Genomic DNA, 57,671 nt, shown 5'->3' on the forward strand with positions numbered 1-57,671 from the left:
CTGAGCGCAGGATTCATATCCGCCGCGGCGGACACCAGTTCGATTCTGCTCCTCGCTACAAGCCCCTCTTTTGGGGCTTTTTTTTTGTTCAAGCCTTTTTAATTGATTCAAACATGTATTGTGTTTATATTCTTTACTCATTTAATTGCAATAGACTCTATACTGGGATGACATCTGATTTGATTACCAGATTTCATTTCCACAACTACAAATCGACAAAAGGATTTACCACTAGATACAGACCATGGTACTGTATCCATGTTGAATTCTTTGATGACAAAACCTCAGCTCTTAAAAGAGAGAAGATGCTCAAGTCAGGAAAAGGAAGGGAATGGATCAATAAACACATTCTCCCCGTCTATACTACCTGAGCGCAGGATTCATATCCGCCGCGGCGGACACCAGTTCGATTCTGCTCCTCGCTACAAGCCCCTCTTTTGGGGCTTTTTTTTTGTTCAAGCCTTTTTAATTGATTCAAACATGTATTGTGTTTAAAGAAAAAACCAATTCTAAAAGCTTTGAATATTAAGCTTTTAAAGATTGGTTTCTTTTGATCTTCTGTAAGATACTAAAATTTGGGCACTTCATGCATATTTGTTGAAAAATAGGTATAAAAAAAACCCCGATTTCTCGGGGTTCTTCAATAAATAAGTCAGTGCAAACTTACTTAACTTTTTCAACTACAGCTTTGAATGCCTCAGGGTGATTCATGGCTAAATCAGCTAGAACTTTTCTGTTCAAATCGATTTCACCTTTCTTCAATAACCCCATTAATTGTGAATATGACATGCCGTGTAATCTGGCACCGGCATTGATACGCTGGATCCATAGAGCTCTGAATTCTCTTTTCTTAGCTTTTCTGTCCCTGTAAGCGTATTGTAAACCTTTTTCATATTTGTTTTTAGCTACTGTCCAAACGTTTTTACCTCTTCCGAAGTAACCTTTGGTTGCTTTTAAAACTTTTTTCCTTCTTGCTCTTGACGCTACCGCGTTTACTGATCTAGGCATAGTAATAAATTTTTTGACTCTTGGTGCCTTTGCTTTCGCAAGAACTTTTGTACCTAAGCGTCTGGTGAATAATTAACCTTTAATTGATTTTGTTGATCTCTGAATTAACCGATTCTCAACATTGCTTTTACTCTTCCTTCATCTGACTCATGAACCATTCCCATTTTAGTCAGATTTCTCTTCCTTTTGGTCTCTTTCTTTGTCAAAATGTGGCTTTTGTAAGCATGCTTTCTTCTGATCTTACCGGTTCCAGAAAGCTTGAACCTCTTTTTTGCACTTGATTTGGTTTTTACTTTTGGCATAACTGTATTTGTTTGTTGAAAATTATTTCTTTGTTGCTTTTGGAGCCAAAAAGAGAAACATTCTCTTTCCTTCCATCTTTGGCATTTGCTCAACAGCCCCATACTCTTCGAGTGCTTGCGCAAATTTCAAAAGAAGCATCTCCCCTCTTTCCTTGAATACGATCGTCCTACCTACAAAATGTACGTAAGCCTTTACTTTCGATCCTTCTTTAAGGAAATTAATTGCATGCTTTAATTTGAAATTGAAATCGTGATCATCCGTGTTAGGCCCAAATCTAATTTCTTTCAGAACAGTCTTGGCAGCATTGGCTTTGATTTCCTTCTGCTTTTTCTTCTGCTCATATTTGAATTTAGCATAATCAATGATTTTACAAACAGGGGGACTAGCTGTTGGGGAAATCTCTACAAGATCAAGTTCATTTGCCTCAGCAAGTTTGATAGCCTCTGACAATGATAATACTGCATTTCCTCCCTCAACGTAATCGCCTACGATCCTAACTTCTCTTGCCCTGATCTTATCATTAATTTTATAAGGCTCTTCTTGTCTTTGTCTAAACGGTGTTCTTCCTCTCAAAATATTTCTTTATGGTTTTGTTAATGAAATTGCCTGCAAATATCGTAATATTTTTGGGATTTAAAAAATCCCCTTCTTTTTTAAAGTGAAATTTAATGTTGAATTGATGTGGAAATTATGTTTTTGAAAAAAGCAGCAAACTCCTCCGGTGTAAAACTTCCAAGATCTCCTTCTCCGTGTTTTCTCACAGATAGCTTTCCTTCAGCCATTTCCTTTTCTCCAACAATCAGCATAAATGGTATCTTTTTCATCTCTGCATCCCGGATCTTTCTTCCAATCTTCTCGTCTCTATTATCTATCGCTCCTGTGATATCCTGCTCATCAAGTAAGTTTTTCACTTCTTCAGCATAAGCAGTGAATTTCTCTGAAATTGGCAAAATTGTCATTTGCTCTGGAGCTAACCATAATGGGAAATTGCCAGCACAATGCTCAATCAGTACAGCTACAAATCTCTCCAAAGAACCAAATGGTGCACGGTGAATCATGACAGGTCTGTGTTTTTGATTGTCAGAACCAATATACTCCAACTCAAATCTATCAGGCAATTGATAATCAACTTGTATTGTTCCCAATTGCCATTTTCTTCCCAAAGCATCCTTCACCATGAAGTCAAGCTTAGGACCATAGAAAGCGGCTTCTCCCAGCTCAGTGACAGTCACCAAACCTTTTTCTGCTGCAGCCTCGATGATCGCAGCCTCTGCTTTGTCCCATGCTTCGTCTGAACCAATATATTTTTCCGCTTTTGCAGGATCTCTCAAAGAGATCTGAGCTGTATAATCTTCAAAACCCAATGCTTTGAATACATACAATACCAAATCAATTACTTTAATAAATTCTTCCTTAACCTGCTCAGGTCGGCAGAAAATATGTGCATCATCTTGGGTAAAACCTCGAACTCTGGTCAATCCGTGCAATTCACCGCTTTGCTCGTAGCGATAAACAGTACCAAACTCAGCATATCTGATTGGAAGATCCTTATATGACCTTGGTTTGTGCTTATATATCTCGCAATGGTGAGGACAGTTCATTGGCTTCAACAAGAATTCCTCTCCTTCATTAGGAGTGGCTATTGGCTGAAATGAATCCTTTCCGTATTTTTCATAATGACCAGAAGTCTCGTATAAAGCCTTATGTCCAATATGTGGAGTAATTACTTGCTGATATCCTGATTTGTCTTGTGCTCGCTTCAAGAAGTTTACCAGACGCTCTCTCAACAAAGTCCCTTTAGGTAACCAAAGTGGTAAGCCCATCCCTACTTTTTCGGAGAAGGTAAAGAGTTCCAATTCACGACCCAGTTTCCTGTGATCACGTTTCTTGGCTTCCTCCAGCATGTGAAGGTATTCTGTCAATTCCTTTGCCTTCGGGAATGTTACACCATATATACGGGTAAGCATTTTCCTATTTTCATCTCCTCTCCAGTATGCACCTGCTATATTGAGTAGCTTCACTGCCTTGATGAAACCTGTGTTTGGGATATGTGGCCCTCTACAAAGATCTACAAAATTCCCTTGCTCGTAGAATGTAATAGAACCATCTTCCAAACCTTGTAAAAGGTCTAATTTATACTCATCACCTTTTTCTGTAAAGTAAGCTACAGCTTCAGGTTTTGATATTTCTTTTCTGATATACTCATTTTTCTCTTTGGCCAACTCAACCATTTTGGCTTCAATCTTCTCCAATTCAGAACCTTCGAAAACCTTGTCGCCAAAATCCACATCGTAATAGAAGCCTGTTTCAATTGAAGGACCTATTCCCAATTTTACCCCAGGATAAAGCGCTTCCAAAGCTTCCGCCATCAAGTGTGCGGAAGAATGCCAAAATGTTGACTTCCCGTCTTTGTCATTCCAAGTGAGTAATTGGACACTTGAATCTTGTTCAATTGGTCTTGTGGCATCCCAAACTTCGCCATTTACTTTTGCTGCCAATACGTTTCTGGCTAAACCCTCGCTGATACTAAGTGCAATTTGTAATCCAGAAACTCCTTTGTCATAAGCCCTTACAGAACCATCTGGAAGGGTAATGTTGATTTTTTGATCAGACATTTATCTTTTAATCATTTGATGAAACAACGCATCTTTACAAACAGATGCTTTACAGCCTGCAAATATGCAAATTCGTAAGCGGTTTTTAAAGGTTGATTCCAATTTGATTCTTTTATTTTTTTGTTTTGAGAATCATCAAGACATAGTTTTCAGTTTCTTTGGCATAAAAAGCAGCTTCAATGAAATCCTTTCCCTTCCCTTCTTGGTAAGCTTTCCAGTCTTCATCCGACATGGTTTGTTTTTTAGCTACTGCTTTATTGTATAGGGTTGGTCCTCGATAAGCTACCGCTACTCTATCATTTTCTAATTGGTAAATAGGAGGATAAAAATTGAAGGATTCATCAATGTCATTGATAATGTCAAAATTTACCAAATCATGTGTTTTGTTAACTTTATAATAAATAGATACAATTCTTCTTCCACCAGTTGATAATCTACTTAAAATAAATTTTGAATTAGAAAATCCAAAAGGAGAATAAGATGCCCCAGAGTTTTCTTGAAAATAATCCCAAAATGCTTTTTCATCCATTTCCAATTCTTTCTCTTTCATCTTTTCATGGTTCATTGCATTTTTTCCAAAATCGAAAATTATTTGAGGCTCAAATTTATTTTGGTTAAAAGTATATAAGGTATCCAAATAAGTTCTAGAAAAATAAAACCCATTGTCATTGGAGTAAAAGTTCACACGATCCCCCATTGACCTATAAAAAATATCTGGATGGGATGAAAAATAGCTTTTAAGAACTGAGCCTTTATGGTCAATTTCCGAAACTAGATTTTCTGCTTTTGCTCCACTATATATATAAAAGTGTTTTGAATTAACATCATAGTAAAAAGTCCTTCCCATAACTGGAATCTTGATTTCATTTATAAATTGCCCTTCAAGATCAAACTTGATAATTTTTCCTGGGTGGGCTAATAAATAAATGGTGTCTTGCTCGACTTGAAGGTCTGCTACCTCAATGTACTTACCCAAACCATCCCCTCTATTTCTAATCCGTTTTAGAAAATTCCCCTGTCTATCAAAAACTTGAACACCTTTTCCAATGTAAGAATCAAATAAATAGATCTTTTCCTTGTATCCAATAAGCTTTTCAATTTCTCCTATTTGTGAATCGGGATTTTCATCTTCTTTTAAAAGTAAATACGCTATCTCTGGCTCAAAATAGTCTGTCAACTTTCCTTCTTTGACTGAATCCAAGTCAACCTTGATTGTAATGATCCCATCTTTTTCAGAAACTGAACCTGATTCGAGCTGACTATTACAAGCTATTATAAATAGCAAAAAAATTCCAATGATCTTGTTTCCCATATTCAAAACTAATGATTTAAACGAAATCTAAAAGTCCTTTCTTAAAATATTTAGCAAACAGCAGTATATTTGTATAAAGCTTTTGACTACATGCTATACGACATCATCATCATCGGCGGGGGAATTGTTGGTCTTGCCACTGGATTAAAAATAAAGGAACAGAAACCTGAGCTTAAAGTAGCCATTCTTGAAAAGGAAAATGAACTTGCCAAACATCAAACAGGGAATAACAGCGGTGTAATCCACTCTGGACTATATTACAAACCAGGTTCCCTGAAAGCAACAAACTGTATTGAGGGGTACCATCAGCTTATCAAGTTTTGTGAAGAGGAGAATATACCTTTTGAAATTACAGGAAAAGTCGTGGTCGCTACCCGAAAAGAACAGATACCTATTTTAAATGGGCTTTTTCAAAGAGGTTTGGAAAATGGGCTAGAAGGCACAAGGCATATTACCTTGGATGAATTGAAAACATACGAACCATATTGTGCAGGTGTAGCTGCTATTCATGTTCCCCAAACTGGAATCGTTGATTACAAAAAAGTTGCTATTGCAATAGGTGAAAAATTCAAAAAGCTGGGTGGTGAAATTTTTCTAGGTTACAAAGTCATTCGCACAAATTCACTGAAAGGGTCTTCAGTAGTAGAAACCAAAAAGCAACATTTTGACACCAAATTGATCATCAATTGTGGTGGGCTCTATTCTGATAAAGTAGCGCAAATGAACCAAGAGAAGGAATTGGATGTGAAAATCATTCCATTCCGAGGAGAGTATTACAAACTCAAAAAAGAGCGTGAATATCTAGTCAAAAACTTGATCTACCCGGTTCCAGATCCTAATTTCCCATTCTTAGGTGTTCACTTTACACGAATGATGAAAGGCGGTGTAGAAGCTGGACCAAATGCAGTTTTAGCATTTAAAAGAGAAGGATACAAGCGCTCTGATGTTAATTTGAGAGAGTTGTCAGAAACACTCGCTTGGCCAGGTTTTCAAAAAGTCGCTTCCAAATACTGGAAAACAGGTTTTGGGGAAATGTATAGGTCATTTTCAAAAGCAGCATTTACAAAAGCTTTGCAAGAATTGATCCCTGATATTCAAGAGACAGATTTGGTGGACGGCGGTGCTGGAGTTCGTGCACAAGCATGTGACAGAAACGGTGGTCTTTTGGATGATTTCAGCATCAAAGAAAATCAATATGCCATCAATATCCTCAATGCCCCCTCTCCTGCTGCCACAAGTTCTTTGTCTATCGGTGAAGCAGTAAGTGAGTTAGCTTTGAAGAGGTTTTAGAAGTTAGAAAAGTAAGTTCGACCCTTTCAGGGTCGGTGATGGTTGGGATTTGGGGCATAGTTTTTCCACGGGTTTCACCCGCGGTTCCGCCACGGCGGACAAGATATTGAGAAGTTAGACCACTTCGTGGTCGGTAATTTGATAAAATGTCGATTTGCATTTCCGATCCTGAAAGGATCTAACTTCTCAATAGCCCTAGGTGAAACCTAGGGAAAAGGATGAATAATGTTGCGTGGCAACAACCCCGTGAGGGGTTGAACTTTCTCTCTGTAACCTCAATCTAAAGCAAAAACCTCGGATCAAATTTGATTTCATATTCTTCAAGGAGGTTTTTATACTCCTCCAAAAATCTAACTTTTTTGTGATGCTCCTCTTGGTTTTTGATGTATTTGATCAGCCTCTCCTTAGCCTTGATAGATTCGGTAAATGCGCCATAACCATCCTGCCAACCTTTGAAATCAGGAAAGATTCCCTCTCTTAAAATAAAATCACTTGAAGCAAGCTTAATGTCTTTAATTAAATTTGAAACTGCAATTGTTGGATGCACATGCGTCAAAATGTGGATATGGTCTTCTACTCCATTAATTCGATATAAATGGCAATTCTTCTTTGTTAATAAATGATGGATGTAGGCATAAAGCCTCTTTTTTTCTTGGTGTATAAGTGTATGTTCTCTATTTTTTGTTGAAAATACAATGTGGTAAATAATCTGTGTGTAAGTGGCCATAAAAATGTGTTTTAAAAGTCAAAATGTAATTTCGGAAAAAATCCATTAAATATCAATATAGTTCGACCCTTTCAGGGTCGGTGGTGGGTGGGATTTGGGTCATTCCTTTCCACGGGTTTCACCCGCGGTTATTGAGAGGTTTGATCCTTTCAGGATCGGGAATTTAATATTGGGGAAAATGACCACGAAGCGGTCGAACTTTTCAATACCGTGTCCGCCGTGACGGAGCCCTATGTCAAACCTAGGGAAAAGGATGTATAATGATGCGTGGCAACAACCCCGTGAGGGGTTGAACTTTCGTGTTCTAGGTTCGAGACACCCTTCGGGGTCGGTGGTGGGTGTGATTTTGGTCATCGTTTTCCACGGGTTACACCCGCGGTTATTGAAAAGTTTGACCACATCGTGGTCATTTGAGAGTCAAATTATGGAAAGGGAATCGCAAGTAAATCACGATCCTGAAATACATGTATGCCATGGCAGAGCTCAAGATAAATCTGGAATTCAGATGAAATAAATTCGGAAAGAGCGATCCTGAAGGGATCAAACTTTTCAATACCGTGTCCGCCATGGCGGAGCCCTAGGTGAAACCTAGGGAAAAGGATGTATAATGATGCGTGGCAACAACCCCGTGAGGGGTTGAACTTTCGTGTTCTAGGTTCGAGACACCCTTCAGGGTCGGTGATGATTGGGATTTGGGTCATTGTTTTCCACGGGTTTCACCCGCGGTTATTGAAAAGTTTGACCACTTCGCGGTCGGGAAATGACTAAAATATGAAAGTTGCATTTCGAACATAAAAAAGTCAATCTTTTAAATAACTTGACCATACCATAAATTTATAAGTTAAATCGGAAGTAAAGATTAATGATATTCGGTGGAAAAGATCCTGAAAGGATCAAACTTTTCAATACCGTGTCCGCCGTGGCGGAGCCCTAGGTGAAACCTAGGGAAAAGGATGTATAATGATGCGTAGCAACAACCCCGTGAGGGGTTGAACTTTTAAATAAATGAAGAAAAAAATTGGTGTTAAAATAAATGAAAATGGGTAGCGATGATCTTGGAAGAAGTTCGACCCTTTCAGGGTCGGTGGTGGTTGGGATTTTGGTCATCGTTTTTCCACGGGTTTCACCCGTGGTTATTGAAAAGTTTGACCCTTTCAGGGTCGGAGGGAAATGATGTCGACTTGTTATCCGCTGGTTTCACCTGCGGATACACCACGGCCAAGTATTGAAAAGTTAGATCACTTCGTGGTCGAGAAATGCCCCTAAGGAATCTACAAAATCCAATATAAAATCCGACGGTGAAGCCGTCGAACTTCTCAATACCGTGTCCGCCGTGGCGGAGCCCTAGGTGAAACCTAGGGTTCGGATGGCCGATGATCGAACCAACAACCCTGAAAGGGTTGAACTTCTTGCCACCATCATAAAATCAATCTAAAGCAAAAACCTCGGATCAAATTTGATTTCATATTCTTCAAGGAGGTTTTTATATTCCTCCAAAAATCTAACTTTTTTGTGATGCTCCTCTTGGTTTTTGATGTATTTGATCAGCCTCTCCTTAGCCTTGATAGATTCGGTAAAAGCGCCATAACCATCCTGCCAACCTTTGAAATCAGGAAAGATTCCCTCTCTTAAAATAAAATCACTTGAAGCAAGCTTAATGTCTTTAATTAAATTTGAAACTGCAATTGTTGGATGCACATGCGTCAAAATGTGGATATGGTCTTCTACTCCATTAATTCGATATAAATGGCAATTCTTCTTTGTTAATAAATGATGGATGTAGGCATAAAGCCTCTTTTTTTCTTGGTGTATAAGTGTATGTTCTCTATTTTTTGTTGAAAATACAATGTGGTAAATAATCTGTGTGTAAGTGGCCATAAAAATGTGTTTTAAAAGTCAAAATGTAACTTCGGAAAAAATCCATTAAATATCAATATAGTTCGATCCTTTCAGGGTCGGTGATGGTTGGGATTTTGGTCATCGTTTTCCACGGGTTTCACCCGCGGTTATTGAGAGGTTTGATCCTTTCAGGATCGGGAATTTAATATTGGGGAAAATGACCACGAAGCGGACGAACTTTTCAATAGCCCTATGTGAAACCTAGGGAAAAGGATGTATAATGATGCGTGGCAACAACCCCGTGAGGAGTTGAACTTTCGTGTTCTAGGTTCGAGACACCCTTCGGGGTCGGTGGTGGGTGTGATTTTGGTCATCGTTTTCCACGGGTTACACCCGCGGTTATTGAAAAGTTTGACCACATCGTGGTCATTTGAGAGTCAAATTATGGAAAGGGAATCGCAAGTAAATCACGATCCTGAAATACATGTATGCCATGGCAGAGCTCAAGATAAATCTGGAATTCAGATGAAATAAATTCGGAAAGAGCGATCCTGAAGGGATCAAACTTTTCAATACCGTGTCCGCCGTGGCGGAGCCCTAGGTGAAACCTAGGGAAAAGGATGTATAATGATGCGTAGCAACAACCCCGTGAGGGGTTGAACTTTCGTGTTCTAGGTTCGAGACACCCTTCAGGGTCGGTGATGATTGGGATTTGGGTCATTGTTTTCCACGGGTTTCACCCGCGGTTATTGAGAGGTTTGATCCTTTCAGGATCGGGAATTTAATATTGGGGAAAATGACCACGAAGCGGTCGAACTTTTCAATACCGTGTCCGCCGTGACGGAGCCCTATGTCAAACCTAGGGAAAAGGATGTATAATGATGCGTGGCAACAACCCCGTGAGGGGTTGAACTTTCGTGTTCTAGGTTCGAGACACCCTTCAGGGTCGGTGATGGTTGGGATTTTGGTCATCGTTTTCCACGGGTTTCACCCGTGGCTATTGAGAGGTTTGATCCTTTCAGGATCGGGAATTTAATATTGGGAAAAATGACCACGAAGTGGTCGAACTTTTCAATACCGTGTCCGACGTGGCGGAACCCTAAGTCAAACCTAGGGATTCAAAAACCCCAAAAACCTCATTTCCGCCCAAGTGAATTCTTGACCTTTGACCAAAAAACCTGTATGGCCTCCTCTTTTGGGCATTTCTAAATGGATAAGGTCGGATTTTTGAGCTAGCTTTATTGGATAGCAGCGATCATAAAGTAAGGGATCATTAAGAGCATTGATGATCAGTGTTGGTATTTGGATATCATGCATCCAATTGTCTGCACTAACTGATTGATAAAAGTCAGCTGCATCTCTGAAACCATGTAATTTTGCTGTAAAATGGGTATCAAATGTATTGAAGTCTTGCACCCTAGAAAGCAAATTCATATCTACCAAACCGGGAAATTGCTCCCCTTTCAACTGCATCTTTATCTTTAATTTGCTAAGGAACCGCTTCCTGTAAAATCCATTTCCTTTGAACGAAAGTGTAGCAGCGGAATCTGTTAGGTTGCAAGGTGTAGAATAAACTGCTGCTTTTTTGATTTTTGAATTTAGGTCAAGCCCTTTTTCTCCCAAATATTTCAATGTCTGAGCTCCACCCATGCTGATTCCTACCAGATAAAATTCATCATAGACTCCTAAAGCATCTACATGCTCGATGACTGTTTCCAAATCATAAGAAGCCCCGTGATGGTACATGATAGGTTGCAAATTCATCTCTCCACTGCAAGTTCTATTGTTCCATGCTAAAGCATCAAATCCGTGTCGATTAAAAAGTTTTGCCAATGCTTTGGCATAATGCCTTTCAGAACTTCCTTCCAAACCATGTGATATTACCAAGAGCTTTTTGCTACCCACTTTTGACCAATCCAGATCGAGAAAATCCCCATCTGGTGTATTGATTCTTTCTCTTTTATAATTTACCCCTTCAATTTTTCTAAAAATACTTGGAATGATCGTTTCTAGATGACCATTAAACAAATATTTTGGAGGTTTTTTATAACTTGAATTTTCAATAATGGGCATAAATGCTGAGTTTTGAATCGTGAAATTAAAAACTTATCCTTTATTCCAAGGAATATTTTGTTAATTGAATTTACAAAATTTAAACAAATATGAAATCAAGCATGACGAAGAACGTCACACTCTGGTATGATTATCAACCATGCGAGATTCCATAGCCTGTCCCGACCAATCGTGGTGACCTCTGAAAAACAAATTATAAACACATGAAATTAATCATAAAGCTAGTGTTCATTACACTTTTCCTCTGCATCAAAACTATAGAAATTTATGCGCAAGAATTAGATCGATCAATAGATAGTGCATATCCTAACTTGGAAAAACTCTATAAAGAACTCCACCAAAACCCAGAACTGTCACTTCAAGAAAAGGAGACTTCTGCAAGAATGGCTATGGAGCTGAAGTCTATAGGTTACAAAGTGACTGAAAATATTGGAGGATATGGGGTTGTAGGGGTTTTTGAAAATGGACCTGGTCCTGTTTTGTTGATCAGAACAGATATGGATGCACTTCCTATGGAAGAAAAGACTGGTTTGGCATACGCATCTACCAAAAAAGGAATCTCAAATGATGGTAAAGAGACCTTTATCACCCATTCATGCGGCCATGATATTCACATGTCGGTTTTTGTAGGCACTGCGAAGATGATGATGGAATACAAAAATTCTTGGAGAGGTACACTTCTGATGGTGGCTCAACCTGCAGAAGAAAATGGTCTTGGTGCATGGAGTATGATGAAAGATGGCTTGTATGAAAAGTTTCCACATCCCGACTATGCTATTGCATTACATGATTATCCATTTTTACCTGCTGGAACTTTGGGGTACAAGTCTGGGCCTTTGATGGCAGGAGTTGATATGATGAACGTGACAGTATATGGCGAGGGCGGTCATGGTGCTGCTCCTCATACAACCATTGATCCAATTGTCCTTTCTTCACAGATGATCCAAGCATATCAAACCATTGTCAGTAGAACTTTGGCACCTACAGTTCCAGCAGTAGTGACTGTGGGCTCCATCCACGGAGGATCTGTTCACAATATCATTCCTGACGAGGTGACCATGCAACTTACAATGCGCTCTTATTCTTTAGATGTAAGGGAAAAAGTCATCCAAAGAATCAAGGAAATCTCTGATAATTTCGCAATTGCAGCTGGACTTTCGGCTGAAAAAATGCCAAAATATTGGATTAGAGATCCATTTACAAAACCTTTGATCAATGATGATGCTTTGACCGAAAGAATGGTCAAGGTGTTTGAAAATGAGTTTGGTATGGAAAATCTTGTAGAAGTTGAAGCGATGATGATTGGAGAGGATTTTAGTGCTTACGGGAACCAAGAAAGGCAAATTCCCATCAGCATGTTCTTTTTAGGAGCCAATGATCCTCAATTCTTAATTGAAGCTGAAGAGAAAGGTTTGGATATTCCTGGACTTCATAGTCCTTACTTTGCTCCTGTTCCTGAGCCCACCATCAAAACAGGTGTTAAAGCGATGACAACCTTTGCTATGGAAATTTTGAAAAATCAGGAAGTGATGATGGATGGGAAAAAGTAACGGTCCACAGTTGTTGTCGACAGTCGACCGCCGACATACATATAAATGATAAGAACAATGAAATTTTGCTACAACTTCGTCTTTCCTCTCTTGCTTCTGTCTTGTGGAGTTGCTGAAAAGACTGAACATTTAGATCCTGACCAAATAAATTTGCTTCATGGCATAGCCCCTTTCACATCTGATTCACTTGTAAATATGGTAATCGAAATTCCAGCTGGAACCAATCAGAAATGGGAAGTAAACAAAAATTCTGGTCATCTTGAATGGCAGAAAATCACAGCCGACTCTTCCCGGGTGGTAGATTATCTATCTTACCCTGCCAACTATGGATTTGTGCCGCAGACATTGCTTTCCGAAGCTACTGGTGGTGACGGTGATCCTGTAGATGTTTTTGTCATTGGTGAATCTATTGAGCGAGGACAAATTGTCACTTGCAGAATCATAGGAATGATTGATATGATGGACAGCGGTGAGTCTGATGGAAAGTTGATTGCTGTGCCGATTCCCAGTCATTTCGAAAAGCTATATACGATCGAAGATCTTGAAAATTATTACCCAGGTGTATTGGATATCCTGAAAATTTGGCTTTCAAATTATAAAGGATCAGGTAAAGTTGAAGTTCTTTCTGTTGAAAATAATCTTGTAGCTAATATCTATTTAAAAGAGGCAATAGAGGATTATATTCAAAAGAATGAAGTAGAAAAATAAATAAAATAGTGATTTGAAAAATATGTAAAAAATTCATTTACATTTGATCCGTTATTTATTATAAAATCGTGAAAAATTCAATACTAGCCTTGCTTTTGGTCTTTGTTCTCCTCGGAGTTCAAGGCTTGTATGCGGATACTTTTGAAGATAACTTTCAGTTTTTTGCTGAAATAAATCACACTTCTATAGCTGCAAGTGAACAAGGAGAAATATCGTTACATTTTACAGATGGGATTTGTCCAACTTCAAGCACTTTTTCTCTAGGTAAAGAAAAATCTAGTGAATCCAAGTTTGCAGTATTGCAATTGATTTTTAACCAACATTTTACTCAATCATATGGTGAGGAATTTGGCTTTTTGGTTCGGCTAAGTAGCCTAGGAATATTAGATTTTCTTTACCCATATTTTTTCTTTTTTTAAATCCAAACTGTAGCCTTTCTCTTAACAAGGGCATTATTCTTTGATAATACATTCACAAAGTTTGGTTCAAAACATTGATCCTTTATGGAAAATAAGTTAGCCTCAAAGGAAGCTTGGGGCTCTAGATTGGGACTTATCTTGGCGATGGCAGGAAATGCCGTTGGATTGGGAAATTTCTTGAGATTCCCTGTTCAAGCTGTCCAAAATGGCGGAGGCGCTTTCATTATACCTTATTTGATTTGTTTCCTTTTGATGGGGATTCCTTTGCTATTGATCGAATGGTCTTCTGGAAGGTTTGGTGGCAAATTCAACAATCATAGTACACCATACATCATGGATGGTATGGGAAAAGCCAAAGTCTGGAAATATGTAGGGGTATTTGGGATATTTACAAATATCGCAGTAGTAGCCTATTACACCTACATAGAATCATGGAGCTTGGTGTATGTGTTGCATTCCATATTTGGTACTTTCGAATCAATGTCCCAGTCTGAGGTTGCAATGTTTTTTACAGAATATGTCAATGTTTGCACCACAAGCACAGGAATTCCTTTTGAGGCGGTTTTCTTTTATGTTTTGGTTTTGGCTTTGAATATTATCATTCTCTCCAAAGGTCTTGGCGGAATAGAAAAAGCAGCAAAAATCGGAATGCCATTATTGATCCTTTTCGGGATAATATTAGCTGTCCGTGGTTTGACACTTGGAGAATCAGGGAAATCCGAACTATTCCCTGATGCAAATGCTTGGGATGGATTGAATTTTCTTTGGACACCTCAGTTTGATTCCTTGGCCAATCCAAAAGTGTGGCTAGCTGCAGCAGGTCAGATTTTCTTCACGCTTTCTGTAGGCATGGGTACGATCCAATGCTACGCTGCTTACATCAAAGAAAAAGAAGATATTGCCTTAAATGCAGTCTCAGCTGGTTTTTTAAATGAATTTGTAGAAGTTGTACTTGGAAGTAGCATTGTCATTCCAATAGCTGCTGGTTATTTAGGATTAGATTGGGTGTTGGAAAATGCAGGTTTTGGGATGGCTTTCCAAACAATGCCATTTCTTTTTCAGCAATGGGGCGAATTCACAGCTGTGTTTGCTGGTGTATTTTGGTTTGGACTTCTGTTTTTTGCAGGGATTACTTCATCCTTGGCTATGGGAACACCTTGGATGGGATTTATGAAAGATGAGTTTGGTTGGGGAAAAACAAAAGGTGCTTGGTCTTTTGGGGCTTTGGCTCTGATTATGGGGCTGCCTACTGTCCTACTCTATCAATATGGAGTTTTCGATGAATATGACTATTGGGCCGGAACTGTGAGTTTGGTAGTTTTTGCTTTGCTTGAAGCTATCCTCTTTTCATGGGTTTTTGGCATAGACAAAGGATGGACGGAAATAAATGAAGGCTCTGAAATCAAAATCCCTCAAGTTTATAAATTCATCATCAAATACATTACTCCATTGCTTTTGCTTTTGGTATTTTTGAGTGCATTGATTACACCGTTTCAGAACGAATGGTCAGAAAATATCTCGAGTATTTTGAATGGTGGAAATTGGGTTTTGGATAACAGTTCTTTGATCAAAAACATCACAAATTATGGTTTAAAAGAACAGATTCAAATAGCTGTAAATGATAGTGATAAGGTATATCTAGAGAGTAAACTATTCTATACAAACATGGCTAGAATATTCTTGATTACATTGTTTTTGTTTATCAGTTTGCTTGTCTATTTATCATATCAAAAAAGAAAAAAAGAAGGGAAAATATACCATGAATAAAATTGCATTGATCATGCTTCTGGCAACTCAGGGATTGGTAATCTCTGCAACTTTATACTTTCTTTATAAAGTTCTAAATTCTCCTAAAAAATAGTAGATACATAGACCGATAAATTATAATCATGGTACATCTTTTGATAAAATAAATTGTCTTACATTCGCACCGAAATGAACAACCTTCTAAAACAAACAATAGGAATTTCGCTCACAATCATCATGATTTTTCATGGGATGGTGTTGCCATATTTCAGTGTTTCAGAAGAACATGTTTTAGAGGATTCTTCAGCTTATTTTTCCAGCAGTAGCCTGGCAGAATATGCATCTGATCTTCCTTTGGTTTCAGATACTGACCATTTGGTCCTTGTTACATGCAAAGCACAATTTGCCGGTGATAGTTACATTGGAAGTTTTGATGCGATCAATTCTTTTCATTTTGAAAATTTTGTCAAGACACTTTTTAAACTTAGCCAAAAAACTGATGTGGTTTTTGGCATAAAGGAACTCAAGTTTCCTACACATTATTTTTGGTAATATCTGGTTTTAAGTAACTCATACTTTGAAGTATGAGCTCATTTGCCGTGCATTGGAATGCATGGTAGCTAGCATATTTCCAAAAAATGCAGGAATTAAATGTCCTGCCCTAAAATCAAAAAATCATGTTTGAAATAGATATTATTACCATCTCCATAGCCATTGTCTCAATGGTAGCATTTGCTGTTCCTTTTTATATAAATAATTTAAAAGTGAAAAAGGAAAAACTAAACAAAGAAAACCTTCTCCAAAATTTCTTAAAAAGCCATAATCTAAATTTGAATATTCAAGACAATTGGAGAAAGCAGTATTTCATTGGAATGGATACTTACCAAAATAAATTGGTTTATATTCAAAATCTAGCTGATATCAAGGCTGTCATTTTGGATGTAAGAGAAATCAAGCAAGTAAAAATCAATGAAGAATCAAGAGTCGTAGGTGCTAAAGGCAATAGTAGGAAAATAATCGATGGCCTTCATTTGCAGTTTACCAATCATCAGGGAAAAGTGATTGGTTTATTGGAATTTTATGATGGGGAGAAATTCTCAGACCTTGTAGGAGAACCTATTTTGATCAAAAAATGGGAAGCTACAATCCTTGCAGAAGCAAAAAGTACAGGAAAAAAAGAAAGCTTGGTGTTATGATCGAGCCTATGATAATCAAGAAAGAGGATATCAAGAATATCCGATTTCCGAAAGTGGATGTTCTTCCCAGCGAAAATGAAATCAAAAGTAGGGAAAAAGCATTGAACAATGCACTTTCGCTAGGCAATTTGGAACATGGAAAAGTTAAATTGATTTTCTTGGATTTGGGGATGAATCCTTATCAAATCGAGACTACTATTTGGGCTTTGACTGACGAAAGCATTTGTCTTAAAGGTGATTTGCTCTTACCAAAACGCGCTGTTTTGAATATTGTCTAAAATGAACCTAAGGGGGTTTGTTTAAAATCCCCTTAGGTTTCTGTTTCATTAAATTCAATCAAATCTATTCTTACATGGAAATTTTCTTACTAACGGAAACATGGATTGCACTTGCCACTTTGACATTCTTGGAGATTGTATTGGGAGTGGACAATATTATTTTCATTTCAATTATCTCAAACAAACTACCAGAGCATCAACAAGAGAAAGCCAGGATTCTTGGACTTGCCTTTGCGATGATTTTCAGAATTGGGCTTCTGCTGGGGATTTCTTATATCATCAAATTCAACGATCCTTTGATTTCTGTTTTTGATTTCAACTTGAGTGGTAAGGATTTGATTTTAGCTTTTGGAGGACTCTTTTTACTTTTCAAATCGACAGTTGAGATCCATCACAAAATGGAGGGAAAAGCGGAAGAAGTAAAACCAAATTCTGCTAAAGGAATATCCCAAGTGATCTTTCAGATCATAATATTGGATGTAATATTCTCATTCGACAGCATCCTAACGGCAGTTGGTCTGGTGGATGAAGTGATTGTAATGATCATCGCCGTAATTATTGCAATGGCTGTGATGATGATTTTCGCAGGTAAAATCAGCAAATTCATCAACAAAAACCCTACGCTGCAAGTGTTGGCTTTATCCTTTCTGATTTTGATTGGCTTTATGCTTTTGGTAGAAGGCTTCCATGTAGAAGTTCCAAAAGGCTACATCTATTTCGCGGTATTCTTCTCACTCAGTGTAGAACTGATCAATATGCGGATGCGAAAAAAATCTGAAGGTACGAAGGTGGAGCTAAATCCAAGGATTACGCAGAAGTAAATGAAAGTAAATGCATAATATTCAATAAATCAATATATGATTGCATAATCTAAATTAGACAATTTATTTAATCATAATCATTACAAATGTTTCTCCATTACAACATATTCCAATCCTGATTTTTCGAAGGTTTTGTCAGTTATTGTCAACCCAAATCCATTGTAAAAATCAATTTTGGACACCCTAGCATTGCACCAAATCTTCTGAATTTGCTTTTCTTGAACAAATCCTATCATGTAAACAAGTAATTTGCTTCCATAGCCGTTACCTTGGTAATCTGGCAAAGTTGCAAATTTTCTGAATTGTGCTCCATTCTCTTTTTCAAAAACTGAGACAACTGATATTAACTTCCTGTTTACAAAAAGTCCTAGATGAATTGCTTTCTCATCACCTGGTACTCTTACAAAATCAAGCTCTCTGTCAGGCCACATTGCTTTATGGCGAATTGGTAAGGCTTCATCTATTGAAATTTCTTTGATCAACATGGTGGGTGGGTTTGGTTATTTTTGGATTAAAATGCTAAAATAGTATAATTAATCAAGTTCCACAGAAGGTTTGATAGCCATTATCTCCTTCTATAGGAGGAAATTGATAAGCGGTAAATTTTTCTTTGAATTGGTAAGGTGATTGCATGACCTTCAACATTTCATGAAATACACTATAGTCATTGTTTTCAGTAGCTTCAAATAAAGCTTCTTCTACTTTATGATTTCGTGGGATATAAATAGGATTATGAAGTGCCATTGTCTTTTGGGCTTCTTCCAAAGTTTGTCCATTTTTTGTAGCTCTTTGAATCCAATTCAAGTACCAATCTTGAAACTTGTCATTTTCAAATACTTCATTTTCAGAAAATTCACCTGAGCTTAGGCTTGCAAATGTATTGGTATAATCTGCTTTCATTTGATTCATGATATTCAACAAATCATCTACCAAAGCTTTGTCATGCGACTCTTCTCCGATCAAGCCAAGCTTATTTCTCATTAATTGTAAATACTTCCTTTCATAAATGTCAGGAAATCGGTTGAGCGTTTCTTGTGCTATTTTTACAGCTTTGTCTTGATCTTCATCTATCTGAGGCAATAAAGCAATCGCGAGTCTGGATAGGTTCCAATGTGAAATTTTTGGCTGATTACCAAAAGCATAGCGACCTGCTGTATCTATGGAACTAAAAACTGTACTTGGATCATAAGAATTAATAAATGCACAAGGACCATAATCTATCGTTTCTCCTGCTATGCTTACATTATCTGTATTCATCACTCCGTGAATAAAACCTACTCTCATCCAATCAGAAATCAATTCGGCTTGCTTTTCCATTACTTTCTTCAATAATTCCACAGCGGGATTTTTTGAACCTTCAAGCTCTGGATAATGCCTTTTGATGACATAAGCAGTCAGTTCTTTTTGTTCCTCAAGTGATAAGTATTGATAGGCAAATTCAAATGTCCCAACACGAATATGACTTTTGGCAACTCTTGTTAGAATGGCACCATCATTTTGCCATTCTCTTTGAACAGTTTCCCCTGAAGCTACCACTGCCAAAGATCTGCTACTTGAAATTCCCAAATGATGCATGGCTTCACTAATCAAATATTCCCTGAGCATCGACTTCAAAGTAGCTCTACCATCTCCGCCTCTAGAATATGGAGTCCTACCCGACCCTTTTAATTGGATATCAAATAATTCTTTACTATTGGTCAATTGTTCTCCAAGCAAAATTGCTCTTCCGTCTCCTAAGATGGTGAAATTGCCAAATTGATGCCCTGCATAAGCTTGGGCTAGTGGTTTGGAGTCTTCCGGAGGTACATTTCCTCCCAATATCTGGCTAAGTTTATCCTCTTCTTCATCAGAAAATTCAAGATCGAGTGATTGAGCAAGTTCTTGATTGAACAATAAGAGCTTGGGTGATTTTACTGCAACTGGTGATTGAAAAGCAAAAAGCTTGTTAGGTAAACTGCTGTAACTATGTTGAAGATTCCATTTCATATTTTAAGTGGGAATAGATTTAATGGGATTGATTGAAAGTAAAAAATTAACATGCTTCCAAGAAATATAATTCCAAGGCTAACTAGCGATCATTACAATTTCTTCAATTCATTGGTTAATCTCAGTTGCTTAAAATTAATAATATCATAACCCTATATTCTTAACCTTTTGGGTTTATAAGGATATCTTTATAGTTTAATTATGCTCTAGAGCCCTATGTTGCTTCCAAATAATCCAAAACAGTTTGAAGAAACTTTCAATGAGTACTGGGAAGTACTATATAGTGCAGCTTATGTCCGAACAAAAGATCAAGCTGTGACTGAAGACATTGTGCAGGAGATATTCATTGATTTTTGGCAAAGAAGAAATGAAATAAAAATCAAGACAAGCCTGAAAGCTTACCTCTTGACTGCTGTAAAGTATAAAGTTATCAAGCATTTTGCCCACTCGCATTTATTTTTGCGAAACACCGAAGAACATGAAGAAATTGCCATGTTTGACAATGACAACTTGGAGTTTGAGGATCTTTATGATGAATTGGAAATAGCGATTGATAAACTTAGTCCTAGGTGCCAATTGATATTCAGAATGAGTAGAATAGAAGGATATTCTACGGATGAAATTGCAAGTCAATTAAATATTTCTTCTCAAACAGTTCATAACCAACTCAGTAAGTCATTAGGTATAGTAAGAAATGAATTAAAACACTTGACCCCTTTGGTTATTTTACTGATTAAGCTCTAAGCTTAAGTTAATGTTAAGCGTTTATTTTTTTTGATAACTTTTTAATAATCCTTTTATATAGTAGTCCATCCTTGATTTTTGGACTTGATAGTATAGAACTATCGCAATGGACAAAAATATATTTCGGAAAACACTTCTAAGATTATTCAAGGGGAAAGCTTCAGATGAAGATAAAAACCTGATTAATGATTGGTATCATGCTTTTGACTCGGATGAGGATATTATCATTGAAGATCATAAAAACAGAAATAGACAAGAAATTAGAAATGAGATTTTTTCTAATATTCAAACAAGATCTGGCCTAAAAAATCAAGAAAGATCAAGAAGGATGTATTTTCTGACCTTTGCTATTGCTGCATGTATTTGCATTGGACTTTTCAATTTAGCTTACAAATTTTCAAACCCTTCTTTCCTGATTCAGCCTGAAGAATCATTCATCAGCTTCCAGAATGAAGTTGGAATGATCAAAAAAGTAAAGCTACCTGATGGATCCTATGCACAGCTTCATCACAACTCTTCGATTGAAGTCAATAAAGATTTCTCTCAAAAAAGAAAAGTTCTTCTGAAAGGAAAAGCATTTTTTGATGTGGTACCAAACAAAGACCTGCCATTTACTATCGAAACGAAGTCATTCAAAACGACTGTATTGGGAACTTCTTTTTCTATAGAAAGTCGTCCAGGTTCATTTGACAAAGTCGCTGTAAAATCTGGAAATGTGAGTGTCCAATCTCAAGAATTTGGTGAAGTGTTATTGGGAAAAGATGAAACGGTAAAGCTGGAAAACAATCAGTTTGTACAAGGATCCATTACTAATTCGGAATTGGAATTTGGCTGGACAAAGAGAACACTTGTTTTTGAAAACACAGATCTCTCCACAATGATACTAGAAATTGAGAATTGGTACGGTGTAACACTATCCAGTAACTGTGAAAACTTACCAAATAGAAAAATATCCGGTGCATATCACGATATGAATTTAGAAGAGCTCCTGATAACCATTCAATTTTCAATTCCCCTAGAGTTTGAAATCAACAAACAATCTGTCCACCTAACTTTCAAAGAATGTAAATAAAGTGGAGCCGCGGCAACGGCCCCACCTATTCTGTTCTACAATCAAATAATCCCGCAAAGAATCATTAATCAGAACACCTAAAATTATGAAAAAAAAGTTACCCAACTCATTTAATCGGATTACAATGAGATTATTTCTAACCTGCTTGCTCCTGTGCATTCTTCAAGGTCTTGTCTTTGCAGAAAACAGTGATGCTCAACAAATGCATGAGATTCAAATCAAAGTCTCCAACAATCGCCAAAATGTTTCGCAGTTTTTTGGTGATGTAGAAAGTCAGACCGATTTCAAATTCTCGTTTGCAAACGGACTGAACCTTAGTCAAGAGGTTCAGGTTCGATCAAGAACCTTGAATCTGGAAGAACTTCTTATCGAAATATCAAGAAATAGTGACCTGAAATTCAAACAGGTAAACAAAACACTCGCAGTAAGCACTAAACCTATAATTTCCCAAGTTTCTTCCAATTCTTTGGATGAAATTTCAGTCAAAGGTAAAGTGATTGATGAAGAGACTGGTGAAGGTTTGCCAGGGGTAAGCGTGGTAATTTTGGGGAGAAATAAAGGTACGATTACCGATATGGAAGGAAACTATAGTATTACCCTTGAAGAAGGGGAAGTATTGGTTTTTTCTTATGTAGGCTTCAAAAAAGAAGAAATCCTAATCGGTAATGAAAGCATCGTAAATGTGGCTTTGAAGTTAGATGATACTTTAGAGGAAGTAGTAGTGACTGCATTAGGTATCAAAAGAGAAGAAAAAGCACTCGGCTATTCATCCAGAACTGTAGGTGGCGAAGAGATAACAGATGCATTGCCAAACAACTGGAGTGATGCGCTTACAGGAAAAGTTGCTGGACTAAATCTGATCAAATCAGGTGGTGGACCAGCTGGTTCTACTCAAATCATACTTCGTGGTGAGACTTCTTTGACAGGCGATAACTCAGCTTTGATTGTAGTGGATGGAGTAGTGATATCAAGCAGCAGTGGGCAATTGACTGGACAAGGAAGCGGGTCTTACTTGAGTTCAGATTCTCCTGTAGATTTTGGATCCAGCCTTTCGGATATTAACCCGGATGATATTGCCAGCATCACAGTTTTGAAAGGTCCAGCTGCTGCTGCACTTTATGGATCACGCGGTGCAAATGGCGCCATCATGGTCACTACAAAGAGCGGTAGCAATGTGAACAACAAAGGTTTGGGGATTACATTTTCTTCCAATACAGCATTTGACTTTATCAACAGATGGCCTGATTATCAAAATGAATATGGTCAGGGAAATGTCGGTGGAGACCTCTATTACAGCTATGGAGCCACTGAAGATGGACCTAGTACTTTCTCTACTAGTTCTGCTTGGGGGCCAAAGTTTGACGGGCAATTCTATTACCAATATGATCCCAATTTCCATAGAGTAGCGCCTCCTGAGAGAACATTGTGGAGAGCTTATCCAAATAACCGAAGAGACTTCTTTGAGACTGGGAAGACTTTTACCAACAACCTTTCGATCCAAGGAGGAAATGAAAAAACTAGGACAAGGCTTTCATTTACCAACATGAAAAATGAATGGATTGTACCAAATACCGGATATAACAGGACCACAATTGCATTCAGTGTAAACCACGAAATCACCCCAAAACTCAACATCAGCACCAAGATCAACTACAACAACCGACAGTCTGACAACCTCCCTACTACAGGATACAACAATCAGACAATCATGTATTTCATCAGGGGGTTGGTCCCAAATGCTGACATCAACTGGTTTAAGCCAGCTTGGGTGCCAGGTCAGGAAGGTGTTTTGCAAAACAGGCCATTCTCCAACCTTTTGGACAATCCATATTTACAGGCATTTGAAATGCTCAATGCATCAGAGAGAAATGGCTATGTAGGAACTGCACAAGCCAACTACAAATTCACAGATGAGCTCAACTTGATGGTGAGGACTACAGTAGATATGATGTATGAATCCCGAAGTCAGCAAAGACCAATGGGAACGCAAAAATACAATGAAGGCATGTATCGTGAGCAAGACATCTATGCACACGAGATCAATTCCGACTTTTTGCTTTCTTACAACAATAAAAGAGCAAGGGATTTTGATTTTAGCATTTCAGTAGGTGGTAGTTTGATGAACAATACTTACCGAAGAGATGAATATCGTGCAGAAAGATTGCTTTTTCCAGGCATCTACAATTTTGCAAACAGCAAGGATTTATTGATTCCATTGCCTTTCAGAAGAAATTATGCAGTGAACAGTCTTTATGCCTTAAGTACTTTCAGCTATAAAAATGTCTTGTTTTTGGATGTGACAGGTAGACAAGATTGGGCGAGTACTTTGGCTTCTCCTATTAGCGGAAATGTATCTCCATTCTTCTACCCTTCTGCCAATTTGAGTGCGATAATTTCAGATGTGGTTACTTTGCCAAGTCAGTTTGACTATCTCAAATTGAGAAGCTCATTCGCTTCTGTAGGTGGCGGTGGTACTACAGCATATTTGACAGATTATGCTTATAGTCCGTTGGCTACTTTTCCTGGCGGTCTTACAAATCCAAGTTCAATTCCAGATCCAAATCTAAATTTCGAAAGAACGAGAAGCTTTGAGCTGGGAATGGATTTGAAAATGTTCAAAAACAGGTTTGGATTGGATTTGACAGTATATAGAAGTAATTCATTTGACCAAATCTTGAGCACACCAATAGATCCTGCCAGTGGATATACTTCCAAGATCGTAAATGCTGGAAATGTACAGAATCAAGGGATAGAAATAGAGTCGTATATCATCCCTATTCAGAACAAAAATGGTCTCAACTGGAGGATTTTTGGAAACTTCACACACAATGACAGCAAAGTAATTTCGCTTGCCGATGGAATGGAAAATATGGTATTGGGGACGGTTTTTGGAAGTAGAGGAACTGTAGAGGCTAGACCTGGAGGAAGATATGGAGATATCTATGGCTTGGGATACGAAAGAACTCCAAACGGTGATATTTTGTACGAAGGTGGCTATCCTGTTTTGGGAGATTCTATTCTTTACTTGGGAAATGCCACAGCACTTTACAGATTTGGATTGGGACATGAATTCAAATACAAGAATTTCAGGTTCAGCTTTTTGTTTGATGGACAGTTTGGAGGACGTGCTTATTCTTTGACACACTCTGTATTGATGGAAGAAGGAAAACTTAAAAAGACTCTTCCGGGAAGATACAATGGCATCATTGGAAATGGATCTATTGCAAATGGAGATGGAACTTACAGGCCAAACGATGTGGTAGCTACATCTATCAGGGATTATTATTTCAGACATTTTAATAGAGACAATCTAGAATCCAATATTTTCAGCACAGACTATATCAAGCTAAGGGAAATGAGATTTGACTATAAAATACCAGCCAAATACTTGCAAAGAATTCTTATACAGAATGCCACCATTGGAGTATATGGAAGAGATCTTTTCGTCTTTAGCAAATGGCCATCATTCGATCCTGAGTTTGGGACATTGGGTAATGGTGATATCTCAAAAAGTGCAGAAATAGCACAATTCCCATCTACGCGTACGATCGGGTTCAACATTTCATTAGGAATATAAAACTAGCATAGCAATGAAAACCAAAAATATATTTATAGCATCATTTGCACTGTTATTGGGATTGATGACATTTTCCTGTACCGAGGATTTTGTAGATATGAATACCAATCCAAATGCCTCAACGGCAGCAAATCCAGAATCACTGCTCGCTCCTACCCTTCATGATTTGGTTTGGAGAAATCAAAATAGAGCCATGAGACTCAATAATGAAATCATGCAAGTACACGTCACTACTGTCGATTCAAGGGAATTCCACAGGTACTTTATCAGACCAACAGAATCAGATTATATGTGGAGAAACTGGTATGTTCAGTTGACTGATATCAAAGATATGTATGCCAAAGCCGAAGAAAGTAAACTTGCGGGTTTTGAGACATTCAAAGGAATCTCTTTGGTTTTGGAGGCATGGACATTTTCTATGCTAACCGATATGTTTGGAGACATTCCTTACTCTGAAGCCAATCAAGGGAAAAATGGAAATGTAACTCCAAAATTTGATCCACAGAGAGATGTTTATCTTGGATTGTTCGAAAAACTCGAAGAAGCAAATACACTTTTGACTTCAAGTGGTGATTTGCCAGGAGCATTGACTGAGTATGATCCATTGTATGCTGGCAATGCATTGCTTTGGAGAAAATTTGGGAATTCGCTCTACTTAAGATTGCTTTTGAGAGCTTCTGGAAAATCAGAATCAAATGCCATCAGTAAAATCCAACAAATAACAGAATCTACCCCTGCAGCCTATCCAGTGTTTTCAAACGCATTGGAGTCAGCCATTTTGCCAGTTGGCAATACACAGCCACTTACCAGTGCATTTTTCAATTTCCGTGATTTTGATTTCAATGGTGACAAAGGTTATTCGGAATTTTTCATCAACAACCTTAATTCATGGCAAGACCCAAGGCTTCCTATTTGGGCTACAATATCTTCCGGAATTTACGCAGGCATTCCAAGTGGTTGGTCTTCTGGTCAGATTCCAGAAAGACAAAGTACACTTCAGGTTGGTTTGAAAACTGATCCAAGATTGGGAAACATCATGAATCATGCAGAACTGCAATTTATCCTTGCTGAAGCGAGTCTGAAGGGGTTCATAGGTGGTGATCCAAAAGCATATTATGAAACAGGTATTGAGTCAGCATTAGCACATTGGGATTTGGAGATGCCTGAAGATTTGTTGGAAAGACCATTTATTTCATGGGATGAGAATTGGGATTTTGATCAAAAAATGGAAGCCATTCACATGCAAAAGTATTTTGCGCTTTTCTTCACAGACTTTCAGCAATGGCATGAATATAAGAGAACAGGCCATCCAAGTTTGATCCCAGGAGAAGGAACACTCAATGGAGGAAGAATGCCTTCAAGATTTGGATATCCTATCAATGTTCAGGCATTGAATGCCAAAAACTACAACGAGGCTATCCAAAGAATGGGACCTGACAATATAAACACAAAAGTCTGGTGGAATATAGAAGAGTAAGCTGTGGATAATCATAAAAAATTAACAAAAAGATCATGAAAACAAGAATAGTTATACCATTTCTAATTTTAATATTTGGATTCACATCTTCTTGTATGAAAGAAGATATCAATCCAGCTGAGGGAATTCCAAATCCTATAGCAGCACTTCCGGTAGTGCATCAGGTGTTCAAAGGAGATCCAATGCCATTGAATGCAGAAGTTCTTTCTGGGGCAAGGTTTACTCAAGGTTATGTGATTTCTGACCAAGAGTCAGGAAACATTCCTTCCAACCAAATTGTAGTTGAATTCAACTGGAGGGGTTTGAATAGAGGTCTTGTATTGTTCTTAGACGACGACTTGGCATCTTCATATACTACAGGCGACTTTCTTCAATTGGATTTGACAAATACTGTGATCGAGAGGGTAAACGGCTCTTTGGGAATTACAGGTTTGTCTCAAGACAAAATCCAAAAGTTGGAGGATTCAAATAATTTAGAAGCAGCCTCTGTAGATATCGCAAGACTGAAAGCGAATTTTCAAAGTTTTGAAAACACTTTGGTGATGGTTACCGCAGACTTGTTGGATTTCCCTGCCGGTGGATTGACATTGTCTGGAAGAAATTACATCATCGATGGAAGTGGTGATAGTATAGCCATCTATACTGATCCAAATGCAGACTTCGGCAATGTTAGATTGGCCCCAAGTGCAGGTTTTAGGGGGATTGCTTATCAAACTGAGGATGGAATAGAAATCAGGATGAGAAATGCCAATGATTTGATTGACCCAAGTGGCCCTATCTATGCCAATTATCCTGAAGATTTCGAATTTCCTGAGGCGAGTGTTAAGCCAAGCTACAATATGGTGGCTACCAACAATTTGGTTGACTTGAAAACAGGAGAATGGAGGTTGTTTTATTCGATATTGGGTGATATTGCCAATAGAGACAGATATGTAAGTGGAAGTCAAGCGGTCAGAATGCAGCAGAATCTGAACTTTCCTATTTTCTTGGAAATGAATTATGATTTACCAAATGGCGCATCAAAAGTAACATTCTGGTACGGTTCCTACTTCAACGATCAAAGCTGTACGTTCCAATTGGAATTTTCCACCGATCAAGGCGAAACATGGGAGATCATCGGTGAACCGATTTCTGATGCACACACATTTGCTTCCAGCCCTATAGCAAAACAAGCATCATTTCTTGTTGATATTCAAGAACCTGTGAGATTTAGAATCAATAAGCTAGGACTTGGCCCAAGCAATGGGTCAACAGTTAGAAATGGCAGGTTGGGTATTGATGATTTTGCAGTATATCAAAGTTACTAATCAATAAAATTATAAAAAGATGAAAAAAATCATCAGTAGTATTATTATAACCCTGTTTGTTGGCAATATTTCCGCTCAACAAATGGCAAAGGGAATCATTTATGAAGACCTGAATGGCAATGGCAAAAAAGACCGAAATGAAAAAGGAATCTCAGGTGTGGGTGTTTCAAATGGTACAGATGTAATTGCTACAAATGAAAAAGGTGAATATAGCTTAGAAATAAATGATGGAGAGTTGATTTTTGTAATCAAGCCATCAGGTTATTCTTTGCCATTGAATGAGTTTAATTTCCCAAAACACTATTACATCCATAAACCTACAGGTTCACCAGAGCTTAAATACAAAGGTTCAGAGCCAACAGGTAACTTGCCAAAATCCATAGATTTTGGCCTTCAAAAAGCTACAGAAAATAAAAAATTTACCAGTTTGGTTTTCGGTGACCCACAGCCATACAACCTTGAAGAGGTAGGCTATTTCGAAAAAGCTGTGGTAGAGCATGTCAAAGGAATAGAAGGTGTTGAGTTTGGAATTTCTTTGGGAGATTTGGTTGGCGATGACTTAAGCTTGTTTCCTGCTTATTCTGAAGTCATGGCAAAAATTGGTATTCCATGGTACAATATCATGGGAAATCATGATCAAAACTATGATGTAGATGATGATAAATTGACTGACGAGACATTTGAAGCACATTTTGGTCCAGCTACATCTTCTTTCAATTATGCTGACGTTCATGTGATTTTGCTGGAAAATATACTTTATCCTGATCCTAGAGATGGAGTTGGTTATTGGGGTGGATTCCGAGAAGATCAACTCACATTTATTGAAAATGACCTGAAATTGGTTCCAAAAGACAAATTGATCATATTGGCTATGCATATTCCTTTGTTTGAAGAAGGTGATTCATTTAGGGATGCAGATAGGGAAAAACTATTCGAATTGCTAGCTGAGTATCCTAATACATTGTCCTTTTCAGCCCATACCCATTACCAAAGACAGGATTTCTTTGGAAAAGATGATGGCTGGAAGCAAGAAAAACCACATCACCACTACAATGTAGGAACTCCTTCTGGAGATTGGTACAAAGGTATTTTGGATGAAAAAGGATATCCAGTTTCCACTATGAGAGACGGAACACCCAAAGGATACGTTTTCTTGGATATTTATGGAAATCAATACAAAACAAGATACCAAGTTGCAGGTAAATCATCAGAATATCAAATTGAAGTATTCACCCCAAAAGTAATTGAGCAAGGAAAAAGAACAACCTCAGGCATTTACGTCAATTTCTTTGTGGGGACGGAAGGCAATGATGTTAAATACCGAATCAACGATGGGAAGTGGACTAAAATGAATTATCTGGAAGATTACGATCCAAAGTATCTTGTTGATTTGTTACAATGGGATATTTCTGAGGAACTTCTTGATGGAAGAAGACCTTCCCTGCCACAGAAAAGTATGCATCTTTGGAGAGCCAATATTCCCAATAACCTGCCAGTAGGAAAGCATACCGTTGAAGTGGAAGCAATAGATATGTATGGACAAAAACATGTTTCCAAAACTGAGATGGAAGTAAGAAAAAAATAATTAACTAGGGCATCTTTTTTGAAAAAGTCACTTCATTTTGGGGTGACTTTTTTTTGTGAAATTTTTATAGTTGATAAACAAAATCACAAATTGCAAATAAAACACCTTGGTTTTCTCTTTTAAAAAGACAGGAAATTATCGAAAATATCTTCGACACTTTCATAGATCAAATTTAAATCACAAATCTACTATGGGGCATAGCCCTAAAATCTTCGTAGAAATTATAAAATGCACATATTCCCTTGAGGGGCGTAGCCCTGATTTCTTAAATACAGCAAATAAAGAATGCAGGGCTACGACCTTTTCCTCTGGTCTAATTCATTCATTTGCTACGAAGAGCAGTGGGCTCTGCCCCCATAAATTGATTTACAATTTTTCATTCAGAATTTGACTTACACTTTATCAAAGATGGCATAAAAAACGCCTTGGTTTTCTCTTTTTAAAAGACAGGAAATTATCGAAAATATCTTCGACACTTTCATAGATCAAATTTAAATCACAAATCTACTATGGGGCATAGCCCTAAAATCTTCGTAGAAATTATAATATGTACATGTTCCCTTGAGGGGCGTAGCCCTGATTTCTTAAATACAAATAATAAAGATTGCAGGGCTACGCCCCTTGCCTTTGGTCTAATTCATTCATTTGCTACGAAGAGCAGTGGGCTCTGCCCCCATAAATTGATTTACAATTTTTCATTCAGAATTTGACTTACACTTTATCACAGATTCCAAATAAAACACCTTGGTTTTCTTTTTTAAAAGACAGGAAATTATCGAATATATCTACGCCACTTTCATAGAGCAAATTTAAATCACAAATCTACTATGGGGCATAGCCCTAAAATCTTCGTAGAAATTATAATATACACATATTCCCTTGAGGGGCGTAGCCCTGATTTCTTGAATACGACAAATAAAAAATGCAGGGCTACGACCTTTTCCTCTGGTCTAATTCATTTATTTGCTACGAAGAGCAGTGGCCTCTGCCCCCATAAATTGATTTACACTTTTTCATTCAGAATTTGACTTACACTTTATCAAAGATGGCATAAAAAACGCCTTGGTTTTCTCTTTTTAAAAGACAGAAAATTATCGAATATATCTACGCCACTTTCATAGATCAAATTTAAATCACAAATCTACTATGGGGCATAGCCCTAAAATCTTCGTAGAAATTATAATATGTACATGTTCCCTTGAGGGGCGTAGCCCTGATTTCTTAAATACAAATAATAAAGATTGCAGGGCTACGCCCCTTGCCTTTGGTCTAATTCATTTATTTGCTACGAAGAGCAGTGGGCTCTGCCCCCATAAATTGATTTACAATTTTTCATTCAGAATTTGACTTACACTTTATCACAGATTCCAAATAAAACACCTTAGTTTTCTCTTTTAAAAAGACAGGAAATTATCGAAAATATCTTCGCCACTTTCATAGATCAAATTTAAATCACAAATCTACTATGGGGCATAGCCCTAAAATCTTCGTAGAAATTATAATATGTACATGTTCCCTTGAGGGGCGTAGCCCTGATTTCTTAAATACAAATAATAAAGATTGCAGGGCTACGCCCCTTTCCTCTGGTCTAATTCATTCATTTGCTACGAAGAGCAGTGGGCTCTGCCCCCATAAATTGATTTACAATTTTTCATTCAGAATTTGACTTACACTTTATCAAAGATGGCATAAAAAACACCTTGGTTTTCTCTTTTAAAAAGACAGGAAATTATCGAAAATATCTTCGCCACTTTCATAGATCAAATTTAAATCACAAATCTACTATGGGGCATAGCCTTAAAATCTTCGTAGAAATTATAAAATGCACATATTCCCTTGAGGGGCGTAGCCCTGATTTCTTAAATACAAATAATAAAGATTGCAGGGCTACGCCCCTTTCCTCTTACCTTTATAGCAATTTTCTCAAAAAATTGAATACCAAACCAAACTATCCTTTGTTCATCATGAAATATGCTTTAAATTGGAGTTTTTAAAACTAAAAGAAATGGGTTTGAAAATACTTGTTATTGATATAGGAGGAACTAACATTAAGGTTAGAGTTAATAATGGTGAAGAAAGACGTAAAATTCCATCAGGCAGTTTTATGACACCTCAAAACATGGTCAATGAAGTATTGAAAAATACTGAAGACTGGGAATATGAAGTGATTTCAATTGGTTTTCCTGGGGTTATCAAAGAAGGTAAAATCACCTCAGAACCAAAAAACCTAGGCCATGGATGGGTTGGATTTGATTACGAGTCAGCTTTGGGGAAGCCAATCAAAATCATGAATGATGCTGCCATGCAAGCCTTAGGTTCTTATGAATCTGGAGTGATGCTTTTTCTTGGATTGGGAACTGGTTTGGGATCTGCCATCGTAAGCCATGGACATGTAGTCCCAATGGAATTGGCACATCTGTCATATAAAAAGGGCGTTTTTGAAGACTATCTTGGCAAAAAAGGCTTTAAAGGTCTAGGGGTCGGAAAATGGACAAAGCATGTGAATGCAGTAGTAAGAAGATTTACGATTGCCTTTATTCCCGACGACATAGTCCTAGGTGGAGGAAACTCCAAACACCTCACCAAATTACCACCTAAATGCAGATTGGGAAACAATCATATGGCTTTTGACGGTGGATTGAAAATGTGGGAAAACCAATAAATTCAATACTCATTATTGACAGCTTCAATTTTAAACATTGTCCGAAACGCTAAAAGTATTGTTCGGAATTGAGACAGTTATAAATGCAAAAAGGCTCTACCATTTAAAATAGAGTCTTTTTTTATGCTGGTACTTTTTTTGAACCAAAGAATCTAAAATGTAATTATGATCAGTTTCCTACTTTGGTGCATCCTGTTTCTTTTATGTTGGCCAATCGCTATACTGGCTTTGTTTTTATACCCAATATTTTGGCTGATCCTACTCCCGTTTCGATTATTGGGATTTGCGGTAGATTTATCTTTCTCAATAGTAAAGAACATTTTTATGCTACCTTTTACTATTCTAGGAGTAAGGAGATAAATTCAATTTTACTTAGGCAATTCTGGCCTTGTCATCCTAAAGTTAGGTGCAGAGATCGAATGAAGAAATGTAACGATTTGTACATTAAACTAGTCGGACTTTGGGAGGTTTTACCAATCTCCACTCCTATTTTTCTTCTTTTCAGAATTTGCTTTCTTGGCTTTTAGCCTACTTTCTATTGCTCCTTTACTCGGTTTGGTAGCTTTACGAACTTTCTTTTTTTCAAATGCCTTATGCAATGAATCATAGAATTTCCTAATGGCAATTTCCTTATTCTGGATTTGAGAGCGTTTCTCCTGACTTTGGAACATTATTTTCCCTGTTGCATCCAACTTAGATGACCACTTTACTTTCAAAATTTCTTTTTCCTCTTCTGACAATACCTGTGACGCATTGACATCAAAAAACAACTGTATTTTGGAATTCACTTTATTCACATTCTGCCCTCCAGGTCCACTACTCCGAGATGCCTGAAACTCAAATTCTGAATTGAATTGCTGTAATTTAATTTTTTTATTTATATGCATTTTTTACCTTTTTCATTTTAAGGAAAATTCGTTAACATTTAAAAAGCTTTTCTAATTAATCCTTATGTATTTCTTTTCTTAGCATTAGCCACATACAATGCGACTATTCTTTAATTGAGTTATAAATTTAAATATTTAAATCCGATCAATTTTAAAATTCATGTCTTTTGAGCAATATTTGAATTATGATAGAAATCCACCCTGCCTCAGAAAATCAGTTGGTTGAGGTTCAAAAAATAGCCTACGCAACTTGGCCTGAAACATTTAGTAATATTTTGACTCCTGTTCAGATTGATTATATGCTAGATCAGATGTATGATCTAGATGCTCTAAAGTCTCAAATCAAATTAAAAAAACATACTTTTTTACTTGCCAAAGAAGGGGAAGAAACTTTGGGATTTTGCAGTTTTGAGTTGAATTGTGAAGGTAGTAATAGCGTAAAAATCCATAAAATCTATATCCTTCCGAATACTCAAGGAAAAGGAATTGGTAAAAAGCTATTGTACGAAGTCCAAAAAATCGCAGTCCAAAACGGCTTTAAATCAATCTACCTTAATGTAAATCGATTCAACAAGCAGGCAATAGAATTCTATCTATATGTCGGGTTCAAGGAGATAAAAAAAGAAGTGATAGATATAGGAAATGGATTTGTAATGGATGATCTTGTTTTGGAATTAACATTTTGAATTCCCAAAAGCTAAAGTATTCACTGTGAGTTTTTATAAAATTATTGACAATTAAAACATTTACATTCACAAACCGGTTAAGTCCAGAATCTTTACTTTTACTTTTGAACTCACCAAACAAATGCAAAATTTCAAAAATCATACACGCTTTTACCCATTACATCATTTCATAATCACACCTTTGACCCTTACATTATTTATTTGGTCAATTGTAAGGTTAATTCAATCATTTAATTCGGACTTTTTTGGGATAGCCTTATTTCATTTTCTTGGAGCATTGATACTCCTTATCTTACCGTTATTAGCAAGAATTTATGCTTTAAAAAACCAAGATAGAATTATCAGAATGGAGATGCGTCAAAGATATTTCGAATTAACAGGTAAATCCCTTCGCGCTTTGGAAGATAAATTAAGATTGTCCCAAATTATAGCACTGAGATTTGCCTCTGATGAAGAATTGATTCCTTTGATAAACAATACACTAGAAAAAGATCTAAGGGCAAAGGAAATCAAAAAGCTTATAAAAAATTGGCAAGCTGATCAAAGACGTGTATGAATAAAAACAGCTCTTTCTAAACAAGAAAGAGCTGTTTGAAAATATAAACCAAAATTATTTCAAATTACACACCGCTGTAAGCACTAAACCCACCGTCGATAGGTACTACAATTCCTGTTACAAAAGATGAACCTTCGCCCACTAGCCAAAGCAATGTAGTGTTTAAATCTTCCGGCTTGCCAAATCTCCCTAATGGTGTATGGTCTATGACTTGATTTCCCCTTGCTGTCAAAGTTCCATCTTCATTTGTTAACAATGTCCGGTTTTGCTCCGTTAAGAAAAATCCAGGAGCTAAAGCATTTACCCTGATTCCCATTTTTGAAAAATGAACCGCCAACCATTGTGTGAAATTGGAAATCGCTGCTTTTGCTCCACTATATGCTGGGATCTTGGTCAAAGGCGTAAATGCATTCATAGAGGATACATTGATAACTGAGCAACCCGATTTGCCAACCATATCTCTTGCAAAAACCTGAGTTGGCAAGAGTGATCCAATGAAGTTAAGGTCAAAGACAAACTTGATTCCTTCTGGATCCAAATCAAAAAAGGTCTTCAGATCTTCTTGATCCAAATCTCCTTCCTCCAAAAAAGGCTTTGCTGTAGTTCCCATTGGATGATTACCTCCTGCACCATTGAGCAAAATATCACAAGGCCCTAATTTTTTATTCACTTCTGAATGGGCTGCCAAAAGACTTTCTTTTTGGAGAACATTGGCTTTTACACCAATAGCATTTGCTCCATCATTCCTTAATGATTCTGCTACTTCTTCTGCTTTTTCTAAGTTCAAATCCAAAATAGCAATCATGGCTCCTTCGCTAGCTAAAGCTTTTGCTAATACACCACAAAGTACACCACCACCACCTGTAACTACTGCAACTTTTCCTTTGAGGGATTGAGTCAGTTTATTCATAATTCGCCTTTTATTTATATATAATGACAGCAATTTGAAGATTATACCAAAAAGAGACAAATCAACCGAATAAAAAATACGCAAACGATTTCATTGCAATTTCAAAAAGTACTCTTGAACTGAAATTCTCGCAAACGATTTCGTAAATTAAAGCTTTTCAAGTCTGTTTTTACAGCATATTTCTCAATATTGAACCATGAAAAAAATGAGAACTCAAAATAAAATGAAAAAATTGAAAACATTAGCGCTTTTATTTACACTTGCTTTGGGATTTTCTTCCTGCAATTCTGAAAATACAGAACAAACAGATGGCAAATGGAGAGACCTTTTTGACGGTAAGACTTTAGATGGCTGGAAAACAGTAATGGGAGCAGCTACATTTGAAGTAGAGGATGGAGTCATCATCGGGACGGCTGTACATAATACACCGAATACTTTTCTTATCACAGATGAGACATTTGGAGATTATATCATGGAGGTTGATATTAAGATCAATCATCCATCTTCCAATTCTGGTGTAATGGTACGCGGTCAGTTTAATCAGTCTGCGCGAGAAGGCGAAGGCATGGTATATGGATATCAAATAGAATCTGATCCTACCGACAGAGCTTGGTCAGGAGGACTATATGACGAAGCAAGAAGAGGCTGGTTGTACCCGTTGGACCTTAATCCAGCTGCAAAATCTGCTTTCAAAATGGGTGAATGGAATACCTATAGAATTGAGGCAATCGGAAATGAAATCAAATCTTGGATCAATGGTCAAGAGGTAGCCTATGTGGTGGATGATATGGATAAAAGTGGTTTTGTAGGTTTACAGGTTCACGCTATTTATGATGAAGCCCATGTGGGCGAAAAAACCTATTTCAGAAATGTGAGAATTCAAACTGAAGACTTGGAGCCAATGCCATTTGAAGGTGATGTTTTTGTGGTCAACACTGGGTATAACAAATTGACTAATTTTGAAAAAGAGAAAGGCTGGAAGTTGCTTTTTGATGGTGAAAGTTCAGAAGGATGGGTTGGCGCCTATAAAGAAACTTTTCCAGAAGAAGGTTGGAATATCAATGATGGAGTTCTTACAATACAAGGAACAGACGGGTCTGAGTCAACAAATTTTGGGGATATTGTAAGCAAAGAAATGTTCAGTGCATTTGATCTCGCATTTGATTTTAAAATCTCAGAAGGTGCAAATAGTGGGGTCAAATATTTTGTGACGCTATCGGAAGGAAACACAGGATCTGCTATTGGATTGGAATATCAGATATTGGATGATGAAAGACATCCTGATGCAAAAAATGGACGTGATGGAAATAGAACACTTGCATCATTATATGATCTCAAAACTGCTGAAAAACAAGCAAGGTTCGTTCGCAAACCAGGAGAATGGAATCAGGGAAGAGTAGTCGTACATCCTGACAACAAAGTTCAGCATTTCATCAATGGAGTCAAGGTATTAGAATATGTAAGAGGATCTGAGGAGTTTAGGGAATTGGTTCAAAAAAGCAAGTACAACATATGGGAGAATTTTGGTGAGGCAGCTGAAGGAAGAATCCTTCTGCAGGATCATGGTGACGAAGTGAGTTTCAAAAACATCAAAATCAAAACCCTAAAATAAACCCTAGACCTATGACTAATAAATCATCATCTCGAAGAGATTTTATCAAGAAAACTACCCTCCTATCGGCAGGAATTTCCTCTCTTGGTTCTTTGGGTTTCTCAGCCAAAAGCTATGGAAATATACTTGGAGCAAATGATCGGATAAATGTTGCGGTAATTGGATTGGGAAGAAGGTTGGAAGCGTTTATTCCTCCATTGACCGATGGAAAAAACAACGTGACCATAGGCTATTTATGCGATGTGATGAAATCACAAAGAGAAAATGCTGCTGCCATATTTGCTAAGAAACTGGACTATTCACCCAAGTTAGAAAACAGTTTTTTTAAAGTAATTGAAGATAAAAGTGTAGATGCTGTCATCAATGCAACACCTGACCATTGGCATGCACCTGGCACATGGTTGGCTTTGGAAGCAGGAAAAAATGTCTATGTAGAAAAACCATGTAGCCACAATCCAAGAGAAGGTGAATTGCTCGTAGAATATCAGAAAAAATATGGAAAGGTGGTTCAAATGGGCAACCAACAGCGATCGTCTGACCATACTATTGAGATCATCAAAGCTATTCATGACGGCACGATCGGGACTCCATATATGGCTACTGCTTTTTATAACAATGGTAGAGGGAAAGTCCCAAATCCAAGTCCTGCAAGTCCACCCGAAGGTTTGGATTGGGATTTGTATCAAGGCCCTTCACCAAGAAAAGAGTACATGCATAATACATGGGATTATAACTGGCATTGGTATGGCTGGGATTTTGGTACAGCCGAGACTGGTAATAACGCCACTCACGAACTCGATGTAGCTAGATGGGCATTGAAAGTTGATTTCCCAAATCATGTTGCGGTTGATTCTGATAAATATCATTTTCCAGAAGATGGATGGGAAATGTATGATACCATGCTGGCGACTTTCAAATTTGACAATAACAAAACCATAGTCTGGGATGGGAAAAGCAGAAATAACTACAACATGTATGGTGGTGGTCGAGGTACGGTAATCTTTGGCACAAATGGGTCTGTGTTTGTTGATAGAGAGCATTACCGGCTATTTGATGTCAGCGGAAAATTGATCAAAGAAGTGAAATCATCAGGCACCGAAGGCAGCACAGGTCTAGGTGGTGGCGGAGATATGAGCACACACCATGTTGTCAACTTCTTCGATGCCATTAGAGGAAAGGGAATTCAGCGATCACCAATTGACGAGGGAGCAAAAAGCAGTTTGTTGTGCCACTTGGCAAATATATCTTCTAGAATTGGTGAGAACTTCGATTGCAATCCAACAAATGGTCATATCTATAATAGAAAAGGAATGGATCTGTGGTCACGCGAATATGAAAAAGGTTGGGAACCAAATATATAATGCTAAACTAACCACTATTCAAAAGACCTTAAAAATCGAACTCTTCGATTTTTAAGGTCTTTGCTTTTCAAATTCATTTTTTTTGCTTTAACTAGATTTTCAACAATCAATTAAAAAAGATTTACCTTGAACTCTCCCTTTCTGTAAAAACTGATGGAATAGTGACGATCTTGTCTTCAAGGTCTGGTTGACCTTTTTTTGTCAGCCTCTTCATCAATAGATTCGCACATTCTACCCCTATTTCTATCGCTGGTTGTGATATAGTAGACAATGGCGGACACAGCAAATCCGCAATTTTCATATTCGAAAAACTTACCATTCTAACTTGCTCTGGCATTTTGATATTTGTTTTTGCGAGTGCTCTATAAGTGGCCAAAGCAAGTTTCTCTACAGATGCCAAAACTCCGTCTGGGCGGTCTATTTTGTAAAAAACTTTTTCCAAATGAGCAATATTTTCAATTTCCGAGTGTCCACATGCAACAATCCAACTTTCATCAAACGGCAGATTGTGGCTTTTCAAAGCATCCAAATATCCTCGCATCCTTTCTTTTCCAATTGAAACCTCTTTAGACAAAACCAAGAAAATGATTTTCTTACAACCTTTGTTGATTAAGTGAACCGTTCCTTCATATCCAGCTTGATAATCGTTTGTAATAAGTTTTGTAGTTGGAAAATCATAAGGAATTCTGTCAAAAAACACAATTGGAATAGCTCTATTTTTCAAAACTTTCAAATGTTCTCCTTTCTGATTTTGACCTGAAATTGACATTACAATGGCATCAACCCTTCCTCCAACCAAAAGGGAAAGAATAGTTTTTTCCTGCTCAATATCTTCATTGGAATTATAAACCAACAAATGGTATCCATGCGCTTTTGTCACAGCTTCCATCCCATCTATTACCTGACTAAAAAAATTATTGATCCTTTCTGGAATAATCACACCAATGGTTTTGCTCTTCTGTTCTCTCAAACTTCTCGCATAAGGATTTGGCTGAAAGTTTAGCTCCTTCGCCAAAGCCATCACCTTTTCTTTTGTACCAGAGCTTATTTCATGACTATCATTCAATGCACGTGATACGGTTGAAGGTGCGAGATTGAGTTTTTCTGCCAAATATTTTATCGTAATTTCAGCCATGGCTAAATAAAAGGGTTTATCAATGGTTCAAGGAGTTTCAAATATGATTAAATTTTCGGAAACGATTGCACATAAAATTCCTAAATACAATTCCTTCTCCCCCTTTATTTTGTAAAATTAAACTTTGAACTCATAGTTTTAACAAGAATACATGAATCAATCAATATTTAAAATGGAACAGACTATGCGATGGTATGGTCCAAAGGATCCAGTAAGCCTGCAAGATATACGTCAAGCTGGTGCTACTGGTATCGTGACAGCACTTCATCATATCCCAAATGGCCAAGTTTGGACAAGGGAAGAAATAAGCAATAGAAAAAAAGAAGTTGAAGCAGCAGGATTGGTATGGTCAGTGGTAGAGTCAATTCCCGTCCATGAACAAATCAAAACCAGATCGGGAGATTTTAAAACATACATAGAGAATTATAAGAAAAGTATAGAAAATCTAGCTGCTGAAGGCATTTTCACTGTATGCTATAACTTTATGCCCATATTAGATTGGACCAGGACTAACCTAGCTTATGAACTTCCAAACAAAGCAAAAGCATTGAGGTTTGAAAAGGATGCCATTGTGGCATTTGATGTTTTTATTCTGAAAAGACCAAATGCAGAGAAGGATTATTCTGAAGGAGAAATTAAGCTTGCAGCTGCATACTTAGAAGGTTTGAGTGAAAGTGAAAAAGAACTCATCATTACCAATGTCATCAAAGGACTTCCAGGTTCGGAGGAAGGTTATACATTAGAGCAATTTCAAGCAGCTTTAGACACTTATGACGGGATTAGTCGTAAGGAGTTGGAAGAAAATTTAAGGTTGTTTTTATCGGAGATTGTACCTGTTGCCGAAGAAAACAAAGTTTATCTTGCGATTCATCCTGATGATCCACCATTCAATATTTTTGGATTGCCAAGGGTAATGAGTACATCCAAAGATATCAGAAGACTGATTTCTGATAATCCAAGTCCTTACAACGGTATTACATTTTGTACAGGATCCTATGGAGTGATTGCGGAAAACAATCTACCTGAAATGGTAAAGGAGTTTGGTGAGAGAATACATTTCATACACCTTAGAAGCACCAAACGAGATGAAAATGGAAATTTCCATGAAGATAACCACTTGGAAGGTGATGTGCCAATGGCACGTGTAATTGCAGAATTGATAGAAGTACAGCAAAAACTACAAAAATCAATTCCAATGCGTCCTGATCATGGACATCAAATGTTGGATGATCTCAAAAAGACAACCAATCCAGGATATTCTGCTATTGGAAGATTAAAGGGGCTTGCGGAAATTAGAGGTGTGGAAGAAGGAATCCTTTTTTGTAAGTACTAAATTATGTATATGCGCTACTTTGCCACTAGCCAAACAAACTTTCACCAACAACGGATTTTCATTACTGTTGATTGTTGTGCTTTGACACTCGTACGCCGTGGTGTTGTTGACGATTATTCGCAAAATGATGGTCTGCTTACTTCATTACTGGCAAAGTAGCGATATTCATATACTAAATTGAAATAATACCGTTTACATATAGGCTTTTGGAAAGAGATGATATCTGTTTTATCTTGAACTTCTTAAACCTAAAAAGATAACCATTGAAAAGAAGAAATTTTATCAAAGCAGGAGCTGTTTTGGGAATTGGTGCTACAATACCTGCTTTTTCTATCCATCATCATTTGAACCGTCAATACAATGTAGGTATTTTGGGCTATGGAGATCGTGGTTCAGGGCTTCATAGTGTATTGGAGCAAATGCCCGATAAATTCAAAGTGACGGCTATTTGCGAAACTTTGGATTTTAGGATTCAAAATGCACGAAAGACAAGATTGAACTCGGACATTAAGGTTTTCAAAGACCATAAGGAAATGGCTGCTTCGAAGCATGTGGATATTATATTCATTGCAACACCACTTTCTATGCATTTTGAGCATGCCAAAACAGCCTTGGAAGCTGGTAAGCATATTTATTTGGAAAAGGCAATGACTCATACAGCAGATGATGCTAGAGCATTGATGGAGTTACACAAAAAATTCCCCAAGCAGACAATCCAAGTAGGACACCAATACAGGTATTCCCCACTTTATTTCAAAGTCAAAGATTATATAAAATCCGGATACTTAGGAAAAGTGACTCAAATAGAATCACGGTGGGATAGAAACCACAACTGGAGAAGACATGTTCCAAGTCCAGAGTTGGAAAGACAGGTGAATTGGAGAATGTATGATCAATATTCAGGAGGTTTGGTAGCAGAGCTCCTCTCCCATCAGATGGATTTTGTACACTGGGCTTTTGATACTGTTCCAAGTACAATATATGGTACAGGAGGAATAGACAATTTCAAAGATGGCAGAGAAACATTTGATAACGTACAAGTAGTAGTAAGATATGAAGAGGAAGGAATCATCGGAAACTATGGAGCTACCTGCAGCAATCAATACGAAGGCTATATCTTTAAGATAAAAGGTAGTAAAGGAACCATTTCCTTATTGATGAATGATGGATATTTCTATCCAGAACCTGATCATCTCAAAGAACTTCAGCAAGTAGATGGAGTCTCTGGTGCGACCAAACTTGATTGGTCTGATAATAAATCAGGAATCAAATTGGTAACGGAACCATTGAAAGACGGTACTTACTATGCCTTGGAAGATTTCTATTCGTCTATAGAAAAAGCTGTTGAACCAAATTCAAATGTGATAAATGGTGGCAATACAGCTATTGCAGTAGCTATGGCGAATAAATCTCTGAAAAGTGGCATTCTTCAAAAATGGGAAGGTTGATTTTGGATATTAAAAAAGATGAGATAAACAAAGAGGGAGCAATTGCTCCCTCTTTTCATTTTTAAATCAATTTCCAACATATTGATCCCAGCTCAACTCAGCCTGTGGATGAGGGAATTGGGTGAAAATCGTCCCTCCATCAAATGAAGTTGGGATTTCATTCAGTCTATCATACCTTCTGGCATCAATCCATCGGTGTCCCCAAGGTTCTGCCCAGAGTGAATACCTTCTTTGGTACAAAATTTCATCTATCAAAGCGGCTCTTGTAGTAGCACCTGAATAAACTCCAATACCAGCAGCTTGCCTGATTATATTTATTGCTGCTACAGCATCGGCAAATTGATCCAGATTCGCATGTGCTTCTGCTTTCAATAGAATTAACTCTTCATTTTTAATGAAAGGAATTGCAGCTGTATTTGTAGCCCATCTAGCATCCTGATGTGTTCCAGTCAAAGTACCAGCATCAGTTGAGATGGTAACAGGGTTTGCTCTTTGAAAGAACTTAGACAATCTGTTATCATTAGGAGTAGCATCTTCCAATACAGAAGGGTGTACTACTACAATTGTATTTGTCGCAGCGTTTGGTAAATAAAACAAGGGATTGAAAACATCAGGTGGGCCTGCATATGGATGTGATGGTCCTGTATTTAGATTACCATTCAGATTCATAAATGATCCATTTAGTGCATTCAGGACACCTTGCCAATCATTTCTATAAGCATTTGCTCTAGCCAAAATCGCATTGTTCACCTGTCTTAGGCCAGCAATAGTATTGAACTGGGCAAATCCAGAAGTCAATACAAATGGGAAATTCCCAGTTCCTGCCGCCGAAAACTCTGATTCAGCTTCATCCAAAAGACTTTTTGCGTGGTTCATTGCTTCTGAATAAGAAACAAAAGGACCCGGATTCAATGGATCCGATACATCAATCCTTATTCCGTTGTTATATACAAAATTCGCTGGAATCATAAATTGATACCCTTGGATCATCTTTGCAAAACCATAAACGGCTCTTTTTTCAGTTTCCGTAATAAGCGATGAATTCTGTGCGGCAGATATCAGCACACTCGCTTGGTTGATGGCTTGATAAGGAGCTGCATAAGAACCTCCGCCTGTATTTCCAAAACCGAAATAAGACCTATCAGGTACACGTCCATTTTGGCCTAGCCAATCTGTCTGAAATCTCGGGTCAGAACCATTGAGATACCAAATCTCTCTTCCAAATGTATTCCATGCTTGGGAGACATTTGTGACATAACCACGATGTCTAGATTCCAATCCCGTCAAAACAAATTGTATTTGAGGTTTGGTGGCATTGTTGGACACACTGGAAACCGATGGATTGTTTGGATCCAAAATCTCTTCCACATTTAATGGATTACATCCCCATATACTCAAGCTTAGGAGTAATGAAAGACTAAAATATATTTTACCTTTTTTCATTTTACTTCAATTTTGGAATTAAAAATCAAGTGTTACGTGGAAGAATATCCTTCTAGGTGTAGGATAAGGCGCTATGTCCACATTATTATCAACCGATCTGGCTCCGAAAGTAGAAGTCTCAGGATCATAACCTTCGTATTTTGTAAACAAGAAAACATTATTGGCTGAAACTCCTAGTTTTACATTTTCAAGGTACCCACCAAAAGCACTAGCTACACTTGCCCTCGGTACGGTATAATAAAGACCAATTTCCCTCACTTTCACGAATGATGCATCCTGAACCCATCTTCCTGCGTTGTTGAATGGCGCTGGAGGTCTTTGTCTACCATTTGGAATCCCGTCTCCATCATCATCATCAAACCAACCATTTGTCGTACCACCACCATCTGATAAGAATGAAGTAAGGTTTATATTGTCTCCACCTTTTCTCCAATCCAATAGGAAAGAAAGTTCAAGGTTTTTCCTTATACTAAATGTATTGAAGAATGACATATTGAATTTCGGCTGTGCATCTCCCCAAAATGTAAATCCTCCAGGATTGTCTGGATTGGCTGGGGTACCTACAATTGATGTAGGAGGATATCCTTCAGCATATAGGAATGTACCAAGTCCTGAGCCAAATGCACCCAATATATAAGTCGGGATGTCAAGCCTTGTTATCAAGGCTCTATTTTGCCAATACAATGCCCTAGAGAACCATTTGAATGAAGATTTTTCTACGATTGTACCAGATATTCCCAACTCAAAACCCTTGTTTTGCAATTCTGCCTCGTTGCTTGGTGTAATATTAACACCTACAGAAGGAGAGAGATTTAGGTTTTGGATGTTATTCTGGGCATTTTTGATGTAGTATGTTGCTTCTATACTCAACCTATTATTGAACAAACTTGCATCTACTCCAAACTCAAGCTCAGTTGCTGTTTCAGGTAAAATGTTTTGGTTTCCGAATTGATTTGAAACTACAGATCCCAAAAGACCTCCAATATTGGCTCCCTGTAATGGTGTGTAGATACTTCCAAATGCTACTGGACCAGCCGTTTCTCCATAGGCAATTCTTGGTTTCAACTGATTGATCACACTTGAATTGAAGAAATCGAAATTGGCAATGTTCACAGCCAAAGATGCTCTTGGAAACGAATATAATTTGCTATTGTCACCACTCAATGAAGATTTATCCCATCTTATACCGACTGTACCTATAATCTTGTCATCCCAATTTGCTTCTTGCTGCAGAAACACACCTGCTTCTTGGATTTCACTTACAAAATGTTCATTGATCTCTTGGACTGTAGCCTGTCTCAAATTCGTTTGACCAGGGACAAGTCCTCTTCCTCTATTGAAAAGGGAACTGTTTCTAAAATCCAGACGGACCATACCAGCCTGAGAGTTCATATTTACACTTCCTAAGTTCCAGTTGTACACCAAAGCCGCCTGAAAGTTTGAATTAAAACTTTCTTGTTTTCCCAATAAAAGATCTCCAGGATTGGCAGATGCTACCTGAGATTGTAAAAATTCAGGAAGATAAACCATCGTAGAATTTTGTAAAAAATCCAAACCACCGGCAATACTTGCCTTCAAGAAGCTATTGCTTGTTTTTAGCAAGTCGATGTCTAAGTTAAACGCTTGGACAAATCTATTTACTTCAGATGTGTTGATTGCATTATCTGTCAAAGCAACCGGATTTTCTGCAAAGTATGGGTTTGTTGGATAAACGCCATTTTCAGGTCTCAAATCAAAATAATTAGGCACATATGCAATGCTATAGCCGATACTTGCTCCAGAATTGTTTTGATTTCCTGTAAAACCACGATCTGTTTTTGAATTGATATAATTCGAAGAGACCGACATTTTGATTCTATCACTTATTTTATGGTCTATATTCGCACGGATTGAATAACGGTCAAAACCAGTGTTTTTTACTGTTCCGTCTTCTGAAGTGATGTTTCCGGAAATAAAGAATTTGGTCTTTTCTGTACCACCAGTGATGTTCATTCTTGTATTGCTGAGCAAAGCTGTGTTGTTGTAAAAATAGTCTTCATAATCTATTCTATCACCTTGCCTAAACCTTTCTAATTCTGTAGCTCTTCTTAGTCTATTTGCTTCACTGTCTCCAGACCAGAAGAAATTGATTTTCTCTTCACTCCACTCATCCACTCCTAATAACCTAAGTGGCTTGGCAAATCCTATATCTTGGGATAATGATACCCTTGTTTTGCCTTCAGATCCCCTCTTTGTAGTGATGATAATTACCCCTGCATTTGCCCTTGTTCCATAAATTGCAGCTGCTGAAGGCCCTTTCAGGACTTCAATAGTTTCTATATCTGCTGGATTAAGGTCAGCTAGTCTATTTGCTCCATCATCTTGATTGGCACCACCAGCACCTGAAACGGCTGCCCTACCAGTCCGTTGGAAGGAATTGTTGATATAGACTCCATCAAGAATTATCAGTGGTTGGGATGCACCCGACAAACTTGATATACCTCGCAGTTGAATAGAAAGACCACCTCCTGGTGCACCACCATTTGATCGGATAGTTGCTCCCGCTACTTTACCATAAAGTGCTCCGTCTGTAGTCTGTACAGTTGTAGTTCCCGTCAGGTCTTTTGCAGAAACAGAGGATACTGCATTGGCCAAATTGGAACGCTTCACCGATGACGCCAAACCTGTAATCACCACTTCCTCCAAATTGGTAGCGTCTTCTTTCAATGCAATTTGCAGGTTCGTGTAAGTAGGGCTTACTGTAATACTCTGACTTAAATAACCCAATGAAGAGATTACCAATACTGCTTCATTATTGCTGCTGATGTTTAACGTGAATTTGCCATCAAGGTCAGCAACAGATCCAGTTGTGGTATTCTTAACCAAAATGTTAGACCCGATTAAGGGTTCTCCTGTTCGACTGTCAATCACGGTACCCGTAACTGTGTATTGTGCAAATGTCCATCCCACAGAGAGGAAGAAAAGCACCAATACAGCCGAGAATTTGTAAGTTTTTCTCATATGTAAGTATTTAATGAAACTTTGATTTAAGTAAATATATTAAAAAAGATTATTCTAAAAAGGCAAAATTATATTTAATTACAATTCGAGTTTTTACAATAATTATATAACCTTAATGATCAAACTAAAAAATTATAATAATTTCAATCGTTCCATATATTTTTCAGGAATTATATTCAGTTTTGTTACTAAAAATACATTCAATCTTTCCAAAAGATCAAGTATCCACAATAGCGTCAAAATGTAAATTTTCACATTAAATCCTACGGATAACACTAATTGGTTATTAGTCGATTAGCTATCTGTGTACAAATTGATTTAAGACATAACATTTTGTTGGGCTAAGTGAATAAAATTGGAGTAAACAAAAAAAGAGAACCTAAGTTCTCCATTTTTTATTTCAATTTATCAAAACCTATAGCCTTGTCAACTTTTCAATCTTTTAAATACAAGTGCTGTCCTATTTGGTAGATAAATCTGAATCTTATTATCATCATCTGTCCAATAAGATATTGAAGTATCGATTCTTTTGAAACCTCCAAAGTCATTGTCATCTGAATTAAGGACGATAGAATATTCTCCAGCTTCTGGAACTGTTATTTCATAGCCAAAATATGAATGACTGATATTGAAACTAAAGACAAAAATCAAATCAGCACGTTCATATACCAAAATTTTCTTTTCTGGATCGAGAAACAATTGCTTTGCATGAGCTGATTTCAAGGTTTTGGTATCATCGATTAACTTGATCATTTGCTTATCCCATTGACTCAAAAATTTATATTTCAAATCTTTATTGTCTGCCAATGACCATTGACGTCTTGCATATTGGTAACTCCAGTTATTTCCTTCTCTTGGAAAATCAACCCATTCTGGATGGCCAAATTCATTTCCGATAAAATTCAGGTAACCTTCGCCACCAAGGCTTATTGTGATTAGTCTGATCAGTTTATGAAGTGCGATACCTCTATCGACGACCAAATTTGTTTGGCCAACGGCCATACTGAAGTACATCTCTTTGTCCATTAGCCAAAAAGCTATAGACTTATCTCCTACCAATGCTTGGTCATGGGATTCTGCATAGGCTATCGTTTTTTCCTTTTTCGGTCTATTGGTCAGCTCGTGCCACATCTCAAACATATCCCAGTGCTCATCTGGTTTGTGTTTCAAGGTTTTGATCCAAAAATCTGGAATTCCCATAGCCAATCTAAAGTCAAAACCTATTCCTCCTTCTTCTGGAGGGCGACTTAGGCCTGGCATTCCACTAACTTCTTCAGCTATAGAAATCTGATTTTCAGAATATTCATGAATCAAAGTATTAGCCAACTGCATATACAAGACTGCATCTTTATCCACTCCTTCGTCGAAGTATTTTTCGACTTTATCAAAATCAGTGTGTCCATGATGATGGTATAGAATAGAAGTGACTCCATCAAATCTAAATCCATCAAAATGAAATTCTTCCATCCAATAGAGTATGTTGGAAAGTAGAAATTGCTTTACCTCAAATTTTCCGTAATCAAACAATTTTGAATCCCAACCTTCATGGTATCCTTTTGGACCGGGATGAAAGTACTGATGATCAGAGCCATCAAATTCATTGAGGCCTTCATTTATATTTTTGACTGCGTGGGAATGGACAATATCCATGATAACAGCGATACCCATTTCATGGGCTTTATTGATGAGGTATTTCAATTCCTCCGGTGTTCCAAACCTAGAAGTTGGCGAGAAAAAGTTAGAAACGTGATAGCCAAAAGATCCGTAATAAGGATGCTCCATAATCGCCATCATCTGAATAGTATTGTACCCTCCATCTTTGATTCTTGGAAGGATGTTTTCAGCAAACTCAACATATGTTCCAACACCTTCCTTTTCCTGAGCCATACCAATGTGACATTCATATATTATTGGTTGTGCTTTGTTACTTTTAGCAGAAAAATTTTTGTCAGTCCACATGAAGTTTTCCTCTGGAAACCACAATTGACCTGCAAAATCATGGTTTTCAGAATCTTGCTCCACACGCCTAATGTAGGCAGGAATTCGATCATATGCACCGTTATCAGCCTCTACATGAACTTTTACTTTTCCTTCATGTCTTATTTTATCTTTGTATTCGTCAAAGGGCAAGAATATCTCCCAATCTCCCCTATAATTTCGCTTCATTGGATGACTGTATCTATTCCAATAATTGAAATCACCCATGAAAAATAAGTTGTGAGCCAATGGAGCCCATTCTCTATAAACCCATCCATTTCTAAGTTTTTCAAAATGAATTCCATAGTATTCATGGGCTTTGGAAAATTCCAATATGCTACCACTGAAAGAAACAATTTCTTTGATGGCAGAATGATACCTTTGATAACGCTTATAAATGTCCTGCGAATGTCCTTCTAGCCAAGATTCATCTTGTACTAAAGGAAGAATAATAGGGTCTTTCACAAAAATGTTGTTTTATTTAATTCTAAATTAGAAAAAATTGATTTTCTATCCACGAATTATTTTGTATTCCTTCAATAAAAAAATAATATGAGTATCCGCAATGTTGCACGTAGGGTAAGAAGTACCTTTATAAGTTGCGGATACTCGTCAGCAGACAACAGCTCACAGTCAACAGAACCACAAATCGTTCATCCAACAACCCATTGTTTGGCTACGTGCAAGAAAGCGGATAGTCATAAAAAATAATATAAGAGTATCCTCAATATTGTAAGATGGGTAAGAAGTAGCTTCGTAAGTTGCAGATACATGACAGCCAGCTAGGAATTAAGATAGATATACTTTGGAAGGAATGGCTTTCGATTAGATCAAGATCCAGCGTATAAAATAACATTTCAATAATGCTAAAATAATCCTTCAAAGTAATAATTCACCTAGTTTTGCATCAGTAAAACTTTCTTCATAAGGTCTAGAAAAACTAAAGCGGATCGAAAATTTCGATCCGCTTTGTTATTTTTTCCTATTCAATGACATCAAGCTAAACATCCAATTTGGAAGTGGCTTTTCTGCTTTTCTTTGTTTGAGGCTATAAAACCAACCCCATTTTTCCATAATTGGGATTTTGTGGGTTTCCACAAATTCTATTAAGGTTCCATCAGGGTCTTCACAGTAAGAAAAATGACCAGCAGCTTTTCCCATATCAAAGCTATTACTGCTATCAACAGTAAATGGAAATCCAGCTTGCTCACATTTTTTTTCCAATTGTTTCATTCCAGTGACATCAAAGCAAACATGGATAAAACCTAAATCCCCCCAATCCCTATCAGCGAAAATTTTCTTTGGTTCTTTATCTTTTAATTCGAAAAGCTCTATTTCCGTCTTACAAAGCAATCTGCTGAACGCGCCTACCCTATTTTCCAATCTATTGATCAATACGCGTCTGAATTTCTCTTTTCCACCAGGTAATTGAACTAAATCTTCAAAAGTATCTGTTTGATCAGATTTAATGGAAGTGTATCCCAATATTCCCTGATACAATTTTAGTGCTTTTTCAATATCTCGAACACCGATTGTAACACCAGCTACACCACCAGTATTATCTTGGTTCAACTTAAACCAAGAATTACTTTCTATCATTTCAAAGATATTACCATAGGGATCTTTGACATAAAAATGTGATCTACCACAAGGAGATTTTACAGGTTTTGATAAAATTTCTACTCCTTCTTTCACAAAGAAGTCATAAGTTTTTTGAATATCTTTAGTCCTTATTTTTACTGCAAAAATCCCCAAATCACCCAAACCCATTTCAAAACCCAAAGCAATTGGGGTCTTTTTGGTATATTGCCAAATTTCAAATCCTCCACCTCCTTGCATATTCAAAGCCAAAATAGCGTAACGTTCTTGGGCCTTTCCTGAAGTATATTTTGTCATCAAATTGGCAGTAGCTGCATCTTCAAAAACCGGTACATCCATCTTAAAAAATTTCCTGTACCATGCCCATGCCTCTTTTGCATCAGCTACACCAATTCCAACTTGCTGTATTCCTGTGATTATAGGTAAATTTCCGTTATTTTGACTCATATTCAAGCAATCGATTACTCAACGATATTTTAACATTTTTGTATATACTGATTTGAGGGTATCAGGTGGTTTTTTGAAATAATAAAGTGAGAAAACAGTTAGATTTGCCAACTGAACTTTCAACCATGAATTGGTATCATATTTTCTAGCTGAAACCACTATGCTTTTAGGCAAAACTCGAAAATTGTATCTTTTCTTTATTCTGCCTACAAATTCAAAATCTTCCATGATGGTATAATATTCATCAAAACCACTCAAAGATTCAAATACATTTTTTTCAATAAATAGCGTCTGATCGCCTCCTCCTGCCAATATACCATTAAATCTTGTAAACCAAGCATTCATTTTTAGCAAGATTTTTTGGGAATCAAACCTATACCTGTAGCAACCGGCATTTATTCCTTCCCTAACTGCTTGAATAATATCCTTTTCAAAATCAGTATGGATAATTGTATCTGCATGAACAAAATAAAAAATTCCACCAGTGGCTGACTTTGCTCCTAAGTTCATCTGAGCTGCCCTGCTTTTTCTTTGAGAAAGCAAAACCTTTGCCCCCAAGGATTTTGCAATCAAAATAGATTTGTCAGTACTACCAGCATCTACAACGATTACTTCTAGATCTCCTTTTGACTTTTTGAAAATTGAAGGGATTAGTTTTGCTAAATTTTCTTCCTCATTAAAAATAGGAATGATAATACTGATTTTCACCTGCTTCTAATTTACTTATCGATTGGCACAATTCGTTATGTTATCTAATAGCCTTTAGCTTAACTTATGTTTCAGAAAACTCTAACTATTCACTTTTCAGAAATATTATAATTCTCAAATAAAGAGTCGAATGGCAGGTCAATAAATCTATAATTTATTTCCTCTTGATGACATAGTTCTTGATCGGGCTTTCCATTATCGCTTTATCAAATTTTCCATTGACGTAATAGAACTTATTCCTATTGCCATTCACATTGACTTCATAATGATCCTTCTTTTTTACAATGGTAGAAGGTAAACCATAATTTTCCGCCATAAAAAGCTTATGATTTGTAGGTTCTTCAAAATACAACATCGCTGAACTATAATGAAGTGGATGATTGACGACTGTATCCTTTTCGTATTTATAACTGGTAGCTTCTATGACATATTTATCCTTAATCCATTGAATATCTGAAGCAAAATCACCTTTATTCGATTTGGTTTTTGCCTTCGCATCGATTAATTGTGTTCCTTTGAAATGGGAATTAATGGAATATTCAACATTTACCTTTCCAAAAAACCAAAATCCTACTTCACTGCTAATGTCGTAATAGGTTTCTTCTCCTTTTACGGTTTTTATGGCTTCCATTTCTCCAATGGAAAATCCTGCTACCGTAACATCAAATTTTATTTTTTCTTGAGCTATCACTAAACGTGAAGTTACAAATAGCAGGACGATCAGAATAAGTTTGGTTTTCTTCATAGGAATAAATAAGCAAGAGTTAGGCTTACAATTTCCTAATTTTTAGATCAACAACAACCCCCTCCATCATAAAAATTTGTGGATTCAGAAATATATATATCTGATCTACCTAGATTTTTGATAGCTTGAGCAGTTTTATCACACACAGAAAGCGGTTGGTTTTGCATCAAAACATGACCCTTTTTGTCATCAAAAAACTCTTCTGAACCATAATATATTGCTGCCTTGCCTGTAAATATACAAGGACCATCAGCAGGCATTGGATCTTTGATAGCACATACTTCTACACTTTCGAGGAAAATCATCTCTGCTGTATCATAATGTCCAGGGTCCAAAACTCTGTATGGTCTTTTGGCTCTGATCTCTACGGTTCCAAAACCTGCATTAGTGATCATTTCTAAATACTCCTTCAATGAAAGCGATCCACTTAGACACAATGCTCTCAATCTATCATCATTTCTCAATGATTCAGGCATAGGCTGCTCTGTCACAGGATCACTCAAGACTAATCTTCCGTGAGGTTTCAAAACTCGATACATTTCCTTCAACGCAAGTGCTAAATCTTCTTTGGTGAATATATTGAAAAGGCAATTTTGAGCAGCTACATCTATGCTTGAATCTTCAATAGGTAATGCTAAAGCTGATCCTTTTCTTATCGAAACAAAAGATTTGTCAAACCAATCATTTTCTTTTTCTGCTATTACCAGATTGTCTTTGCAGGCTTGAATCATTTCATCGACTACATCTACTCCTATGACACCATCTTTTTTTCTGGAAAAATAAGAGAATTGAAGAACCTCCATTCCACCTCCAACCCCTACGTACAAGATATTAGGATCATTGACTAAATCCCTGAAATGAACAGTGCTTCCGCATCCATAATTCATTTCCTGCATAATCTTTGGGATTTTCAACCCCGGAAATTGCCAAATTGGCGTAGTGGTACAACATAACCCTACATCAGGTTTGAGTGCTGCGTCTCTATAGACGTCAACAGTTGCATCTAAATAATTACTCATAAAGTTTGTGAAGTTAAATTTTTGAACCTTTCCCAATCAGTTTCATTATCGATGTCCGATAACTTTTCAAGAAGTGAGAAAGTTAGATTTTTTTGGTGCAATCTTTCTATTGAATCTTCCATTACTTTGGAATGACTCCAAGTCATGTTTTCAAATAAAACTGACGTAGCTTGATTCATTCCTAAAAGATAATATCCTCCATCCAGTGCCGGACCAAATACAACATTTGTACGACCTAGTTCAATGTATGCTTTTTGAATTAAATCTGAGGAAATCTCCGGACAATCTGTCCCAATGATCAATGCCTTGTCATATCCTTTGAGAAATACTTCGTCAAATGCATTTTTCATTTTTGAACCTAAGTCAAAACCGTTTTGGACACGTAAATGCACATCATCTGCAAATACCTCATCTAAACTAGACTCGAGGTAATCGCTGAAATAAATAAAAACATCAATACCTTCTAATTGATTGATCATTTTGTAGGTATGCTGAAGCAATTGGAGGTATACATCCAATGCTTGATGTTCGCCAATCGTTGCTGCCAACCTTGTTTTCACTTTACCCAAAACTGGATTTTTCTGAAAAACAATTAGAGCCAATTTATTTTCAGCCAACATTATGCAGTAGCTCCTCCACAGCTTGAACCAGCTCCTGCTGTACAACCGAAGCAGTGTTGTTTCAAAATGATTTCTCTCTCTACCAAGGCTTTTTGGTTCCATTCAGAAATATGTTGGCTTGAAGTTGCATCTACTTTCAACTCCAACATTTGATTGAAATCACAATCGTATAAAAATCCATCCCAACCAACTGAAATCGTATTTCTACACATTACATTTGCTGCTGCTACAGGGTTGTATGCTTCCAATAATTTCTCCATGTAGTTATCGAAATTTTCGGATCTAAGCAAATATTCCAAAAATCTACTGATTGGAAGGTTTGTGATGGTAAAAAGTGAATTGAATTCTATTTCATAACCATTTTTCAAACGTTTTTTAAATTCATTTTCCAAACCACTTTGCTCTGCAGGAAGAAAGGCCCCAGAGGGATTGTAAACCAAATTCAACTTCAATTCAGAATCTTCTTTCCCGTAACCTGCATCATTGAGCATTTTTAGTGCTTTGATAGATTTTTCAAATACCCCATCCCCTCTTTGGGAATCAGTCTTTGTCGCTGTAAAATATGGTAAGGAAGAAACAACTTCTAATCTGTGTTTCCTATAAAATTCAGGCAAATCATGATACTTAGGGTTAGCAAGAATAATCGTTAGATTACATCTCACTATAATTTCAATATCTTCACTGATTTTACGGATTTCTTCTATAAACCACCTGAATTCCGGATTCATCTCTGGAGCCCCCCCCGTTAAGTCTACAGTTTTTATAGTACTGTTTTTGATCACATTCAGACACTGATTCATTGTTTCTTTTGTCATGATTTCTTTACGATCAGGTTCAGCATCTACATGGCAATGTTTGCAAACTTGATTGCACATTTTGCCCATATTTATTTGCAAAATATCAATTTGGGTTGGTTTTAGTGGAAAAAGATCAGATTCAGATAGTTTGTCAGCAAACTTTACTCCATTTACAGGTGCATCTAAAACCTCTAATTCGTAGGCAATTTTTGAAAGTGGGTGTTGTTGTGCTTTGAGTGATTTCATTTGTTTAATTTATGGAGCTAAGATTACATAGAGATCTCTTTGACCTTATTCATCATTTGAGTGCTGTGTACTAGGGATGCACCGCCTCTAATGGCGGCGGCCACATGAACAGCTTCCATCATTTGTTCTTCATCGCATCCTTTTTCCATAGTATCTACTGTATATGCATCGATACAATATGGACATTGGATTGCATGTGCTACTGCCAAAGCAATCAGGGATTTTTCTCTAGCTGTCAAGGCTCCTTCTTTGAACACTTCTCCATAATACTCGAAAAATTTATCCGCCATTGGCTTTTGGAATTCTCCAATTTTTCCAAAATTCTTTAGATCGTCGGGATTGTAGTAAGTTTTCATTTTTTGTCTTTTATTGATTTACGTATTAATAGTTTTGGATAGATTTATGTTCAAACTTAATTTCGGAAATTAAAGAAAATTATTCGGAAAATTAGAACATTTCAAGATTCAATTGACAGTTTAGAAAATAGTATAAGAAATTTCCATTAATGTAATTTTGATTTTCTAATTAATTGATCAAATTGGGTTTTAATTCATAAATTTCTGACATTAATAAATTTTCAAAATCCATAATATTTGTATGCAGATTTACTCAATTATTACAGGATCTGGTAAATATATTCCTGATATCGTAGTTAAAAATGAGGAATTTTTCAATCATCAGTTTACTAATGAAAACGGCGAAGTATCCTCAAAGCCAGTTCCAGATATTGTAAGAAAATTTCAAGAAATAACGGATATTGAAGAAAGAAGATACCTCAGTCCGGAATACAATACTTCGGATATGGCATTTTTTGCTGCTGAAAAAGCGATAGAATCTGCTCAAATCGATCCCGAAACATTGGATTATATAATTGTAGCCCACAATTTTGGCGATATCCTTCATAATAATATCAAATCGGACATGGTTCCTACTTTGGCTTCAAGGGTAAAACACTTGCTGAAGATAGCTAATCCCAATTGTGTTGCATATGATTTACCTTTTGGGTGCCCAGGCTGGGTTCAAGGTGTCATTCAGGCAAATTATTATATCAAATCGGGTGATGCAAAAAACATATTAGTGATTGGCTCGGAAAACCTTTCTCGGATAGCAGATCCACATGATGTCGATAGTATGATCTATTCAGATGGTGCAGGAGCTGTAATCCTTCAAGCAAAAGAATCAAATTCTCCAGTTGGATTATTGTGTCATAAGACCAGAACAGACACATTGAATGAAGCACATTTCCTCAAAATGGATATTTCGTACAATCCTGATTTTGGAAATGACACTCTTTTCATGAAAATGAATGGTCGGAAATTGTATGAATATGCATTGAACACAGTTCCACAACTGATCAAAGAAACGATAGAAAAATCTGGTGTTCCATTGGTAAATATCAAAAAAGTGCTAATCCATCAAGCCAATGCAAAAATGGATGAAGCTATCTTACAGAGAACTTTCAAATTGTTTGAAGTAGAACTTGCTGATTCTTCCCAAATTATGCCAATGACAATTTCTAAGTTGGGAAATAATTCAGTAGCAACTGTTCCTATTCTTTACGACAAAATAATGAAAGGTGAATTGGAAGGTCATGAAATCTCGTCCGGTGACCATCTTGTTTTTGCTTCCGTTGGGGCGGGGATGAATGTTAATGCTTTTGTTTACTTGGTACCATAAGGTAAATTGCTGAATCAAAAATATTTAGAGGATCTAAATTGAAATGCTCCCAATCATATAAGTTACTGCATTTCCACTGATTTTAACTCTTTCTCCCACGATTTTACAGCTAAGTTTACCAGATCTTTTTGATTGTTGAACAGCAGTCAACTTGTCTTTATTTAGCTTTTCAGCCCATAATGGAGTTAGACTCGTATGCGCTGAACCTGTAACAGGGTCTTCATCCACTCCTACTCTTGGGCCAAACCAGCGAGAGACAAAGTCAACAGCTTCTCCTGGTGCGGTAATGATAAATCCTCTTGTATCTACTTTTGCCAATTCAAACAAATCAACTTCCATTTCTAAGATTTGCTCTTCTTTCTCATATACAAAAATATAATCACTTCCACCTTTCCACATTTCAATTGGTGCAATACTAAAACCAGCTGCAATTTCCTTAGAAATCTCTATTTGTCGAATTGTGTCTTTTGGAAAATCCAAAGTCAAAAGCCCATCATTTTCTCTTTCAACTTCCAAAACTCCTGATCTAGGTGAATAGAAACTTATCAAATTATCTTCAAAACCTTCGTGGCTAAAAATCACATGTGCAGCTGCAAGTGTGGCATGTCCACAGAGATCTACTTCTACTGCGGGAGTAAACCAGCGGATTAAGTATTTATCAATTTCCTTAATGATATAAGCAGTCTCGGAAAGATTGTTCTCAGCAGCAATCTTTTGCATCAAATCATCAGGTAGCCATCTCTCCAAAGGAATTATAGCAGCAGGATTTCCTCCAAAAACATGATTTGCGAAAGCATCAACTTGGTAAATTTTTATTTCCATAAAATTCTAGATTTTCAATTACTTATTCTATTAACATAGCGTCAAGATCCATATTTTGATGAAGTACCCTAATCACTTCGATCAAATTTTCTCTCGGAACAACCTTATAGAAAATAAAATGTGATTTTACACGAGTTCGTAAATAGCCTTCCCTTATATAGCCGAAATCTTTTCCAGATTTTGGATTTTCAGAAATAAATTCTATTTCGTCTAATAGCAAATTATAATATCGATTGGCTTGTTCGAAAGGCCAGTTCTCAAAAGTATAAATCCAGATTTCTTCTAGGTCTTTTGTAGCTTCTTTACTGATTTGATACTTCATTATTCACTTTTCATGTGTTTTTTATG

Annotated in this window: 50 protein-coding genes (1 of these 50 running past the window's edge); 24 read left to right on the plus strand and 26 right to left on the minus strand. The window is 37.1% G+C overall.

Annotated elements, in window-relative coordinates; all coding sequences use genetic code 11:
• Nucleotides 1-113 precede the first annotated feature (113 nt).
• Nucleotides 114-371 (plus strand): GIY-YIG nuclease family protein, encoded by a 258-nt coding sequence (locus MM236_RS02380; RefSeq protein ID WP_241273332.1) that lies wholly within the window; start codon nucleotides 114-116, stop codon nucleotides 369-371.
• 292 nt (nucleotides 372-663) lie between these two features.
• Here the strand turns inward: MM236_RS02380 and rplT are convergent, their stop codons facing one another.
• The 5 genes from rplT to MM236_RS02405 form a co-directional block, all read right to left on the minus strand.
• Entirely contained in the window at nucleotides 664-1,008 is a 345-nt protein-coding gene (gene rplT, locus MM236_RS02385; RefSeq protein ID WP_241273333.1) for a 50S ribosomal protein L20, read from the minus strand.
• Nucleotides 1,009-1,112: 104 nt separating this feature from the next.
• On the minus strand, nucleotides 1,113-1,310 hold the full coding sequence (rpmI, locus tag MM236_RS02390) for a 50S ribosomal protein L35 (protein ID WP_241273334.1): 198 nt from the start codon (nucleotides 1,308-1,310) through the stop codon (nucleotides 1,113-1,115).
• A 22-nt stretch (nucleotides 1,311-1,332) separates the two neighbouring features.
• Entirely contained in the window at nucleotides 1,333-1,884 is a 552-nt protein-coding gene (infC, locus tag MM236_RS02395) for a translation initiation factor IF-3 (protein WP_241273335.1), read from the minus strand.
• 92 nt (nucleotides 1,885-1,976) lie between these two features.
• Complete coding sequence (gene thrS, locus MM236_RS02400; RefSeq protein WP_241273336.1) at nucleotides 1,977-3,926, minus strand: threonine--tRNA ligase; 1,950 nt, start codon at nucleotides 3,924-3,926, stop codon at nucleotides 1,977-1,979.
• Between the two features lie 112 nt (nucleotides 3,927-4,038).
• Nucleotides 4,039-5,238 carry a DUF4934 domain-containing protein gene (locus MM236_RS02405; protein WP_241273337.1) on the minus strand — a complete coding sequence of 400 codons (1,200 nt, stop codon included), beginning with the start codon at nucleotides 5,236-5,238 and terminating at the stop codon, nucleotides 4,039-4,041.
• 90 nt (nucleotides 5,239-5,328) lie between these two features.
• On the opposite strand from MM236_RS02405, the gene lhgD reads away from it, so the two are divergent.
• A complete protein-coding gene (lhgD, locus tag MM236_RS02410; RefSeq protein ID WP_241273338.1) occupies nucleotides 5,329-6,528 on the plus strand; it encodes an L-2-hydroxyglutarate dehydrogenase in 1,200 nt (399 codons plus the stop codon).
• Nucleotides 6,529-6,808: 280 nt separating this feature from the next.
• Here the strand turns inward: lhgD and tnpA (MM236_RS02415) are convergent, their stop codons facing one another.
• The 3 genes from tnpA (MM236_RS02415) to MM236_RS02425 form a co-directional block, all read right to left on the minus strand.
• Nucleotides 6,809-7,255 carry an IS200/IS605 family transposase gene (gene tnpA / locus MM236_RS02415; protein ID WP_241273339.1) on the minus strand — a complete coding sequence of 149 codons (447 nt, stop codon included), beginning with the start codon at nucleotides 7,253-7,255 and terminating at the stop codon, nucleotides 6,809-6,811.
• Between the two features lie 1,431 nt (nucleotides 7,256-8,686).
• The gene (tnpA, locus tag MM236_RS02420; RefSeq protein WP_241273339.1) at nucleotides 8,687-9,133 is read right to left on the minus strand and encodes an IS200/IS605 family transposase; all 447 of its coding nucleotides are present in this window, start codon (nucleotides 9,131-9,133) and stop codon (nucleotides 8,687-8,689) included.
• Between the two features lie 1,071 nt (nucleotides 9,134-10,204).
• Nucleotides 10,205-11,167 (minus strand): YheT family hydrolase, encoded by a 963-nt coding sequence (locus MM236_RS02425; RefSeq protein ID WP_241273340.1) that lies wholly within the window; start codon nucleotides 11,165-11,167, stop codon nucleotides 10,205-10,207.
• Between the two features lie 203 nt (nucleotides 11,168-11,370).
• Here MM236_RS02425 and MM236_RS02430 point away from each other — a divergent pair, with 203 nt between their 5' ends.
• From MM236_RS02430 to MM236_RS02465, 8 genes are all read left to right on the plus strand, one after another.
• Nucleotides 11,371-12,717, plus strand: a complete 1,347-nt coding sequence (locus tag MM236_RS02430) for an amidohydrolase (protein ID WP_241273341.1) — start codon at nucleotides 11,371-11,373, stop codon at nucleotides 12,715-12,717.
• 57 nt (nucleotides 12,718-12,774) lie between these two features.
• Nucleotides 12,775-13,425 (plus strand): inorganic diphosphatase, encoded by a 651-nt coding sequence (locus MM236_RS02435; RefSeq protein ID WP_241273342.1) that lies wholly within the window; start codon nucleotides 12,775-12,777, stop codon nucleotides 13,423-13,425.
• 68 nt (nucleotides 13,426-13,493) lie between these two features.
• Nucleotides 13,494-13,844 (plus strand): hypothetical protein, encoded by a 351-nt coding sequence (locus tag MM236_RS02440; protein WP_241273343.1) that lies wholly within the window; start codon nucleotides 13,494-13,496, stop codon nucleotides 13,842-13,844.
• Nucleotides 13,845-13,928: 84 nt separating this feature from the next.
• On the plus strand, nucleotides 13,929-15,611 hold the full coding sequence (locus tag MM236_RS02445) for a sodium-dependent transporter (protein WP_241273344.1): 1,683 nt from the start codon (nucleotides 13,929-13,931) through the stop codon (nucleotides 15,609-15,611).
• A gap of 168 nt (nucleotides 15,612-15,779) precedes the next feature.
• Nucleotides 15,780-16,142 (plus strand): hypothetical protein, encoded by a 363-nt coding sequence (locus MM236_RS02450; protein ID WP_241273345.1) that lies wholly within the window; start codon nucleotides 15,780-15,782, stop codon nucleotides 16,140-16,142.
• Nucleotides 16,143-16,267: 125 nt separating this feature from the next.
• Nucleotides 16,268-16,786, plus strand: a complete 519-nt coding sequence (locus MM236_RS02455; RefSeq protein WP_241273346.1) for a hypothetical protein — start codon at nucleotides 16,268-16,270, stop codon at nucleotides 16,784-16,786.
• Between the two features lie 8 nt (nucleotides 16,787-16,794).
• A complete protein-coding gene (locus tag MM236_RS02460; RefSeq protein ID WP_241273347.1) occupies nucleotides 16,795-17,064 on the plus strand; it encodes a hypothetical protein in 270 nt (89 codons plus the stop codon).
• Between the two features lie 74 nt (nucleotides 17,065-17,138).
• Complete coding sequence (locus tag MM236_RS02465; RefSeq protein WP_241273348.1) at nucleotides 17,139-17,885, plus strand: TerC family protein; 747 nt, start codon at nucleotides 17,139-17,141, stop codon at nucleotides 17,883-17,885.
• Nucleotides 17,886-17,965: 80 nt separating this feature from the next.
• Here the strand turns inward: MM236_RS02465 and MM236_RS02470 are convergent, their stop codons facing one another.
• Both MM236_RS02470 and MM236_RS02475 read right to left on the minus strand, forming a co-directional pair.
• The gene (locus MM236_RS02470) at nucleotides 17,966-18,370 is read right to left on the minus strand and encodes a GNAT family N-acetyltransferase (RefSeq protein WP_241273349.1); all 405 of its coding nucleotides are present in this window, start codon (nucleotides 18,368-18,370) and stop codon (nucleotides 17,966-17,968) included.
• Between the two features lie 52 nt (nucleotides 18,371-18,422).
• Nucleotides 18,423-19,871, minus strand: a complete 1,449-nt coding sequence (locus MM236_RS02475; RefSeq protein WP_241273350.1) for a protein adenylyltransferase SelO — start codon at nucleotides 19,869-19,871, stop codon at nucleotides 18,423-18,425.
• Nucleotides 19,872-20,087: 216 nt separating this feature from the next.
• On the opposite strand from MM236_RS02475, the gene MM236_RS02480 reads away from it, so the two are divergent.
• The 7 genes from MM236_RS02480 to MM236_RS02510 all read left to right on the plus strand — a co-directional run bounded on the left by MM236_RS02480 (nucleotide 20,088) and on the right by MM236_RS02510 (nucleotide 32,295).
• Nucleotides 20,088-20,615 (plus strand): RNA polymerase sigma-70 factor, encoded by a 528-nt coding sequence (locus MM236_RS02480; protein ID WP_241273351.1) that lies wholly within the window; start codon nucleotides 20,088-20,090, stop codon nucleotides 20,613-20,615.
• Between the two features lie 106 nt (nucleotides 20,616-20,721).
• Nucleotides 20,722-21,687 carry a FecR family protein gene (locus MM236_RS02485; RefSeq protein ID WP_241273352.1) on the plus strand — a complete coding sequence of 322 codons (966 nt, stop codon included), beginning with the start codon at nucleotides 20,722-20,724 and terminating at the stop codon, nucleotides 21,685-21,687.
• 124 nt (nucleotides 21,688-21,811) lie between these two features.
• Nucleotides 21,812-25,264 carry a SusC/RagA family TonB-linked outer membrane protein gene (locus MM236_RS02490; protein WP_241273353.1) on the plus strand — a complete coding sequence of 1,151 codons (3,453 nt, stop codon included), beginning with the start codon at nucleotides 21,812-21,814 and terminating at the stop codon, nucleotides 25,262-25,264.
• A gap of 13 nt (nucleotides 25,265-25,277) precedes the next feature.
• On the plus strand, nucleotides 25,278-26,741 hold the full coding sequence (locus MM236_RS02495) for a SusD/RagB family nutrient-binding outer membrane lipoprotein (RefSeq protein ID WP_241273354.1): 1,464 nt from the start codon (nucleotides 25,278-25,280) through the stop codon (nucleotides 26,739-26,741).
• 35 nt (nucleotides 26,742-26,776) lie between these two features.
• Nucleotides 26,777-28,048 (plus strand): DUF5689 domain-containing protein, encoded by a 1,272-nt coding sequence (locus MM236_RS02500; RefSeq protein ID WP_241273355.1) that lies wholly within the window; start codon nucleotides 26,777-26,779, stop codon nucleotides 28,046-28,048.
• Nucleotides 28,049-28,067: 19 nt separating this feature from the next.
• Entirely contained in the window at nucleotides 28,068-29,633 is a 1,566-nt protein-coding gene (locus tag MM236_RS02505) for a calcineurin-like phosphoesterase C-terminal domain-containing protein (RefSeq protein WP_241273356.1), read from the plus strand.
• A gap of 2,005 nt (nucleotides 29,634-31,638) precedes the next feature.
• On the plus strand, nucleotides 31,639-32,295 hold the full coding sequence (locus MM236_RS02510) for an ROK family protein (RefSeq protein WP_369415182.1): 657 nt from the start codon (nucleotides 31,639-31,641) through the stop codon (nucleotides 32,293-32,295).
• Between the two features lie 470 nt (nucleotides 32,296-32,765).
• Here the strand turns inward: MM236_RS02510 and arfB are convergent, their stop codons facing one another.
• Nucleotides 32,766-33,182, minus strand: coding sequence for an alternative ribosome rescue aminoacyl-tRNA hydrolase ArfB (gene arfB, locus MM236_RS02515; RefSeq protein WP_241273357.1), 417 nt, complete (start codon nucleotides 33,180-33,182; stop codon nucleotides 32,766-32,768).
• A gap of 185 nt (nucleotides 33,183-33,367) precedes the next feature.
• Between arfB and MM236_RS02520 the strand changes: the two genes are divergently transcribed.
• A complete protein-coding gene (locus tag MM236_RS02520) occupies nucleotides 33,368-33,868 on the plus strand; it encodes a GNAT family N-acetyltransferase (protein WP_241273358.1) in 501 nt (166 codons plus the stop codon).
• 121 nt (nucleotides 33,869-33,989) lie between these two features.
• Nucleotides 33,990-34,424 (plus strand): DUF6526 family protein, encoded by a 435-nt coding sequence (locus MM236_RS02525; protein ID WP_241273359.1) that lies wholly within the window; start codon nucleotides 33,990-33,992, stop codon nucleotides 34,422-34,424.
• A gap of 64 nt (nucleotides 34,425-34,488) precedes the next feature.
• Here MM236_RS02525 and MM236_RS02530 read toward each other — a convergent pair whose 3' ends face one another.
• Entirely contained in the window at nucleotides 34,489-35,334 is an 846-nt protein-coding gene (locus MM236_RS02530; protein ID WP_241273360.1) for an SDR family oxidoreductase, read from the minus strand.
• A gap of 223 nt (nucleotides 35,335-35,557) precedes the next feature.
• On the opposite strand from MM236_RS02530, the gene MM236_RS02535 reads away from it, so the two are divergent.
• Together MM236_RS02535 and MM236_RS02540 are read left to right on the plus strand one after the other, a co-directional pair.
• Nucleotides 35,558-36,946, plus strand: a complete 1,389-nt coding sequence (locus MM236_RS02535; RefSeq protein WP_241273361.1) for a 3-keto-disaccharide hydrolase — start codon at nucleotides 35,558-35,560, stop codon at nucleotides 36,944-36,946.
• A gap of 11 nt (nucleotides 36,947-36,957) precedes the next feature.
• Nucleotides 36,958-38,307 (plus strand): Gfo/Idh/MocA family protein, encoded by a 1,350-nt coding sequence (locus MM236_RS02540; protein ID WP_241273362.1) that lies wholly within the window; start codon nucleotides 36,958-36,960, stop codon nucleotides 38,305-38,307.
• Nucleotides 38,308-38,428: 121 nt separating this feature from the next.
• Here the strand turns inward: MM236_RS02540 and MM236_RS02545 are convergent, their stop codons facing one another.
• Nucleotides 38,429-39,442 (minus strand): LacI family DNA-binding transcriptional regulator, encoded by a 1,014-nt coding sequence (locus tag MM236_RS02545; RefSeq protein ID WP_241273363.1) that lies wholly within the window; start codon nucleotides 39,440-39,442, stop codon nucleotides 38,429-38,431.
• A 151-nt stretch (nucleotides 39,443-39,593) separates the two neighbouring features.
• Here MM236_RS02545 and uxuA point away from each other — a divergent pair, with 151 nt between their 5' ends.
• Nucleotides 39,594-40,775: a mannonate dehydratase gene (gene uxuA / locus MM236_RS02550; RefSeq protein WP_241273364.1), complete on the plus strand. Its 1,182-nt coding sequence runs from the start codon at nucleotides 39,594-39,596 to the stop codon at nucleotides 40,773-40,775.
• A gap of 263 nt (nucleotides 40,776-41,038) precedes the next feature.
• Nucleotides 41,039-42,223 (plus strand): Gfo/Idh/MocA family protein, encoded by a 1,185-nt coding sequence (locus MM236_RS02555; RefSeq protein ID WP_241273365.1) that lies wholly within the window; start codon nucleotides 41,039-41,041, stop codon nucleotides 42,221-42,223.
• Between the two features lie 66 nt (nucleotides 42,224-42,289).
• Here MM236_RS02555 and MM236_RS02560 read toward each other — a convergent pair whose 3' ends face one another.
• From MM236_RS02560 to MM236_RS02605, 10 genes are all read right to left on the minus strand, one after another.
• Nucleotides 42,290-43,666: a RagB/SusD family nutrient uptake outer membrane protein gene (locus MM236_RS02560; protein WP_241273366.1), complete on the minus strand. Its 1,377-nt coding sequence runs from the start codon at nucleotides 43,664-43,666 to the stop codon at nucleotides 42,290-42,292.
• A gap of 18 nt (nucleotides 43,667-43,684) precedes the next feature.
• Nucleotides 43,685-46,666: a SusC/RagA family TonB-linked outer membrane protein gene (locus MM236_RS02565; RefSeq protein WP_241273367.1), complete on the minus strand. Its 2,982-nt coding sequence runs from the start codon at nucleotides 46,664-46,666 to the stop codon at nucleotides 43,685-43,687.
• Nucleotides 46,667-47,092: 426 nt separating this feature from the next.
• Nucleotides 47,093-49,108: an alpha amylase C-terminal domain-containing protein gene (locus MM236_RS02570; RefSeq protein ID WP_241273368.1), complete on the minus strand. Its 2,016-nt coding sequence runs from the start codon at nucleotides 49,106-49,108 to the stop codon at nucleotides 47,093-47,095.
• Nucleotides 49,109-49,615: 507 nt separating this feature from the next.
• Entirely contained in the window at nucleotides 49,616-50,689 is a 1,074-nt protein-coding gene (locus MM236_RS02575; protein ID WP_241273369.1) for a VOC family protein, read from the minus strand.
• Between the two features lie 18 nt (nucleotides 50,690-50,707).
• Entirely contained in the window at nucleotides 50,708-51,397 is a 690-nt protein-coding gene (locus MM236_RS02580; protein WP_241273370.1) for a TIGR04283 family arsenosugar biosynthesis glycosyltransferase, read from the minus strand.
• A 154-nt stretch (nucleotides 51,398-51,551) separates the two neighbouring features.
• A complete protein-coding gene (locus MM236_RS02585; RefSeq protein ID WP_241273371.1) occupies nucleotides 51,552-52,142 on the minus strand; it encodes a DUF6134 family protein in 591 nt (196 codons plus the stop codon).
• A 47-nt stretch (nucleotides 52,143-52,189) separates the two neighbouring features.
• Nucleotides 52,190-53,161, minus strand: coding sequence for an arsenosugar biosynthesis arsenite methyltransferase ArsM (gene arsM / locus MM236_RS02590; RefSeq protein WP_241273372.1), 972 nt, complete (start codon nucleotides 53,159-53,161; stop codon nucleotides 52,190-52,192).
• Nucleotides 53,158-53,781: a TIGR04282 family arsenosugar biosynthesis glycosyltransferase gene (locus MM236_RS02595; RefSeq protein ID WP_255742321.1), complete on the minus strand. Its 624-nt coding sequence runs from the start codon at nucleotides 53,779-53,781 to the stop codon at nucleotides 53,158-53,160. The genes arsM and MM236_RS02595 overlap by 4 nt, the downstream gene beginning before the upstream one ends.
• Nucleotides 53,781-54,824 carry an arsenosugar biosynthesis radical SAM (seleno)protein ArsS gene (gene arsS, locus MM236_RS02600; protein ID WP_241273373.1) on the minus strand — a complete coding sequence of 348 codons (1,044 nt, stop codon included), beginning with the start codon at nucleotides 54,822-54,824 and terminating at the stop codon, nucleotides 53,781-53,783. Before arsS ends, MM236_RS02595 begins: the two co-directional genes overlap by 1 nt.
• A 23-nt stretch (nucleotides 54,825-54,847) precedes the next feature.
• Nucleotides 54,848-55,180 carry an arsenosugar biosynthesis-associated peroxidase-like protein gene (locus MM236_RS02605; RefSeq protein ID WP_241273374.1) on the minus strand — a complete coding sequence of 111 codons (333 nt, stop codon included), beginning with the start codon at nucleotides 55,178-55,180 and terminating at the stop codon, nucleotides 54,848-54,850.
• A 241-nt stretch (nucleotides 55,181-55,421) separates the two neighbouring features.
• On the opposite strand from MM236_RS02605, the gene MM236_RS02610 reads away from it, so the two are divergent.
• Nucleotides 55,422-56,501 carry a 3-oxoacyl-ACP synthase III family protein gene (locus MM236_RS02610; protein ID WP_241273375.1) on the plus strand — a complete coding sequence of 360 codons (1,080 nt, stop codon included), beginning with the start codon at nucleotides 55,422-55,424 and terminating at the stop codon, nucleotides 56,499-56,501.
• A 33-nt stretch (nucleotides 56,502-56,534) separates the two neighbouring features.
• Here MM236_RS02610 and MM236_RS02615 read toward each other — a convergent pair whose 3' ends face one another.
• The 3 genes in view from MM236_RS02615 to MM236_RS02625 are tightly spaced (at most 22 nt apart) and all read right to left on the minus strand, a layout consistent with a single transcriptional unit that may run on beyond the window.
• Nucleotides 56,535-57,323 (minus strand): PhzF family phenazine biosynthesis protein, encoded by a 789-nt coding sequence (locus tag MM236_RS02615; RefSeq protein WP_241273376.1) that lies wholly within the window; start codon nucleotides 57,321-57,323, stop codon nucleotides 56,535-56,537.
• Between the two features lie 22 nt (nucleotides 57,324-57,345).
• Nucleotides 57,346-57,645 (minus strand): type II toxin-antitoxin system RelE/ParE family toxin, encoded by a 300-nt coding sequence (locus MM236_RS02620; RefSeq protein ID WP_241273377.1) that lies wholly within the window; start codon nucleotides 57,643-57,645, stop codon nucleotides 57,346-57,348.
• Nucleotides 57,645-57,671: the 3' portion of a type II toxin-antitoxin system ParD family antitoxin gene (locus MM236_RS02625; RefSeq protein WP_241273378.1), read on the minus strand. It continues 225 nt past the right edge of the window; the window shows 27 of its 252 coding nt (coding positions 226-252); the start codon falls outside the window, past its right edge; it ends in the stop codon at nucleotides 57,645-57,647. Before MM236_RS02625 ends, MM236_RS02620 begins: the two co-directional genes overlap by 1 nt.

It is taken from the genome of Belliella calami, from assembly GCF_022549695.1.
GTDB classification, from domain to species: domain Bacteria; phylum Bacteroidota; class Bacteroidia; order Cytophagales; family Cyclobacteriaceae; genus Belliella; species Belliella calami.

Bases quoted from the DNA above. Each gene is read 5' to 3' on its own strand.
- MM236_RS02380 (WP_241273332.1), top strand. From the start codon at position 114: ATGTATTGTGTTTATATTCTTTACTCATTTAATTGCAATAGACTCTAT.
- rplT (WP_241273333.1), bottom strand. From the start codon at position 1,008: ATGCCTAGATCAGTAAACGCGGTAGCGTCAAGAGCAAGAAGGAAAAAA.
- rpmI (WP_241273334.1), bottom strand. From the start codon at position 1,310: ATGCCAAAAGTAAAAACCAAATCAAGTGCAAAAAAGAGGTTCAAGCTT.
- thrS (WP_241273336.1), bottom strand. From the start codon at position 3,926: ATGTCTGATCAAAAAATCAACATTACCCTTCCAGATGGTTCTGTAAGG.
- MM236_RS02405 (WP_241273337.1), bottom strand. From the start codon at position 5,238: ATGGGAAACAAGATCATTGGAATTTTTTTGCTATTTATAATAGCTTGT.
- lhgD (WP_241273338.1), top strand. From the start codon at position 5,329: ATGCTATACGACATCATCATCATCGGCGGGGGAATTGTTGGTCTTGCC.
- tnpA (WP_241273339.1), bottom strand. From the start codon at position 7,255: ATGGCCACTTACACACAGATTATTTACCACATTGTATTTTCAACAAAA.
- tnpA (WP_241273339.1), bottom strand. From the start codon at position 9,133: ATGGCCACTTACACACAGATTATTTACCACATTGTATTTTCAACAAAA.
- MM236_RS02425 (WP_241273340.1), bottom strand. From the start codon at position 11,167: ATGCCCATTATTGAAAATTCAAGTTATAAAAAACCTCCAAAATATTTG.
- MM236_RS02430 (WP_241273341.1), top strand. From the start codon at position 11,371: ATGAAATTAATCATAAAGCTAGTGTTCATTACACTTTTCCTCTGCATC.
- MM236_RS02435 (WP_241273342.1), top strand. From the start codon at position 12,775: ATGAAATTTTGCTACAACTTCGTCTTTCCTCTCTTGCTTCTGTCTTGT.
- MM236_RS02445 (WP_241273344.1), top strand. From the start codon at position 13,929: ATGGAAAATAAGTTAGCCTCAAAGGAAGCTTGGGGCTCTAGATTGGGA.
- MM236_RS02450 (WP_241273345.1), top strand. From the start codon at position 15,780: ATGAACAACCTTCTAAAACAAACAATAGGAATTTCGCTCACAATCATC.
- MM236_RS02455 (WP_241273346.1), top strand. From the start codon at position 16,268: ATGTTTGAAATAGATATTATTACCATCTCCATAGCCATTGTCTCAATG.
- MM236_RS02460 (WP_241273347.1), top strand. From the start codon at position 16,795: ATGATAATCAAGAAAGAGGATATCAAGAATATCCGATTTCCGAAAGTG.
- MM236_RS02465 (WP_241273348.1), top strand. From the start codon at position 17,139: ATGGAAATTTTCTTACTAACGGAAACATGGATTGCACTTGCCACTTTG.
- MM236_RS02470 (WP_241273349.1), bottom strand. From the start codon at position 18,370: ATGTTGATCAAAGAAATTTCAATAGATGAAGCCTTACCAATTCGCCAT.
- MM236_RS02475 (WP_241273350.1), bottom strand. From the start codon at position 19,871: ATGAAATGGAATCTTCAACATAGTTACAGCAGTTTACCTAACAAGCTT.
- MM236_RS02480 (WP_241273351.1), top strand. From the start codon at position 20,088: ATGTTGCTTCCAAATAATCCAAAACAGTTTGAAGAAACTTTCAATGAG.
- MM236_RS02485 (WP_241273352.1), top strand. From the start codon at position 20,722: ATGGACAAAAATATATTTCGGAAAACACTTCTAAGATTATTCAAGGGG.
- MM236_RS02490 (WP_241273353.1), top strand. From the start codon at position 21,812: ATGAGATTATTTCTAACCTGCTTGCTCCTGTGCATTCTTCAAGGTCTT.
- MM236_RS02495 (WP_241273354.1), top strand. From the start codon at position 25,278: ATGAAAACCAAAAATATATTTATAGCATCATTTGCACTGTTATTGGGA.
- MM236_RS02500 (WP_241273355.1), top strand. From the start codon at position 26,777: ATGAAAACAAGAATAGTTATACCATTTCTAATTTTAATATTTGGATTC.
- MM236_RS02505 (WP_241273356.1), top strand. From the start codon at position 28,068: ATGAAAAAAATCATCAGTAGTATTATTATAACCCTGTTTGTTGGCAAT.
- MM236_RS02510 (WP_369415182.1), top strand. From the start codon at position 31,639: ATGGGTTTGAAAATACTTGTTATTGATATAGGAGGAACTAACATTAAG.
- arfB (WP_241273357.1), bottom strand. From the start codon at position 33,182: ATGCATATAAATAAAAAAATTAAATTACAGCAATTCAATTCAGAATTT.
- MM236_RS02520 (WP_241273358.1), top strand. From the start codon at position 33,368: ATGATAGAAATCCACCCTGCCTCAGAAAATCAGTTGGTTGAGGTTCAA.
- MM236_RS02525 (WP_241273359.1), top strand. From the start codon at position 33,990: ATGCAAAATTTCAAAAATCATACACGCTTTTACCCATTACATCATTTC.
- MM236_RS02530 (WP_241273360.1), bottom strand. From the start codon at position 35,334: ATGAATAAACTGACTCAATCCCTCAAAGGAAAAGTTGCAGTAGTTACA.
- MM236_RS02535 (WP_241273361.1), top strand. From the start codon at position 35,558: ATGAAAAAATTGAAAACATTAGCGCTTTTATTTACACTTGCTTTGGGA.
- MM236_RS02540 (WP_241273362.1), top strand. From the start codon at position 36,958: ATGACTAATAAATCATCATCTCGAAGAGATTTTATCAAGAAAACTACC.
- MM236_RS02545 (WP_241273363.1), bottom strand. From the start codon at position 39,442: ATGGCTGAAATTACGATAAAATATTTGGCAGAAAAACTCAATCTCGCA.
- uxuA (WP_241273364.1), top strand. From the start codon at position 39,594: ATGAATCAATCAATATTTAAAATGGAACAGACTATGCGATGGTATGGT.
- MM236_RS02560 (WP_241273366.1), bottom strand. From the start codon at position 43,666: ATGAAAAAAGGTAAAATATATTTTAGTCTTTCATTACTCCTAAGCTTG.
- MM236_RS02565 (WP_241273367.1), bottom strand. From the start codon at position 46,666: ATGAGAAAAACTTACAAATTCTCGGCTGTATTGGTGCTTTTCTTCCTC.
- MM236_RS02575 (WP_241273369.1), bottom strand. From the start codon at position 50,689: ATGAGTCAAAATAACGGAAATTTACCTATAATCACAGGAATACAGCAA.
- MM236_RS02585 (WP_241273371.1), bottom strand. From the start codon at position 52,142: ATGAAGAAAACCAAACTTATTCTGATCGTCCTGCTATTTGTAACTTCA.
- arsM (WP_241273372.1), bottom strand. From the start codon at position 53,161: ATGAGTAATTATTTAGATGCAACTGTTGACGTCTATAGAGACGCAGCA.
- MM236_RS02595 (WP_255742321.1), bottom strand. From the start codon at position 53,781: ATGTTGGCTGAAAATAAATTGGCTCTAATTGTTTTTCAGAAAAATCCA.
- arsS (WP_241273373.1), bottom strand. From the start codon at position 54,824: ATGAAATCACTCAAAGCACAACAACACCCACTTTCAAAAATTGCCTAC.
- MM236_RS02605 (WP_241273374.1), bottom strand. From the start codon at position 55,180: ATGAAAACTTACTACAATCCCGACGATCTAAAGAATTTTGGAAAAATT.
- MM236_RS02610 (WP_241273375.1), top strand. From the start codon at position 55,422: ATGCAGATTTACTCAATTATTACAGGATCTGGTAAATATATTCCTGAT.
- MM236_RS02615 (WP_241273376.1), bottom strand. From the start codon at position 57,323: ATGGAAATAAAAATTTACCAAGTTGATGCTTTCGCAAATCATGTTTTT.
- MM236_RS02620 (WP_241273377.1), bottom strand. From the start codon at position 57,645: ATGAAGTATCAAATCAGTAAAGAAGCTACAAAAGACCTAGAAGAAATC.